General features: G+C 72.8%; 50 protein-coding genes, 4 pseudogenes and 2 riboswitches (1 of these 56 running past the window's edge). Of the genes and pseudogenes, 14 read left to right on the top strand and 40 right to left on the bottom strand.

The genetic code is table 11. The annotated features are described in order from the left end of the window. A protein-coding gene (locus GV126_RS23000; RefSeq protein ID WP_438947859.1) for a putative bifunctional diguanylate cyclase/phosphodiesterase crosses the window boundary here: on the bottom strand, window positions 1-844 show its 5' portion. 2675 nt of this gene lie to the left of the window's left edge; only the first 844 of its 3519 coding nucleotides appear in the window; it begins with the start codon at window positions 842-844; the stop codon falls past the left edge of the window. A 198-nt stretch (window positions 845-1042) separates the two neighbouring features. Then, window positions 1043-2005: a 2-hydroxyacid dehydrogenase gene (locus tag GV126_RS22995; RefSeq protein WP_185947853.1), complete on the bottom strand. Its 963-nt coding sequence runs from the start codon at window positions 2003-2005 to the stop codon at window positions 1043-1045. A 77-nt stretch (window positions 2006-2082) separates the two neighbouring features. Here GV126_RS22995 and GV126_RS22990 point away from each other — a divergent pair, with 77 nt between their 5' ends. Then, complete coding sequence (locus tag GV126_RS22990) at window positions 2083-3081, top strand: aldo/keto reductase (RefSeq protein ID WP_159669959.1); 999 nt, start codon at window positions 2083-2085, stop codon at window positions 3079-3081. Between the two features lie 105 nt (window positions 3082-3186). Beyond that, window positions 3187-4350: a PQQ-dependent sugar dehydrogenase gene (locus GV126_RS22985; protein ID WP_236570077.1), complete on the top strand. Its 1164-nt coding sequence runs from the start codon at window positions 3187-3189 to the stop codon at window positions 4348-4350. Between the two features lie 12 nt (window positions 4351-4362). Here GV126_RS22985 and GV126_RS22980 read toward each other — a convergent pair. From GV126_RS22980 to GV126_RS22935, 10 genes and pseudogenes are all read right to left on the bottom strand, one after another. Next, window positions 4363-7418 (bottom strand): annotated as a pseudogene (locus GV126_RS22980) (helix-turn-helix transcriptional regulator). A 380-nt stretch (window positions 7419-7798) separates the two neighbouring features. Then, entirely contained in the window at window positions 7799-7984 is a 186-nt protein-coding gene (locus GV126_RS22975; protein ID WP_159669956.1) for a hypothetical protein, read from the bottom strand. A gap of 274 nt (window positions 7985-8258) precedes the next feature. Further along, window positions 8259-8888 carry a hypothetical protein gene (locus GV126_RS22970; protein WP_159669953.1) on the bottom strand — a complete coding sequence of 210 codons (630 nt, stop codon included), beginning with the start codon at window positions 8886-8888 and terminating at the stop codon, window positions 8259-8261. A 94-nt stretch (window positions 8889-8982) separates the two neighbouring features. Continuing rightward, window positions 8983-11232, bottom strand: a complete 2250-nt coding sequence (locus GV126_RS22965) for an MMPL family transporter (RefSeq protein ID WP_159669950.1) — start codon at window positions 11230-11232, stop codon at window positions 8983-8985. Window positions 11233-11615: 383 nt separating this feature from the next. Then, window positions 11616-12047, bottom strand: a complete 432-nt coding sequence (locus GV126_RS22960; protein WP_159669947.1) for a hypothetical protein — start codon at window positions 12045-12047, stop codon at window positions 11616-11618. 139 nt (window positions 12048-12186) lie between these two features. Next, on the bottom strand, window positions 12187-13701 hold the full coding sequence (gene gatB, locus GV126_RS22955; protein WP_159669944.1) for an Asp-tRNA(Asn)/Glu-tRNA(Gln) amidotransferase subunit GatB: 1515 nt from the start codon (window positions 13699-13701) through the stop codon (window positions 12187-12189). Window positions 13702-13716: 15 nt separating this feature from the next. After that, a complete protein-coding gene (locus GV126_RS22950) occupies window positions 13717-13956 on the bottom strand; it encodes a hypothetical protein (RefSeq protein WP_028425145.1) in 240 nt (79 codons plus the stop codon). Beyond that, window positions 13953-15455 (bottom strand): Asp-tRNA(Asn)/Glu-tRNA(Gln) amidotransferase subunit GatA, encoded by a 1503-nt coding sequence (gatA, locus tag GV126_RS22945; RefSeq protein WP_159669941.1) that lies wholly within the window; start codon window positions 15453-15455, stop codon window positions 13953-13955. The genes GV126_RS22950 and gatA overlap by 4 nt, the downstream gene beginning before the upstream one ends. A 5-nt stretch (window positions 15456-15460) precedes the next feature. Then, the gene (gene gatC, locus GV126_RS22940) at window positions 15461-15757 is read right to left on the bottom strand and encodes an Asp-tRNA(Asn)/Glu-tRNA(Gln) amidotransferase subunit GatC (RefSeq protein ID WP_006130840.1); all 297 of its coding nucleotides are present in this window, start codon (window positions 15755-15757) and stop codon (window positions 15461-15463) included. A 268-nt stretch (window positions 15758-16025) separates the two neighbouring features. Next, complete coding sequence (locus GV126_RS22935; protein WP_159669938.1) at window positions 16026-16520, bottom strand: cupin domain-containing protein; 495 nt, start codon at window positions 16518-16520, stop codon at window positions 16026-16028. A 452-nt stretch (window positions 16521-16972) separates the two neighbouring features. Between GV126_RS22935 and GV126_RS22930 the strand changes: the two are divergent. Continuing rightward, window positions 16973-17107 (top strand): annotated as a pseudogene (locus GV126_RS22930) (EAL domain-containing protein); the annotation flags it as partial. Here the strand turns inward: GV126_RS22930 and GV126_RS22925 are convergent. The 6 genes and pseudogenes from GV126_RS22925 to GV126_RS22900 all read right to left on the bottom strand — a co-directional run. Then, a pseudogene (locus GV126_RS22925) lies at window positions 17108-17293 on the bottom strand (winged helix-turn-helix domain-containing protein); the annotation flags it as partial. Continuing rightward, window positions 17203-19494 (bottom strand): putative bifunctional diguanylate cyclase/phosphodiesterase, encoded by a 2292-nt coding sequence (locus tag GV126_RS22920; protein WP_236570076.1) that lies wholly within the window; start codon window positions 19492-19494, stop codon window positions 17203-17205. The gene GV126_RS22920 and the pseudogene GV126_RS22925, both read right to left, overlap by 91 nt. Window positions 19495-19757: 263 nt before the next feature. Beyond that, a complete protein-coding gene (ligA, locus tag GV126_RS22915; protein ID WP_159669935.1) occupies window positions 19758-21953 on the bottom strand; it encodes an NAD-dependent DNA ligase LigA in 2196 nt (731 codons plus the stop codon). A gap of 15 nt (window positions 21954-21968) precedes the next feature. Then, a complete protein-coding gene (locus GV126_RS22910) occupies window positions 21969-22976 on the bottom strand; it encodes a methionine synthase (protein WP_159669932.1) in 1008 nt (335 codons plus the stop codon). A 448-nt stretch (window positions 22977-23424) separates the two neighbouring features. Next, window positions 23425-24114, bottom strand: a complete 690-nt coding sequence (locus tag GV126_RS22905; protein ID WP_159669929.1) for an SDR family oxidoreductase — start codon at window positions 24112-24114, stop codon at window positions 23425-23427. 23 nt (window positions 24115-24137) lie between these two features. Then, window positions 24138-24677 carry an LOG family protein gene (locus GV126_RS22900; RefSeq protein WP_159669926.1) on the bottom strand — a complete coding sequence of 180 codons (540 nt, stop codon included), beginning with the start codon at window positions 24675-24677 and terminating at the stop codon, window positions 24138-24140. Window positions 24678-24808: 131 nt separating this feature from the next. Between GV126_RS22900 and GV126_RS22895 the strand changes: the two genes are divergently transcribed. After that, window positions 24809-25144, top strand: a complete 336-nt coding sequence (locus GV126_RS22895) for a DUF427 domain-containing protein (RefSeq protein WP_159669923.1) — start codon at window positions 24809-24811, stop codon at window positions 25142-25144. A gap of 56 nt (window positions 25145-25200) precedes the next feature. Next, window positions 25201-25980 (top strand): alpha/beta fold hydrolase, encoded by a 780-nt coding sequence (locus GV126_RS22890; RefSeq protein ID WP_159669920.1) that lies wholly within the window; start codon window positions 25201-25203, stop codon window positions 25978-25980. A 21-nt stretch (window positions 25981-26001) separates the two neighbouring features. Here GV126_RS22890 and mnmA read toward each other — a convergent pair whose 3' ends face one another. Then, window positions 26002-27132 (bottom strand): tRNA 2-thiouridine(34) synthase MnmA, encoded by a 1131-nt coding sequence (mnmA, locus tag GV126_RS22885; protein WP_159669917.1) that lies wholly within the window; start codon window positions 27130-27132, stop codon window positions 26002-26004. A gap of 60 nt (window positions 27133-27192) precedes the next feature. Between mnmA and GV126_RS22880 the strand changes: the two genes are divergently transcribed. Further along, a complete protein-coding gene (locus tag GV126_RS22880; RefSeq protein ID WP_159669914.1) occupies window positions 27193-27861 on the top strand; it encodes an N-acetylmuramoyl-L-alanine amidase in 669 nt (222 codons plus the stop codon). 110 nt (window positions 27862-27971) lie between these two features. Here GV126_RS22880 and GV126_RS22875 read toward each other — a convergent pair whose 3' ends face one another. From GV126_RS22875 to GV126_RS22865, 3 genes are all read right to left on the bottom strand, one after another. Next, on the bottom strand, window positions 27972-29141 hold the full coding sequence (locus tag GV126_RS22875) for a cysteine desulfurase family protein (protein WP_159669911.1): 1170 nt from the start codon (window positions 29139-29141) through the stop codon (window positions 27972-27974). Between the two features lie 199 nt (window positions 29142-29340). Then, entirely contained in the window at window positions 29341-29607 is a 267-nt protein-coding gene (locus tag GV126_RS22870; RefSeq protein WP_159669909.1) for a DUF4190 domain-containing protein, read from the bottom strand. Window positions 29608-29681: 74 nt separating this feature from the next. Then, on the bottom strand, window positions 29682-29846 hold the full coding sequence (locus GV126_RS22865; RefSeq protein WP_028425131.1) for a hypothetical protein: 165 nt from the start codon (window positions 29844-29846) through the stop codon (window positions 29682-29684). Between the two features lie 122 nt (window positions 29847-29968). Here GV126_RS22865 and GV126_RS22860 point away from each other — a divergent pair, with 122 nt between their 5' ends. Continuing rightward, window positions 29969-30595 carry a TetR family transcriptional regulator gene (locus tag GV126_RS22860; RefSeq protein WP_159669906.1) on the top strand — a complete coding sequence of 209 codons (627 nt, stop codon included), beginning with the start codon at window positions 29969-29971 and terminating at the stop codon, window positions 30593-30595. A 63-nt stretch (window positions 30596-30658) separates the two neighbouring features. On the opposite strand, the gene GV126_RS22855 is transcribed toward GV126_RS22860, so the two are convergent. Beyond that, entirely contained in the window at window positions 30659-31693 is a 1035-nt protein-coding gene (locus GV126_RS22855) for a helix-turn-helix transcriptional regulator (protein ID WP_159669903.1), read from the bottom strand. 99 nt (window positions 31694-31792) lie between these two features. Here GV126_RS22855 and GV126_RS22850 point away from each other — a divergent pair, with 99 nt between their 5' ends. Next, window positions 31793-32455, top strand: coding sequence for a TIGR03086 family metal-binding protein (locus GV126_RS22850; protein WP_159669900.1), 663 nt, complete (start codon window positions 31793-31795; stop codon window positions 32453-32455). On the opposite strand, the gene GV126_RS22845 is transcribed toward GV126_RS22850, so the two are convergent. Continuing rightward, entirely contained in the window at window positions 32442-33302 is an 861-nt protein-coding gene (locus tag GV126_RS22845) for a thioesterase family protein (protein WP_159669897.1), read from the bottom strand. The genes GV126_RS22850 and GV126_RS22845 overlap by 14 nt on opposite strands. 158 nt (window positions 33303-33460) lie before the next feature. On the opposite strand from GV126_RS22845, the gene GV126_RS22840 reads away from it, so the two are divergent. Further along, on the top strand, window positions 33461-34714 hold the full coding sequence (locus GV126_RS22840; RefSeq protein ID WP_159669894.1) for an alpha/beta hydrolase: 1254 nt from the start codon (window positions 33461-33463) through the stop codon (window positions 34712-34714). On the opposite strand, the gene GV126_RS22835 is transcribed toward GV126_RS22840, so the two are convergent. From GV126_RS22835 to GV126_RS22790, 10 genes are all read right to left on the bottom strand, one after another. Beyond that, window positions 34623-35279 (bottom strand): trimeric intracellular cation channel family protein, encoded by a 657-nt coding sequence (locus GV126_RS22835; protein WP_159669891.1) that lies wholly within the window; start codon window positions 35277-35279, stop codon window positions 34623-34625. The two genes, GV126_RS22840 and GV126_RS22835, sit on opposite strands and share 92 nt — an antisense overlap. A gap of 56 nt (window positions 35280-35335) precedes the next feature. After that, on the bottom strand, window positions 35336-36727 hold the full coding sequence (locus tag GV126_RS22830; protein WP_159669888.1) for a M1 family metallopeptidase: 1392 nt from the start codon (window positions 36725-36727) through the stop codon (window positions 35336-35338). A gap of 105 nt (window positions 36728-36832) precedes the next feature. Then, complete coding sequence (locus tag GV126_RS22825) at window positions 36833-38275, bottom strand: ABC transporter ATP-binding protein (protein WP_159669885.1); 1443 nt, start codon at window positions 38273-38275, stop codon at window positions 36833-36835. 14 nt (window positions 38276-38289) lie between these two features. Further along, entirely contained in the window at window positions 38290-39387 is a 1098-nt protein-coding gene (locus GV126_RS22820; RefSeq protein ID WP_028425124.1) for an ABC transporter ATP-binding protein, read from the bottom strand. Next, on the bottom strand, window positions 39384-40382 hold the full coding sequence (locus GV126_RS22815) for an ABC transporter permease (protein ID WP_159669882.1): 999 nt from the start codon (window positions 40380-40382) through the stop codon (window positions 39384-39386). Before GV126_RS22815 ends, GV126_RS22820 begins: the two co-directional genes overlap by 4 nt. Before the next feature lie 110 nt (window positions 40383-40492). After that, window positions 40493-42280: an ABC transporter substrate-binding protein gene (locus tag GV126_RS22810; protein WP_159669879.1), complete on the bottom strand. Its 1788-nt coding sequence runs from the start codon at window positions 42278-42280 to the stop codon at window positions 40493-40495. A gap of 71 nt (window positions 42281-42351) precedes the next feature. After that, window positions 42352-43359: an ABC transporter permease gene (locus tag GV126_RS22805; RefSeq protein WP_159669876.1), complete on the bottom strand. Its 1008-nt coding sequence runs from the start codon at window positions 43357-43359 to the stop codon at window positions 42352-42354. A 343-nt stretch (window positions 43360-43702) separates the two neighbouring features. Then, window positions 43703-44458, bottom strand: coding sequence for an enhanced serine sensitivity protein SseB C-terminal domain-containing protein (locus GV126_RS22800; RefSeq protein WP_159674022.1), 756 nt, complete (start codon window positions 44456-44458; stop codon window positions 43703-43705). 263 nt (window positions 44459-44721) lie between these two features. Then, complete coding sequence (locus tag GV126_RS22795) at window positions 44722-45507, bottom strand: enhanced serine sensitivity protein SseB (RefSeq protein ID WP_159669873.1); 786 nt, start codon at window positions 45505-45507, stop codon at window positions 44722-44724. Between the two features lie 39 nt (window positions 45508-45546). Further along, window positions 45547-46242: an AAA family ATPase gene (locus GV126_RS22790; RefSeq protein ID WP_159669870.1), complete on the bottom strand. Its 696-nt coding sequence runs from the start codon at window positions 46240-46242 to the stop codon at window positions 45547-45549. A 171-nt stretch (window positions 46243-46413) separates the two neighbouring features. Beyond that, window positions 46414-46525: riboswitch (glycine riboswitch) on the top strand. Beyond that, window positions 46526-46640: riboswitch (glycine riboswitch) on the top strand. Window positions 46641-46725: 85 nt separating this feature from the next. Between GV126_RS22790 and gcvT the strand changes: the two genes are divergently transcribed. The 5 genes from gcvT (at window position 46726) to GV126_RS22765 (ending at window position 51791) form a co-directional block, all read left to right on the top strand. Continuing rightward, window positions 46726-47853, top strand: a complete 1128-nt coding sequence (gene gcvT / locus GV126_RS22785; RefSeq protein WP_159669867.1) for a glycine cleavage system aminomethyltransferase GcvT — start codon at window positions 46726-46728, stop codon at window positions 47851-47853. 120 nt (window positions 47854-47973) lie between these two features. Next, window positions 47974-48354, top strand: coding sequence for a glycine cleavage system protein GcvH (gene gcvH, locus GV126_RS22780; protein WP_028425116.1), 381 nt, complete (start codon window positions 47974-47976; stop codon window positions 48352-48354). Window positions 48355-48368: 14 nt separating this feature from the next. Beyond that, window positions 48369-49637, top strand: coding sequence for a serine hydroxymethyltransferase (gene glyA, locus GV126_RS22775; protein WP_159669864.1), 1269 nt, complete (start codon window positions 48369-48371; stop codon window positions 49635-49637). A gap of 69 nt (window positions 49638-49706) precedes the next feature. Then, on the top strand, window positions 49707-51074 hold the full coding sequence (locus GV126_RS22770) for an L-serine ammonia-lyase (protein ID WP_159669861.1): 1368 nt from the start codon (window positions 49707-49709) through the stop codon (window positions 51072-51074). Window positions 51075-51233: 159 nt separating this feature from the next. Beyond that, window positions 51234-51791 (top strand): GH25 family lysozyme, encoded by a 558-nt coding sequence (locus tag GV126_RS22765; protein WP_159669858.1) that lies wholly within the window; start codon window positions 51234-51236, stop codon window positions 51789-51791. Window positions 51792-51827: 36 nt separating this feature from the next. Here the strand turns inward: GV126_RS22765 and GV126_RS22760 are convergent, their stop codons facing one another. The 6 genes and pseudogenes from GV126_RS22760 to GV126_RS22735 form a co-directional block, all read right to left on the bottom strand. Next, complete coding sequence (locus GV126_RS22760; protein WP_268977500.1) at window positions 51828-52544, bottom strand: NADPH-dependent F420 reductase; 717 nt, start codon at window positions 52542-52544, stop codon at window positions 51828-51830. A gap of 126 nt (window positions 52545-52670) precedes the next feature. Then, window positions 52671-52883: an EF-hand domain-containing protein gene (locus GV126_RS22755; RefSeq protein WP_028425111.1), complete on the bottom strand. Its 213-nt coding sequence runs from the start codon at window positions 52881-52883 to the stop codon at window positions 52671-52673. Between the two features lie 68 nt (window positions 52884-52951). Continuing rightward, window positions 52952-53863, bottom strand: a complete 912-nt coding sequence (locus GV126_RS22750; protein ID WP_159674020.1) for a helix-turn-helix domain-containing protein — start codon at window positions 53861-53863, stop codon at window positions 52952-52954. A gap of 48 nt (window positions 53864-53911) precedes the next feature. Then, window positions 53912-54535, bottom strand: a pseudogene (locus GV126_RS22745) (ADP-ribosyltransferase); the annotation flags it as partial. Window positions 54536-54732: 197 nt separating this feature from the next. Then, window positions 54733-55923, bottom strand: a complete 1191-nt coding sequence (locus GV126_RS22740; protein WP_159674018.1) for a YncE family protein — start codon at window positions 55921-55923, stop codon at window positions 54733-54735. A gap of 8 nt (window positions 55924-55931) precedes the next feature. Next, a partial coding sequence (locus GV126_RS22735) for a polysaccharide deacetylase family protein (RefSeq protein WP_236570075.1) occupies window positions 55932-56552 on the bottom strand: 621 nt, incomplete at its 5' end.

Below are 56552 nucleotides of genomic sequence, written 5' to 3'. Positions count from 1 at the left end.
GCAGCGGGTACGCCAGCGACAGCGCGGTGTGGGCGACGCTCGGCCCGTCGAACGAGGCCGCCTGGGCCAGGGCCAGGCTCCACGACAGGGTGAGCAGCGAGCCCCCGATCAGCCAGGCGTCCAGGGCCAGGCACACCCAGCCGGCCTTGGTCACCGGCCGTTTGGCGAGCACCAGCAGGCCGATGATCGCGGGCGGGGCGAAGCACAGGAAGAACAGGTCGGCGTAGCTCGGGTTGGGCACCCGCTCGCCGAGCACGACCTCGTACCAGCCCCAGACCGCGTTGCCCAGGGCCGCCATCGTTTGGGAGAAGGCGAACAGCAGCCAGGCGGGCCGGAAGCGGACGCGGCGGTCGCGGGCGTACAGGACGCACGAGACGGCGGCGGTGCCGGCCGCGGCGGCCAGCCCGAAGTCGCCCATGACCAGCGCCAGCTCGTGGGAACCCCAGCCGCAGGCGGAACCGACGGCGTATCCCGCGCACAGCAGCGCCACGACGAGCTGCGGTGCCGGGCGGCGGGGGCCGCCGACGCCTGCGGACGACCGCTGCGGGAGCGCCCCCGGGGCCACCCGGGCGGTCCCCGCCGCATCCGGTGCGGTCGTGGCCGGAGGCGAGGGCGTCACCGGATTCCTCCGGTCCGCGCCGCGGGGTCCCGCGGGTCGCGGTGCGGCGTGTGCGTGTGCCTCCGGCGGCCGCTGGGCCGGCGGTGCTGCTGGGGGCCGGGCCGGCCGTTCCGGTGCTGCTGTCCGGGGTGGTGGCTGTGCTGACCGCCGTGGTGGCCGCGTCTGCGGGCGGCCGCCTGCCAGGGTCGTCGGTGGCGGCCCCGCCGCGTCGGATCGTTCGTCCATAGGCCGTACATCGCCCGTCGCCCCCCTCGCAGTCTGGAATGTCCGTCCCCGGCGCCGAAGGTCGCGGCGCAGCCCCTGTCGGGACGATACACCAGGATCGTCACTCAGGGACATAGGGCCTCTACGCTGCGTGACCGACGAGGGGGCGGGCGGACACCGTGCGCGTCCGAGGCGTCGCGGACGGTGCCCGCGGCGTCGCTAGGCGCCTGCCGCGCCCGTCGTGAGGACCACGTTGGCCGGCGGCTCGTGGTTCACGAAGCGGTGCAACTGCCCCACCAGCAACCGCTCGGCGCGCGGCCGGAAGGCCGAGGTGGGGCCGCCCACGTGCGGGGTGACGAGCACGCCCGGAGCGTGCCACAGGGGGTGGTCGGCGGGCAGCGGCTCGGGGTCGGTGACGTCGAGGGCGGCGGTGATCCGGCCGCTCTCCAGCTCGGCCAGCAGCGCCTCGGTGTCGACGACGGCGCCGCGCGCGACGTTCACCAGGAGCGCGCCGTCCTTCATCCGGGCCAGGAAACCGGCGTTGACCAGGCCGCGGGTGGCGTCTGTCAAGGGCGTGGACAGCACGACGACATCGGCGTCCGGAAGCAGAGCGGGCAGATCGGTGAGCGGATGCACCGGACCGCGCGCTGTGGTGCGCCCGGAGCGCGCCACGCGCGCCACCCGCGCGACCTCGAACGGCGCGAGCCGGTCCTCGATGGCGGAACCGATGGATCCGTACCCGACGATGAGGACGTTCTTGTCGGCCAGCGCGGGACGGAAACCTCCCTGCCACGCGCCGCGGTCCTGGGCCCGGACGAAGCCGGGGATGCCGCGCAGGGAGGCGAGGATCAGCGCGAGCGCCAGCTCGGCGGTGCTCGCCTCGTGCACGCCGCGGGCGTTGCACAGGTGGACGCCGGGCGGCAGGTCCTTCAGCCCGGGCTCGACGTGGTCGGTGCCGGCGGACAGCGTCTGCACCACGCGCACCGAGGTCATGCGGGGCATCGGACGGACGCCGATGCCCGGGGGCTTCATGTACGGCACGACGTAGAACACGCAGTCGGCCGGGTCCGCGGGGTACTCCTGCGTGCCGTCCTCGCCCCCGTCCCAGAACAGGTAGGTCGGCCCCTCGGGGAGCCCCTCGATCTCCTCCGGCGGGATGGGCAGCCACACGTCACCAGTCATGGCAGGAGGCTATGTCAGGGGCGGGCGCGGCCAGAGGTTAGGTTGGTGAAGCGCAGGCGAGGGAGGGTTACGGCGAGGTGGAGCGCAGGACGATCGGCGCGACGGCACTCGCGGTGGGGGCCGTGGGACTCGGGTGCATGCCGATGAGCTGGGCGTACAGCGCGTCGCGGCAGCGGGGGACGGAGTCGCTCAGGACCGTGCACCGGGCGCTGGACCTGGGCTCGACGCTGCTGGACACCGCCGACATGTACGGCCCGTTCACCAACGAGCTGCTGCTCGGACGGGTGCTGAAGGAGCGGCGCTCGGAGGCCTTCGTCTCGACGAAGGTGGGCCTGCTGGTGGGCGAGCAGCACATCGTGGCCAACGGGCGGCCCGGCTACGTCCGGCGGGCCTGCGACGCCTCGCTGCGGCGGCTGCAGACGGACGTCATCGACCTGTACCAGCTGCACCGCGCCGACCCCGAGGTGCCTGTCGAGGAGACCTGGGGGGCGATGGCGGAGCTGGTGCGGGCCGGGAAGGTGCGCGCGCTGGGCCTGTGCGCCGTGGGGGTGCGCGGCGGGCGCCGGTCGGGGGCGGGGCTGTACAACGGCACGATCCGGCAGTTGGAGCGGGTGCAGCAGGTCTTCCCGGTGAGCGCGGTACAGGCCGAGCTGTCGGTGTGGTCCCCGGAGGCGCTGGGTTCGCTGCTGCCCTGGTGCGCGGCGCGCGGGATCGGCTTCCTGGCGGCGATGCCGCTCGGCAACGGCTTCCTGACCGGCACGCTCACCCCCGGGCAGGGTTTCGAACCGGACGACCTGCGGGCCCGGCACCCGCGGTTCACCGCCGAGATGATGGCGGCGAACCAGCCGATCGTCGCCGGGCTGCGCCGCGTGGCCGCCCGCCACGGCGCGGACGTCACCCCCGCGCAGGTGGCCCTGGCCTGGGTGCTGGCCCAGGGGCCGCACGTGATCCCGGTGCCGGGCACCAAGCAGGCCCGCTGGGCCACCGAGAACGCGGGCGCGGCCGGGCTGCGCCTGACCCCCGAGGACCTGGCGGAGCTGCGGCACCTGCCGGCGGCGCGGGGGTCGTGGGACTGACGTGCGCGCGCGGTGCGCGTAGCGGGGGCCGCGTCCGGGCGGGAACCTGGAGGGCGTGGGCGGTGTGCGAGTGACCGCCGGCCGCTGCGACGAAGGGACGGGATCGTGCGACGCCGAGCTGTGACGGGCGTGCTGGCCGCCGCCGTGCTGCTGGTGGCGGGATGCTCCTCGGGCGGGTCGTCGCCCGGCGGGGGTGGCGGGAGCGGGGGTGCGCCCAGCCGTACGGCCGGCGCGCCGTCGCCCTCGGCGCCGGACCGGGAGAGCACCCCGCCGGCCAAGGGCTCCGTGAAGGTGCTGCGGACGGTGGCACAGGGCCTGAATTCCCCGTGGGGCCTGGCCGAGCTGCCCGACGGCGCTCTTCTGGTGTCCTCCCGGGACCAGGCGACGATCACGCGGGTGGACGTGAAGACCGGCCGGAAGACCCTGCTGGGCACGGTCTCCGGGGTGGCGCCGGAAGGCGAGGGCGGCCTCCTGGGCATCGCGCTCTCCCCCGGCTTCGCCTCCGACCACATGGTCTACGCCTGCTTCACCTCCGCCTCCGACAACCGCATCGTGCGGATGCTGTACGACCCGGCGAAGCCCGCCGGCGAGCAACTGGGCGCGCCCGACACGGTGTTCAAGGGCATCCCCAAGGGCTTCGTCCACAACGGCGGCCGGATCGCCTTCGGCCCGGACGGGATGCTGTACGCCGGCACCGGCGAGAGCGGCCGGCGGGGGCTGGCACAGGACAGGAAGAACCTCGGCGGCAAGATCCTGCGCCTGACGCCCGAGGGCGAGCCGGCCCCGGGCAACCCCTTCCCCGGCTCCCCGGTCTACAGCTACGGCCACCGCAATGTGCAGGGCCTGGCCTGGGACGACAAGCAGCGCCTGTTCGCCTCGGAGTTCGGTCAGGACACCTGGGACGAGCTGAACGCGATCAAGCCGGGCGCCAACTACGGCTGGCCGGACGCCGAAGGCAGGTCCGGTGACCCCCGCTACCAGGACCCGATCGCCCAGTGGCACACGGACGTCGCCTCCCCCAGCGGCATCGCCTACGTCGAGGGCTCGATCTGGATGGCCGGCCTGAAGGGCGAGCGGCTGTGGCGCATCCCCCTGAAGGACACGCGGGCGGCGGCGGCCCCGCAGGCGTTCCTCACGCACACCTACGGCCGGCTGCGCACGGTCGCGCCGGCGGGCGACGGCAGGCTCTGGCTGGTCACCAGCAACACCGACGGCCGGGGCGACCCGAAGAAGGGCGACGACCGGATCCTGGAGCTGCGGGTGTCCTGAAGCCTGTCCGGGCTACAGTCCCGCGACCAGCCGCTCCCCCGCGTCCTGGGCGAACAGCCCCAGCCGGTGGGCCACCGCGGCCGCCTCGCCGCGACTGGAGACGGCCAGTTTCGCCAGGATGTTCGAGACGTGGACGCTGGCCGTCTTCGGGGAGATGAACAGCTCCTCGGCTATCTGGCGGTTGGTGCGGCCCAGCGAGACCAGGCGCAGCACGTCGCGTTCACGGCCGGTCAGGCCCAGCGCCTGCGCCGGATCGGCGGGCTCTGCGGCCTGCCGCGGGGCGCAGGTCAGGGGCAGGCGGGCGCGCCGGGCAACCTGGGCGACGGCGTCGGCGAGCGGGCGGGCCCGCAGGTGCTCGGCGGTGGCGTGCGCCAGGCGCAGCAGTTCCGTGGCGCGCGGGCGCTGGTCGTCGTCGCCGGCGAGCAGCGCCTCGGCCAGGCGGCAACGGACGCGGGCGAGGTCGTAGGGGCGTTCCAGCGTCTCGAAGGCGGCGACGATCTCGGTCCAGTCGTCGGGTCGGCCGCGGCCCTCGGCCCGCAGCAGTTCGGCCCGCACCCAGCGTTCGTGGGCCTGCCAGACGGGCACGTCGGCGGGCAGTGCCTTGGCGGCCCGGCGGATGCGGTCCAGGACGCGGGGCCGCCCGGGGTCGGCGCCGGGCAGCCCGACCGCGGTGGCCTCCGTGGTGGCGGCGGACAGCAGCAGGGGCCAGCCGTAGCGCTGGGTGCCGGGCGGGAAGCCGTGTCCAGGACGCGGTCGAGTTCGGCGCGGGCGTCGGACAGGCGGCCTTCGCCCGCAGCGATCTCGATCGCGAGCCGGGCCAGCGGGAGGGCGTGCTGCGGGGCGAAGTCGTGGGTGCCGAAGTGAGCGCGGGCCTCGGCCAGGTGCGTGGCCGCTTCGGCCAGCTCGCCGCGGGCGACGGCGAGTTCGGCGCGGACCCGGGCGTGGAAGGCGCGCGGCTTGGCGCTCTGCCCGACCCGCCGGGACCGGGACGCCGCCTCGGCGGCCTCCTCCCAACGGCCCATGGTGAACAGGGACTCGGCGAGGTTGCCCCACACCCATGCCTCCTGGTCGAGCAGGCCGTGGCCGCGGGTGTGGGCGATCCCCCGCTCCAGCAGCGGGACGGCCTCGCGGGAGCGGCCCACGGCCTCCAGTTCGGACGGCAGGTTGACGTAGGAGCGCCCGGCGACCACGGCGAGGCCCTCCTGCACGGTGCGCTCGTTGACCTCGTACATCTCGGCCAGTCCCGCCTCGACGTCGCCGGACTGGACCATGAGCCCGCCCAGGGTGAGGCGCGCGGACATCTCGATCTCCCGGACGCCGACCATGCGCGCGTACTCCACGGCGCGTTCGGCGGCCGAGAACGCCTCGGGGCCGGGCTCGTGCACCATCGACCAGTTGGCGACGTTGGCGAGGACTTCGGCGTGCACCTCGGACGGCGGCAGGCCCCGCACCAGCTCCTGGGCGCGGGCCAGTTCCGCCCAGCCGTCGCCCTGCGCCTTGGCCTGCACCAGCCGGGAGCGCTGGATCCAGAACCAGGCGGCCCGCAGGGGGTCGTGCTCCTCCTCCAGCAGGCGCAGCGCCCGCTTGGTGATCTTCAGGGCGCGTTCCCGCTCCCCGCACAGGCGGCCGGCGACGGCCGCCTCCGCCATCAGGTCCAGGTAGCGCAGGGGCGTGGTGGCGGGGTCGCAGCCGCAGGGAGGGTAGACCTCGGTGTAGTCGACGGGCCGCAGTTGCTCGCGCACCTCCTCGGGGGCGGTGTCCCACAGCTCCATCGCCCGTTCCAGCAGGCGCAGTTGCTCGCTGTAGGCGTGGCGGGCGCGGGCCACGACGGAGGCGGCCAGGACGGCGGGCAGCGCCTTGGCCGGGTCGTGGGCGTGGTACCAGTAGCTGGCCAGCCGCATGACGCGCTCGTCGGCGGGGACGAGCGTGGGGTCGGCCTCCAGTGCCTGGGCGTAGCGGCGGTTCAGGCGGGCTCGCTCGCCGGGCAGCAGGTCGTCGCCGACGGCCTCGCGGACCAGGGAGTGCCGGAAGCGGTAGCCGTCCCCGGTGGGTGCGGCGATGAGGATGTTGGCGTTCACGGCCGCGCGCAGCGCCTCGATGAGGTCGTCCTCGGCGAGCCCGGCCGCGGCGGCCAGCAGTCGGTGCTCGATGGTGGAGCCGCCCTCGGCGGCGATGCGCACGATGCGCTGGGCCCGCTCGGGCAGCGCCTCGACCCGGACCAGGAGCAGGTCGCGCAGCGAGTCGCTGAGGTCGGCGCAGCAGCCCTCATGGGCGGCGACGGCGAGTTCCTCCACGAAGAAGGCGTTGCCGTCGGAGCGTTCGAAGATCTCGTCCACCTGGGCGGGGTCCGGTTCGGCGGCCAGGATGCCGGCGATCTGACGGCCGACCTCCTGCCGGGTGAAGCGGGCCAGCTCGATGCGCTGCACGGTGCGCAGCCGGTCCAGTTCGGCCAGCAGGGGGCGCAGCGGGTGGCGGCGGTGGATGTCGTCGGAGCGGTAACTGGCCAGGACGACCAGGCGGCCGGTGCGCAGGGTGCGGAAGAGGTAGGCCAGCAGGTGCCGGGTGGAGGCGTCGGCCCAGTGCAGGTCCTCCAGGGCGAGGACCACGGTGTGCTGCGCGGCGACCTGCTCCAGCAGGCGGGCGGTGAGTTCGAACAGGCGGGCGGTGCCCTCCTCGTCGTGCCGGCCGGCCCGCCGGGCGACGGGCTGCTCGCCCAGCTCGGGCAGCAGCCGGGCCAGTTCCTCCTCCTGGCCGGCCGCCGCGGCGGCGAGTGCGTCGGGCAGAGCCCGGCGCAGCGCCCGCAGCGCGGTGGAGAACGGGGCGAACGGCAGCCCGTCGGCGCCGATCTCCACGCAGCCGCCGACCGCGACGACCGCACCCCGGCGCCCGGCGGCGGCCGCGAACTCCTCGATCAGCCGTGTCTTGCCGACACCGGCCTCACCACCGATCAGCAGGGCCTGCGGCTCTCCCGCGGCGGCACGGGACAGCGCGCCGTGCAGCGTGTCCAACTCGCTGGCACGGCCGACGAACACCGGACTGACGGACCTGGTCTCCACGGCCCTGAGGATCGCACGAGGGTCCGACAGTGCGGCATCGGTTTTCGCCATCGCGGGTCTGTCGGGACCGGTTCTCGCCGTGGCGGGTCTGTTGGGACCGGTTCTCGCCGCGCCGGTCATCTCGGCATGAGTCTTCGCCGCGCCGGTCATCTCGGTACGGGTCTTCGCCGCGCCGGCCTCCTCGGTACCCGTCGTCGCCGGACCGGTCTTCTCCGCCCCCGTTGTCGCCGGACCGGTCTTCTCCGCCCCCGTCGTCGCCGGACCGGTCTTCTCGGCACCGTTCCTCTCGGCCCGGGTTTTCGGGGTGCCGGTCGTCGTGGCGCGGGCCGCCGCGGCGCCGGTCCTCACCCTGGCGAGGGCGCCCGGGGCCGCGGGCTCGTCCGCCGACGCCGTCATGCGGCCCGGGTGAACCGGTTCCGGCGGGGGCCGTGGGTGTCCGCCCGGGGGCCGGGTGCCTCGGCGCCGGCTGAGCGCCGGGCGGCCCGGCGGGCCCGCAGGGCCTCGCCGACCAGCCGCTGGTGTGCGGCCAGGTGGCGCAGCTCGGCGGCGCGCAGCCGGTGGATCTCGTACTCGACCATGGTGTCCCTCCCCGGAACGTGGTGGCTCCGGCGTGGTGCGCCGGACGACTCCACACTCGGTGCTGAGGGGGGCCGGCCGCATCGGGCGAGTTCCGCATCTTCGGCGGCGCCGTGGGCCTCAGATCCGCCCGGGGTGTCCCTGAGGGGTCCTAAGGCCCTTGCCCGGGCTCGCGAACCGCTCGTCCAGGATGCTGAGGGACCGGGTTGGGGTGCTGCCGCCCGGATCCGGCATGCTGCCGCCCGGGTCCGGGGTGCTGCCGCCCGCGGGTGCCGCTCAGGTGGACGGCAGGGCGAGCAGCGCGTCGCTGAACTTCAGCACGGCCAGCAGCAGGCCGATGACGCCGAGGATCACACCGGCCCAGGAGACCGACTTGATCCACGCCGCCTGCGTTCGGCCCGGGCTCCCGAAGGCGGGGCGGGCGAGCACCGCGACGCCGACGACGAGAGCCAGGAGCGCGAACAGCCCGCCGCACAGGGCGGTGGTGTGCCAGGAGTCGCCGTAGACCTCCTTGAGCTGCGTGGCGACGCTCGCGGAGGTGGAGGTCCGCAGCTGGCCGATCAGCTGCTCGCGCGCGGCGGCCACCGTCCCCACCCAGCTGCCGCTGAGCGAGATCAGGCCGAGCGCGGCGGAGACCACGGCACCGGCGCCCTGGCCGACTCCGGAGGGAGCGGGCTTCCCGCCTTCCGCGTCACCGGCGTCGGCGTCGGCGGCCGTACCGGCCTCGTCCGTCGCGGCGGCCTCATCCGTCGCACTTGCCTCGTCGGTCGTGCCGGTCTCACCGGTCGTGCCGGTCTGGTCCTTCTCCTGTGCGGAGGTGTCCGCTGTGGTGTCCGTGGTGGCTTGTGCGGTGGCGTCCGTGGTGGTGTCTGCGGTGGCTGTCTCGTCCGCGGTCTTGGTTCCCATGCCGGGCACCGTACGGACGCTGTCTGAGAGCTGCCTTAATGATCGCCGGGCGCCGGGCCGTGACCCGGCTGTGCGCCCACGGGTGTCCCGCGGCTCACGCAGGGGTGTCCCGTACGTCCCGCCGCTGTTCTGCGTGCCGCTCCTGCCCCCGCGCCACGGCCGCCACGACCCCGGAGAGTCGCTGCTGGGCCGCGCGGCACTCGGGCGGTTCGATGCTGATCCGGGGCAGGACGCGGTCCAGGCGGCGCGGCAACCACCAGTTGGCGCGGCCGAGCAGGTGCATCAGGGCGGGTACGAGCAGGGTGCGCAGGACGAAGGCGTCCAGGGCGACGGCGGCGGCGAGCGCGATGCCGAACATGGCGATCACCCGGTCCCCGCCGAGCACGAACGCGAGGAAGACGGAGATCATGATGATCGCCGCGGAGTTGATCACCCGGCTGGTCTCGGCCAGACCGATGCGGACGGCACGGCGGTTGTCGCCGGTCTCCAGCCACTCCTCGTACATCCGGGTGAGCAGGAACACCTGGTAGTCCATGGACAGGCCGAAGAGCACCGAGACCATGATCACGGGCAGGAAGGGCTCGATCGGCCCGGCCCGGCCGAGGCCCAGGAACTCGCTGCCCCAGCCCCACTGGAAGATCGCGACGACCACGCCGAAGGCCGCGGCGACGGCGGCGACGTTCATCGCGGCGGCCTTCAGCGGGATGCCGACGGACCGGAAGGCGAGCAGCAGCAGGACACAGCCGAAGCCGATGACGACACCGACGAACAGCGGCAGCCTGCCGACGATGACGTCGGCGAAGTCGTCGTAGCCGGCCGTCACCCCGCCGACCTGCACGTCCAGCGTGGTGCCCGTCTCGGCGCGGGGCAGCACCCCGGTGCGCAGCCGGTCGACGAGGTCACTGGTGCGCTGCGACTGGGGCGCGGAGTCGGGGACGACGGTCAGGTACGCGGTGGTCCCGCCGGTGTTGTAGGTCACCGGGGTGACCGCGGCGACGTCCTGGGTGCCGCGCAGGGTGGTGCCGAGGTTGTCCAGGGCGAGCCGGTCCTCGGCGCCGTCGACGCGCGTCACCAGGGTGAGCGGGCCGTTGACGCCCGGGCCGAAGCCCTCGGCGACGAGGTCGTAGGCCTTGCGGGTGGTCGACGACTTCGGGTCGTTGCCCTGGTCGGAGGTGCCCAGGTGGAGGGAGAAGGTCGGCAGCGCGAGCACGGTGATGACGGCCAGGGCGAGGCCGCCGAGCAGCTTGGGGTGGCGTTCGACGAAGGCCGACCAGCGGGCGGCGAACCCGGTGGGCAGCACCGGTTCGGGGCCGTGCTCGGCCAGCCGGCGCCGCTCGCGGCCGCTCAGGGCGCGCGGGCCGATGAACGACAGCAGGGCCGGCAGCAGCGTCACCGAGGCCGCGACGGTGAGCGCGACGGTCGAGGCGGCGGCGACGGCCACCCCGTTGAGGAAGCTCAGGCGCAGGATCAGCATGCCCAGCAGGGCGATGCACACGGTCGCGCCGGCGAAGACGACGGCCCGCCCGGTGGTGGCGACCGCGTCCGTGGCCGCCTCGGTGACGCTCAGCCCGCGTTTCAGGCCGCGTCGGTGGCGGGTGACGATGAACAGCGCGTAGTCGATGCCGACGCCGAGCCCGACGAGCATGCCGAGCATCGGCGCGAAACCGGCCACGGTCATGGCGTGGCCGAGCAGTTCGATGGCGCCGTAGGCGGTGCCGACGCCGACCAGGGCGGTCGCCAGGGGCAGCAGGGAGGCGGCGAGCGAGCCGAACGCCAGGAGCAGCACGACCCCGGCCACGGCCACGCCGACGATCTCGGCGACATGCCCGCCGGAGGCCCCGGGGACGGTCACGGCGCTGCCGCCGACCTCCACCTCCAGCCCGTCGCCCTGGGCGCCCCGGGCGGCCGTGACCACGGCCTTGGTCTGGGCCTCGGGGATGTCCTGGGCCGGCCGGGCGAAGGTGACCGTCGCGTAGGCGGTGTGCCCGTCGCGGCTGATCTGGCTCGCGCCCCGGGCCTCCTTGTACGGGCTGGTCACGGACGACACCCCGGGCAGGGTCTCGATCCGGTCCAGGGTGCGGGTCATGGTCTGTTCGACGTCGACGGCGCGGACCGTGCCGGAGGGGGTGTGCCAGACCACGGTGTCGCTGTCGCCGCCGAGGCCCGGGAAGCCCTCCCGCAGCAGCTGGGTGGCCCGGCCGGACTCGGTGCCGGGGACCTCGTAGTCATTGGAGTACGCCGGGCCGACGACGGCGGCGGCCACGCTGATCCCGCCGAGGGCGAGAAGCCAGAGCAGAACGGCGACGAGGCGGTGCCGGACGCACCAGCGCGCAAGGGCTGCCACGGAACGTGCTCCCAGGTGACTTTTTGTGGATCTTTGACCGGGAACAGTCGTCGATGACGTGAACGGCCCGCAAAGAACGCATGAGCAAGGTGAGGACACTCTTGCAGGCAATTGTGATCGTTTAGCGCGATCGTGGCGTTATTCACATCGATGCCGCCCGATTCACATGACAGACACAGAAGGTTTGTCACCCGCTCGGCCGACTCGGCGGACGCGCCGGGTCCCATCGGTTCCATCGGTTGAGTGGGGTCGATCGGATCAGTCCGGTCGATGGGACCAGTCCGGTCGATCGAATCAGACGGGTCGAGCGAATCAGACGGGTCGATCGGATCAGACGGGTCGATCGGATCAGTCGGTCGATCGGATCAGGGGAACCGGCTGCCTCAGTCGAACTGGTCGCCGAGCGCCATCACCATGACCCCGGCGATCAGCAGCCACAGCGCCCGCCGGGTGTGGCCCCGGGCGCCGAGGAGGGCGGCGCACGCGCAGACGGCGGCGCCGGCGCCGTAGGCGGCGGGCACGCGGGCCGGGGCGGAGGCGGCGAGGCGCAGCAGGGCCGCGGCGAACCCGGCGAGGGTCAGCAGCACGCCGGTGCCGGCGGCGGTCCAGCGGGCCCGGCGAGCGACCTGGGCGGGGTCCTGGACGTCGTCCTCGATGTCGTTTCCGGCGTCGTCTTCGGCGGCGTGCTCGACGACGTCCTCAACGGCGTCAGCAGCGTCAACGGCATCAACGGCGTCAGCGGCGCCCCGGGTCCGGACGGGGGCGTCGGCCTCGGATATCGCGGCGGGTGCTTCGGAAACGGCGCCTCCACTCATGGCGCGCGAGCGTAGCGCCTCGGCGCCGCACGCCGGACAGGGGGTCCGCGCCCCACGAGGACGTCCGGACCGGGCCCGGGTACGCGCAGGGGGACGCATCGGCGTACGCGATGCGTCCCCCTGGGGCGTCGTCGGCGGGTCAGCCCTCGCTGACGCCCAGCTTCTGCAGGATCAGCTCCTTGACGCGGGCCGCGTCGGCCTGGCCGCGAGTGGCCTTCATGACCGCACCGACCAGGGCGCCGGCCGCGGCGACCTTGCCGCCGCGGACCTTGTCCGCGATGGCCGGGTTGCCGGCGATGGCCTCCTCGACGGCGGCGGTCAGCGCGCCCTCGTCGGAGACGACCTTCAGGCCGCGTCCCTCGACCACCTCGTCCGGGGTGCCCTCGCCGGCGAGGACGCCCTCGATGACCTGGCGGGCCAGCTTGTCGTTCAGGTCGCCGGACGCGACCAGCTCGGTCACCCGGGCGACCTGCTGCGGCGTGATCGCCAGCTCGTCCAGGGCCTTGCCGGACTCGTTGGCCTGGCGGGCCAGCTCACCCATCCACCACTTGCGGGCGGAGGCCGCGTCGGCCCCGGCGTCGATGGTGGCGACGATCAGGTCGAGCGCGCCGGCGTTGAGGATGGCCTGCATGTCCGTGCCGGAGATCCCCCACTCCTCGCGCAGCCGGTTGCGCCGCACCAGCGGCAGCTCGGGCAGCGCGGCACGGATCTCCTCGACCCACTCGCGGGACGGGGCGACCGGCACCAGGTCCGGCTCGGGGAAGTACCGGTAGTCCTCGGCCTCCTCCTTGACCCGGCCGGAGGTCGTGGAGCCCGTGTCCTCGTGGAAGTGGCGGGTCTCCTGGACGATCGTGCCGCCGTCGGAGAGGACGGCCGCGTGGCGCTGGATCTCGAAGCGGACCGCGCGCTCCACGGACCGCAGCGAGTTGACGTTCTTCGTCTCGGAGCGGGTGCCGAACTTGTCGGCGCCCTTGGGCATCAGCGACAGGTTCACGTCGCAGCGCATCTGGCCCATTTCCATGCGCGCCTCGGACACGCCGAGGGCGCGGATGACCTCGCGCAGCTCGCGGACGTACGCCTTCGCCACCTCCGGGGCGCGTTCGCCGGCGCCGACGATCGGCTTGGTGACGATCTCGATGAGCGGGATGCCGGCGCGGTTGTAGTCCAGCAGGGAGTGGGACGCGCCGTGGATACGGCCGGTGGCGCCGCCGACGTGCGTCGACTTGCCGGTGTCCTCCTCCATGTGGGCGCGCTCGATCTCCACGCGGAAGGTCTCGCCGTCCTCCAGCTGCACGTCGAGGTAGCCGTTGAAGGCGATCGGCTCGTCGTACTGGGAGGTCTGGAAGTTCTTCGGCATGTCCGGATAGAAGTAGTTCTTCCGGGCGAAGCGGCACCACTCGGCGATCTCGCAGTTCAGCGCGAGACCGATCTTGATGGCGGACTCCACGCCGGTCGCGTTGACGACCGGGAGCGCGCCGGGCAGGCCGAGGCAGACCGGGCAGGTCTGGGTGTTCGGGTCCGCGCCGAGCACGGTCGAGCAGCCGCAGAACATCTTGGTCTTGGTGCCGAGTTCGACATGGACCTCGAGGCCCATGACGGGGTCGTACGACGCGAGCGCGTCCTCGTACGACACCAGGTCGGTCGTGGTGGTCACGGTGAAACTTCCCTCTCAGCCCAGCAGGACGTCGTCGTCGCCCAGCCGCTTCAGCTCGCGGTAGAGGATGGCGAGGCCGGTGACGACGCCGGCGGCGGTGACGACGGCGTCGATCAGCCGCAGCGTGTCGCTCTCGGCGCGGGCCTTCTTGATCTGCTTGGCGACACCGATCGCGCCGAACGCGGTCGTGGCCATGGACAGGTACGTACCGGACTTGGACTTCTTGAAGCCCTTGGCCTTGGACAGTGCACTCACAGCGACGGAGCCTCCTCCAGGAGCGGGTGTCCCCACTTTTCCACGAAGGCGGCCTCGACGGCGGCACCCACCTTGTACAGGCGGTCGTCCTTCATCACCGGGGCGATGATCTGCAGGCCCACCGGGAGGTTGTCCTCCGGGGCGAGGCCGCAGGGCAGGGACATGGCCGCGTTGCCCGCCAGGTTGGTCGGGATGGTGCACAGGTCGGCGAGGTACATCGCCATCGGGTCGTCGGCGCGCTCGCCGATCGGGAAGGCGGTGGTCGGGGTCGTCGGGGAGACGATCACGTCGACCTGCTCGAACGCCTTGTCGAAGTCCTGCTTGATGAGCGTGCGGACCTTCTGGGCGCTGCCGTAGTAGGCGTCGTAGTAGCCGGAGCTGAGGGCGTAGGTGCCGAGCATGATGCGGCGCTTGACCTCCGGGCCGAAGCCCGCCTCGCGGGTGAGCGAGGTGACCTCCTCCGCGGAGTGGCTGCCGTCGTCGCCGGTGCGCAGGCCGTAGCGCAGGCCGTCGAAGCGGGCCAGGTTGGAGGAGCACTCGCTCGGCGCGATCAGGTAGTACGCCGACAGGGCCAGGTCGAAGGACGGGCAGTCCAGCTCGACGATCTCGGCGCCCAGCTCCTTCAGCAGCTCGACGGACTCGTCGAAGCGCTGGATGACGCCGGCCTGGTAGCCCTCGCCGCGGAACTGCTTGACCACGCCGACGCGCATGCCCCGCACGCTGCCGTTGCGGGCCGCCTCGACGACCGGCGGGACCGGGGCGTCGATGGAGGTGGAGTCCATCGGGTCGTGCCCGGCGATCACCTCGTGCAGCAGCGCGGCGTCCAGCACCGTGCGGGCGCACGGGCCGCCCTGGTCCAGGGAGGAGGAGAAGGCGACCATGCCGTAGCGGGAGACCGCGCCGTACGTCGGCTTCACGCCGACCGTGCCGGTGACGGCGGCCGGCTGGCGGATGGAGCCGCCGGTGTCGGTGCCGATGGCGAGCGGGGCCTGGTAGGAGGCCAGGGCCGCGGAGGAGCCGCCGCCGGAGCCGCCGGGGATCCGGGTCAGGTCCCAGGGGTTGCCGGTCGGCCCGAAGGCGCTGTTCTCGGTGGAGGACCCCATGGCGAACTCGTCCATGTTGGTCTTGCCGAGGATCACCACGTCGGCGGCCTTGAGCCGCTTGGTGAGCGTGGCGTCGTACGGCGGGATCCAGCCCTCGAGGATCTTGGAGCCGACGGTGGTCGGCACGCCCTCGGTGGTGAAGATGTCCTTGAGCGCGAGCGGGACGCCGGCCAGCGGGCCGAGCTTCTCGCCGCGTTCGCGCTTGGCGTCCACGGCGCGGGCCTGGGCGAGGGCGCCCTCGCGGTCGACGTGCAGGAAGGCGTGCACCTTCTCGTCGACGGCCTCGATGCGGGCCAGGTGGGCCTCGGTGACCTCGACGGCCGTCAGCTCGCCGGAGGCGATCTTCGCGGCGATCTCGGCGGCCGTGAGCTTGATGATGCTGTTCGTGTCCGTCATGGCGGTCACTCCTCCCCCAGGATCTGCGGCACCTTGAAACGCTGCTGCTCCTGGGCGGGGGCGCCGGACAGCGCCTGCTCGGGGGTGAGCGACGGACGGACCTCGTCCGCGCGCATGACGTTCGTCAGCGGCAGCGGGTGGGAGGTCGGCGGTACGTCTTGGTCGGCGACCTCACTGACGCGGGCCACCGCGCCGATGATGTCGTCCAGCTGTCCCGCGAAGTGGTCTAGCTCTTCGGGCTTCAGCTCCAGACGCGCCAGCCGGGCGAGGTGGGCGACCTCCTCGCGCGTGATGCCAGGCATGCAGCGATCCTCTGGGGTGAGTGTGTGTGGTTGGGGGCCGGGGGCCGGCGTCGCGTTCACGCCGACCGCCCGTGGGGCGGGCCGCGCGGCGTCTGGTGCGTGCGATCGCAAGGCGCCGGAGCGCCCTCGTGGCGGCAGCCACGTGGGCGGTTCGGCAACGCGGCGAGCGTGCGTGCCAGGCGTCGCGGGGCAGGCGGGAATGTGACGCCAGTCCCCAATCCTATGGGGCGGGGGGCGGTGGCCGTGAAACGGTTTCCCCTTGTGCGGCTCAGCCGCGGCGGGTCTCCCAGGCCGAACTCTTCAGGAAGTGGTTGTCGTACAGCTCCTGGACCTGGAGCAGGCTCTCCCGGGTGGCCTCGCCCAGGCGGATGCGTTGCAGGTGCCGGAAGTACTCGAAGCGCTCGACGCCGGGTGTGAGGACGATGAGCAGGTCGGCGTCGGCTCCGGGTACGGCCGCGAAGGCGTGCGGCTTGCCGGGCGGGACGACGACGAGGTCGCCGGGGCCCGCGGTCAGGACGTCCTCGCCGGAGAGGATGTCGGCGGCGCCGTCGAGCAGGAAGAACATCTCGGCGGAGCGGTCGTGCCAGTGCGGCTCGGCGCCGTCGGCGCCCGCCTGGAGAGTGACGCGCTGGGTGGACAGGGCGCCGCCGGTCGCGCTGCTGTCGGCCAGCAGGCGGATGGTGGCGGGCGCCCGGCCGACGACCTCCGCCTCGGCTTCCCGGACGACCACACTCTCGTCGAACGTCGGCACGAACAGTGACATGGTGGATCTCCCCTTACACGTCTTGCGCGTCCCGGTCGGACCACGAAGAGCATTCCGGCACTGATCGGTACAACGATCGCGATGGCGCAGCAGATCCCGAAGGCTACGGCTTTCGTGCCGCCGTAGCGCACGACGATCAGCGTGTCGAGGAGCGGGACGAGTGCCACGCAGAGCAAGAACCACGCCTCGGCCCAGGCCCCGACCCAGGCCGGCAGGATCAGGCCCGGCAGGTCCAGGCCCGGCACCCCGAGCGTGCCGACCCGCAGCCCCTTGACCGACAGGGGGCGCGGGCGTCGCCTCGAGGGTCGGCCGGGGCGAGCGAGGCGCGGCGCGCGGCGGCCGGGGGCGTCGCCCGGGAACGGCGCGGAGCCCGGGACACCGGTCGGGGGCGGCGCTGGACGCGATGCGCGCCGGTCGGAGGCGACGCGAGGCCCGGCGCGAGGCGGCCGGGGGCGCCGGGTGGGCACGGCGTGAAGATGTCCCTGGACGACTTCGGCACCGGCTACTCCTCCCTGGTGCACCTGCGCCGGTTGCCGGTGAGCGAGCTGAAGATCGACCGCTCGTTCGTGGCACAGCTGGCGGTGGACAGACTGCTGCCACACCTCGGCCAGCAGTTCGCGGCGCGCCACGACGACGCCGGGCCGCCCGGCCAGGAAGGCCAGCAGGTCGAACTCGCGGCGGGTCAGGGCGAGGCGGACGCCGGCCAGCTCCCCCCCGCGGCGCCGCGGGTCGACGGTCCGGCCGCCCACGCCCAGCACCCCCGGCCGCGCGGACCGCGCGCCCGCAGCCAGGCCGTCGTCTCCTCCGGCGGCATCGCGGCCGCGACCAGCCAGCCCTGGACGGCGTCGCAGCCCAGGTCGCGCAGGCGTTCCCAGGTCTCGTCGTCCTCGACGCCCTCGGCGACGACGAGCAGGCCGAGGGAGTGCGCGAGGTCGACGGTGCAGCGGACGATCTCGGCGTCCTCGGTGTCCACCGCCAGCTGTGCCACGAACGAGCGGTCGATCTTCAGCTCGCTCACCGGCAACCGGCGCAGGTGCACCAGGGAGGAGTAGCCGGTGCCGAAGTCGTCCAGGGACATCTTCACGCCGTGCCCGGTCAGCGCGGCCAGGGTGTCGGCGGCCCGCTGGGGGTCCTCCAGGAGCACGTGCTCGGTGATCTCCAGTTGCAGGGCGCCCGCCGGGACGCCGTGCCGGGCCAGTCGTGCCGCCACCGAGCCGGCGAAGCCGGGGGTGTGCACGTCACGCGGGGAGACGTTGACCGCGACCGGCACGTACAGCCCCTGGGCGCGCCAGGCGGCGACCTGCTCCAGGGCCGTCTCCAGCACGTACTCCGTCAGGTGGGGCATCAGCCCGGAGGACTCGGCGATCGCTATGAACTCGTCCGGCGGGACCTTGCCGCGCTCGGGGTGCACCCAGCGCACCAGCGCCTCCAGCCCGGCGACCTGCCCGTCGAAGCGGACCTTGGGCTGGTAGTGCAGCTGGACCTCGTGGGCGTCCAGGGCACGGCGCAGGTCGCCGAGCAGTCCGAGCCGGTCGGGGGTGTTGGAGTCCCGCTTGGACTCGTAGACCTCCACACCGGTGCGGTCCCGCTTGGCCTGGTACATCGCCACGTCGGCGCGGCGCAGCATGCCCTCCGCGTCCAGGGCGTGGTCGGGGAAGACCGCCACACCGGCGCTGGCCTCCAGGACGAGGGTGAGCCCGTCCAGGTCGAGCGGCGAGCTGAGGGTGGTGACCAGGGCGCGGGCGACGCGGGTCGCGGACGTCGTGGAGTCGGCCACGGGCAGTAACACGGCGAACTCGTCCCCGCCGAGCCGGGCGGCCTCCGCGCCGCGCGGCAGCGCCTGGCGCAGCCGGTCGGCGATCTGCAGCAGCAGCCGGTCCCCGGCGAGATGACCGAGCGTGTCGTTGACCGAGCGGAACCGGTCGAGGTCGATCAGCATCAGGGCGGAGCGGGCTCCGATGCGTTCGGCGTCGTCGAGGGCGGTCCAGATGCGCTCCAGGAGCCACTGCCGGTTGGGCAGTCCGGTGAGCCGGTCACGCAGCTGCTCCTCGGCCCGGGCGCGGGCGATCCACAGCGTGGAGTCCAGGGCGATGAGCGGAATGGCGAACAGCGGCAGCAGCACCGGCTCGGCGACGGCGACGACGCAGATCAGCGGCGCGATGCCGAGCAGGGCGACCGCGACCAGGCCCTGCCTGGTCAGGGCGGTGCGGGCCACGGTGGGCAGGCCGTCGGCGGGCGGCGAGTGCAGGAACCACAGCAGGGTGCGGGTGACGGTGAGGTAGACGGCCGCCACCAGCACCACCTCCAGGGCGGTGTACGCCGTCCAGGTGGCCGGGTCCCAGGGCCGCTCCACGCTCGGGACGCGGCCGAGGGCGCCCAGGACGAGCGCGGCGGCACCGAGCCCGGTGATGTCCACGGCGCCGTCGAGCACGCCGGGCCGCCAGCGGTGGCGGCGGGCTATGCCGACCAGGACGACGACGGTGAGGCTGACCAGGCCGGCGGGCACCCAGCCGTAGAGCAGGAGCACGGCCAGGGTCAGTGCCGTGCCGGAGCCGGTGCCGCCCCACCAGCGGGCGCGGCCCAGCATCACCAGGTGGCCGACGATGATCCCGGTGAGCACGGCCAGCGACCAGCCGGCCGATCCGGCGGGGAAGAGCGCGTGACCGGCGGTGAAGGCCCGGTAGAAGCCGGCGCCGAGGGCGAGCGCGGCCACGGCGACCACCACCGCGGGCAGTGCGGGCCGCTGCGGGCGCGGCCCGGCGGACGGCAGCGCGGCGGGCCGGGCGCCGGCCGGGCGGGCCGGGGCCCGGGTCGCGGTCACGGCGTGCTCACCGGCGGCGGGCCGCCGGCGGCCGGCCTGCCCCGGATGTCCGGGTGCGCCCGCACGCTCCCCGGTCCGCCCCAGGCACCCCCGCCAGACGCCGGTCATCCGGCGCAGCCGTGAGTGCGGGGCGGCGCTCTCGGTCGGTTCCATTCCCGTCCCTCTCACAGCCGGCGGTGCCCGCGCCACGCGACCCGGCGCCGGTGCCCGACGATCCGCGGGACACCGCGCCGGAAAAACCTTCCCCGTGCTCTGGCAGAGCACGGGGTGCCCCGGCCGCAGCCGGGAGCGGCAGGCGCACCCCTCAACAGTAGGCCGCGGAAGGCTTCCTGGGGCACCGGTCGTCGGCGGTTGCCCGAATGCGCCCCGGCCACCCGTATGCATCTGGTATGCGCCGTACGGGTGGCCTTCAACCCCTACTCGGCGGTCTGCAGCGCGACTTCGGCCGCCGCGTCCGGTCCCTGCTCCAACAGCACGCCGAAACCCGCCTCGTCGAGGATGGGCACCTTCAACTGCGCCGCCTTGTCGTACTTCGACCCCGGGTTCTCCCCCACGACCACGAAGGAGGTCTTCTTCGACACCGAGCCGGTCACCTTCGCGCCCCGGCTCTGCAGCGCCTCCTTGGCGCCGTCGCGGGTGTAGTGCTCCAGGGTCCCGGTGACGACGACCGTCAGGCCCTCCAGGGGGCGCGGTCCTTCCTCCTCGCCGGTGCCCTGATCCTCCAGCGGAACGCCGGCGGCCTTCCACTTGCGGATGATCTCGCGGTGCCAGTCCTCGGCGAACCACTCCTTGAGGGCGGCGGCGATGATCGGGCCGACGCCGTCGGTGCGCGCCAGTTCCTCCTCGCTCGCCTGCTCGATGCGGTCGATGGAGCGGAACTCCCGGGCCAGGGCCTGGGCCGCCACCGGCCCGACGTGCCGGATGGAGAGCCCGTTGAGGAAACGGGCCAGGGGGCGGTCCTTGGCGGCTTCGATGTTCCGCAGCAGCGCCAGGGTGTTCTTCTTCGGCTCGCCCTTCTGGTTGGCGAAGACCGTGACGACCTTCTCCTCGCCCGTCTTGGGGTCGCGCTTGGGCAGGCCGCTGTCCGGGTCGAGGACGTAGGCCTTGATGGGCAGCAGCTTCTCCACCGTCAGGTCGAACAGGTCGCCCTCGTCGGCGAGCGGCGGATCGGCCGGTTCCAGCGGGCGGGTGAGGGCGGCGGCGGCCACCTCGCCGAAGTGCTCGATGTCCAGGCACTCCCGGCCCGCCAGATACGACACGCGCTCCCGCAACTGGGCGGGGCAGGTGCGGGCGTTGGGGCACCTGAGGTCGATGTCGCCCTCCTTCATGGGCCGCAGCGACGTGCCGCACTCGGGGCACTCGGTGGGCATGACGAACTCCCGCTCGGTGCCGTCGCGCAGGTCCACGACCGGGCCGAGGATCTCCGGGATGACGTCACCGGCCTTGCGCAGCACCACGGTGTCGCCGATGAGGACGCCCTTGGCCTTGACCACCTCCTGGTTGTGCAGGGTGGCGAACTCGACCTCCGAACCGGCCACCGTCACCGGTTCGACCTGGGCGTAGGGCGTGACGCGGCCGGTGCGGCCGACACCGACCTTGATGTCGACCAGCTTGGTGTTGACCTCCTCCGGCGCGTACTTGTACGCGATCGCCCAGCGCGGCGCGCGGGCGGTGGAGCCGAGCCGGCCCTGCAGGCGGATCTCGTCGAGCTTGACGACCACGCCGTCGATCTCGTGCTCCACCGAGTGCCGGTTCTCGCCGTAGTACGCGATGAACTCCCGCACGCCCGCGAGGTCGTCGACCACCCGGTTGTGCGGGGAGGTGGGCAGGCCCCAGGTGTGCAGCAGCTCGTAGGCCTGCGACAGGCGGGTGAGGCCTTCGTACCCCTCCAGTGCGCCGATGCCGTGGACCACCATGTGCAGGGGGCGGGTGGCGGTGACGCGCGGGTCCTTCTGGCGCAGCGAACCGGCCGCCGCGTTGCGCGGGTTGGCGAACGGCTTGTCGCCGGCGGCCACCAGGCGCTCGTTGAGTTCGAGGAACTTCTCCATCGGGAAGTACACCTCGCCGCGGATCTCCACCAGGTCGGGGACCTCATCGCCCTTGAGCCGGTCCGGGATCTCCGCGATGGTGCGGACGTTGGGGGTGATGTCCTCGCCGGTGCGGCCGTCACCGCGGGTGGCCGCGCGGGTCAGCCGCCCGTGCTCGTAGGTGAGGTTGACGGCGAGACCGTCCACCTTCAGCTCGCACAGGAAGTGGTAGTCCTGCTCGCCCAGCTCCTTGGCGACGCGGTCGGCCCAGGCGGCGAGTTCGTCGTCGTTGAAGGTGTTGTCCAGGGACAGCATCCGTTGGCGGTGCTCGACCGCCGTGAACTCCGTCTCGTACGACCCGGCGACCTTCTGCGTCGGCGAGTCCGGCGTGCGCAGTTCCGGAAACTCCTCCTCAAGCTCCTCCAGGGAGCGCAGGAGCCGGTCGAACTCGGCGTCGCTGATGACGGGAGCGTCCTTGACGTAGTACCGGAAGCGGTGCTCCTCGATCTGCTCCGCCAGCTGCACGTGCTTCTCCCGGGCCTCGGCGGGCACCGCTGTCTGAGCCTGCTGCTTGTCGCCGGCCACCGTGTTGTCCTCCCGTTACTCTGGGTTGTCCGCGAGGGATCTCGCCGCCCGGACGCAGTGGGCGAGCGCCTGGCGTGCGTACGCGGGGGAAGCGCCCGCGAGTCCGCACGCCGGGGTGAGGGTGACGGCCCGGGCGAGAAGCCCCGGATGCAGCCCCAGCCTGCGCCACAGCGTTCTGACACCCATGACGCTACCGGCAGGGTCTGACAACGGGCCGTCCGTGCCGCCGACGACACCGGCCAGCAGCCGCGTTCCGCCCTCCACGGCTTCCCCGATCGCCTCGTCGTCACGCTCGGTGAGCAGCGAGAAGTCGAAGGAGACGCCCGCCGCGCCGGCCCGCCGCAGCAGCGCGAACGGCACGTCCGGCGCGCAGGAGTGGACGACGACGGGTCCGCCGTCGTGCGCCGCCATGACCTCCCGCAGGGTGGACTCGACGATCTGCCGGTCCACGGCGCGGTGGGTGCGGTAGCCGCTGGCGGTCGCGACCCGGCCGCGCAGCACGGCGGGGAGCGAGGGCTCGTCGAGCTGGAGGACGACCCGGGCGCCGGGCCCCCGCCGGCCCACCTCGGCCAGATGCAGCCGCAGGCCCTCGGTGAGCGAGGCGGCCAGGTCCCGGCAGGCGCCGGGGTCGGACAGGGCCGCCTCGCCGTTCTTCAGCTCCAGCTGGGCGGCGAGCGTCCACGGACCCACCGCCTGCACCTTCAGCGGGCCCTCGTAGTCCTGGGTGAACTCCTCCAGGGCGTCGAGGTCCTGCCGCAGCCAGGAGCGTGCCCGCCGGGTGTCCCGTCCGGGCCGGTCCCCGATCCGCCATCCGCTGGGCTCCACGCGCGCGTACAGCTCGACGAGCATCCCGGCCGTCCGCCCGATCATGTCGGCGCCGGGCCCCCGGGCGGGCAGCTCGGGCAGGAAGGGGAAGTCCTCGAAGGTGCCGGTGACGGTCTTGACGGCCTCCCGGGCGTCCTCGCCGGGCATCGACCCGACCCCGGTGGCGGCACCGAAGCTGAACTGGCTGTTTTCGCTCACCCGAGAAGCGTATGCCTCCGGCGGCGGGGCGAGGTCGCGTGCCCGGCGGCCTGGGACGGGACGCCGGCACACGGCTTCGGAGCGGGTGCGGGGCGCGTCTTCGGTAGGGGTACCGGCACTCGCCTTCGGTCCGGGTACGGCCGCGCTTTCGGAACGGGTACGGGACCGCGGGAGCCGGGGTCCGGAAGAGCCAGGCGGCCCGGGGGGGTGGGCGCCTCCCGGCGAGGTGCGGGAGCGGGGAGCGGAGGTCCAGGGGGCAGGAGGCCCGAGAGCCGGGAGGCGCGTGCGAGCGCGCCCCTCCGGCGGGGCCTCGGTGGCGGGGCTCAGGGGAGCCCACGATGCCCGAGCGCGCGCCCACGGCAGGGTCCCGGGACACTCCGCTCGGGCAACGGAGGCGTGCCCGCCGCGGCGCCGGGCGTCCGGGCCCGCGGGCGCGAGGGCCCGCGCCTCAGCGGCCCGGGCGGACCGTCAGGTCGTTGACCTCGGCGTCGCGCGGCAGGTCGAGGGCCATCAAAATGGCCGTCGCCACCGACTCGGGGTCGATCCACTTCGCCGGGTCGTACTCCTTGCCCTCCTGCTGGTGGACCTTGGCCTGCATGGGGCTGGCGGTGCGGCCCGGGTAGACGGTGGTGACCCGTACGCCGTTGCCGTGCTCCTCCTCGCGCAGGGCGTCGGCGAGCGCCTTCAGGCCGTGCTTGGAGGCGGCGTAGGCGGACCAGCCCGCGTGGGCGTTCAGGCCCGAGCCGGAGTTCACGAACAGCACGTGGCCGCGCGCGGCGCGCAGTTGGGGCAGGAAGTGGCGGGTGAGTTCCGCCGGGGCGATCAGGTTGACGTCGAGCTGGTGACGCCAGGTCTTCGGGGTCAGCTCACCGACCGGGCCCAGGTCGACCACGCCCGCCACGTGCAGCAGGGAGTCCACCCGGTCGGGCAGCGACTGGTGGGAGAAGGCCCAGCTGAGCCGCTCGGGTTCGGCCAGGTCGCCGACCAGCGTGCGCGCGCCGGGGAACTCGGCGGCCAGTTCCTTCGCGCGGCCCGCGTCGCGCGCGTGGAGCACGAGCTGGTCCCCGCGCGCGTGCAGGCGGCGGGCGACGGCCGCGCCGATGCCGGAACCGGCGCCGGTGATCACATGTGTAGCCATGCCGCCATGCTCGCACCCGCCGCTCAGCGGCCGGGGAGCGACTCCTCCAGATACGCGAGCGCGCCCGCGGGCTCGTCGGCGAAGAACACCAGCTCGCTCAGCGGCCGCGGCAGGAACCCCTCGTCCTCCATGCGGCGGAACTGCTCGCGCAGGCCGTCGTAGAAACCGGCCGTGTTCAGCAGCACCACCGGCTTGTCGGTCCGCCCGTGCTTCTTCAGCTCCAGGATCTCGGTGGCCTCGTCCAGCGTCCCCGTGCCGCCCACCATGATCACCACGGCGTCGGCCTTCTCCAGCAGCAGCTTCTTGCGCTCGGCGAGGTCCCGCGCGATCACCATCTCGTCGGCGCCGGGGCGCGCCTTGGCGGACAGGAAGTCCACCGACACGCCGACGAGCCGGCCGCCCGCCTCCTGCACGCCGTCCGCGACCACCTTCATCAGCCCGACGTCGGAGCCGCCCCAGACCAGGGTGTGCCCGCCCTTGCCGAGCAGCCGGGCGAAGTCGCGGGCGGGGCGGGTGTAGCGGTCGTCGAGGTCGGCGGCGGAGAGGAAGACGCAGATGTTCATGCGCTCAACGGTACGCGGCGCCGCCGGTGGCGCCCCACGCGCGAGCCCGAACCGTACCGCGGCGGCCGCCCGTGCCCGGGGAAGACCGGGAACAGCGGGAAGAAGCACGCGCCCCCGCGCGCTTTGTCTACATGGCCCAAGGACACACGATCAGCATCGAGCAGAGCGACGAGCACGTGCGCGTGGTGCACGGCGACCGGGTGCTGGCGGAGAGCCACCGCCCGCTGGTGCTGCGCGAGACCGGCTGTCCCCCGCGCTACTACCTGCCGCGCGACGACGTGCGCCTCGACCTGCTGACGCCTTCCGAGACGCACACCTACTGCCCCTACAAGGGCACCGCGTCCTACTGGTCGCTGCCGGACGCACCCGACCTGGTGTGGGCGTACCCCGACCCCAAGCCGGACGTCGCGGCGCTCAAGGACCACCTGTGCTTCTACGACGTGGAGGTCGACGTGGAGGCGGTGTGAGCCGCCGAAGTGTTGTGACCCGGTGACATCCCCGAGCCGTGGCAGTCTTCACAGCCATGGACAAAAAGACTCTCTCGCGTGACGGCACCCCCCTCGCCTACCACCGCACCGGGCGGGGCCCGGTGGTCGTCCTCGTCAGCGGCGCGATGTCGACGGGCGCCACGGCCGCGCCGCTGGCCGCCGCGCTGTCGGACCGTTTCAGCACCGTGGTGTACGACCGCCGGGGCCGCGGGGAGAGCGGGGACACACCGCCGTACGCGGTGGAGCGCGAGGTGGAGGACCTCGCGGCCGTGATCGACGCGGTGGGCGGCGACGCGGCGCTGTACGGCATGTCCTCGGGCGGCGCGCTGGCGCTCAGGGCGGCGGCGAGCGGGCTGCCGGTGCGCCGGGTGGCGGTGTACGAGCCGCCGTTCGAGGTGCGGCCCGGCCGCGCGCAGGAGCGCGCCGCGTACACCGACGCCCTGACCCGGGCGCTCGCGGAGGGCCGGCGCGGCGACGCGGTGGAGCTGTTCCTGCGGGTGACGGGTCTGGCCGAGCAGATGATCGCCAACGCGCGCCGGTCCCCCATGTGGCCGGGCCTGGAGGCGGTGGCGCCCACCCTGGCCTACGACGACGCCGTGCTGGGCGACGGCCCGGTCCCGCGGGAGCTGCTGGCCTCGCTCACCGTGCCGGTCCTGGCGGTCGCGGGCGGCGCGAGTCCCGAGTCGATGCGCACCGCGGCCCGCCAGGTCGCCGAGGCCGCCCCGCAGGGCACCTACCGCGTCCTGGAGGGCCAGACCCACGCGGTGGAGCCGGAGGTGCTGGCCCCGGTGCTGGCGGAGTTCTTCGCGGCGTGAGCCCGGATACGGCCCGGCCCCTCAGGCCGCCCCGGCCGTGGCCCGGCGGGTCGTCGCGATCGTCGCCGAGCCGACCACGCGCGTGCCGTCGTAGAGCACGATCGCCTGGCCGGGGGCGACGCCGCGGACCGGCTCGGTGAAGGTGACCCGCAGTTCACCGTCGACGACCTCCGCGGTGACCTCGCTCTCGCCGCCGTGGGCGCGCAGCTGGGCGGTGTAGGTGCCGGGGCCGGTGGGGGCGGTGCCGCACCAGCGGGGGCGGATCGCGGTGAGCGCCTCGACGTCCAGGGCGGAGGCGGGGCCGACCGTGACGGTGTTGGTGACCGGGGAGATGTCCAGGACGTAGCGGGGCTTGCCGTCGGGGGCCGGGGTGCCGATCCGCAGGCCCTTGCGCTGGCCGATGGTGAAGCCGTACGCGCCCTCGTGGGTGCCCAGCTTGTTGCCGGCCTCGTCCACGATGTCGCCCTCGGCCCTGCCCAGCCGCCGGGCCAGGAAGCCCTGGGTGTCGCCGTCGGCGATGAAGCAGATGTCGTGCGAGTCGGGCTTCTTGGCCACCGCGAGGCCGCGCCGCTCGGCCTCCGCGCGGATCTCCTCCTTGGTGGTGACCGTGTCGCCGAGCGGGAACATCGCGTGCGCGAGCTGCTGCTCGTCCAGCACGCCGAGGACGTAGGACTGGTCCTTGGCCAGGTCGGAGGCGCGGTGCAGTTCCCGGCCGCCGTCGGGCAGCGTGACGATCTTCGCGTAGTGGCCGGTGCACACCGCGTCGAAGCCGAGGGCGAGCGCCTTGTCCAGCAGCGCGGCGAACTTGATCTTCTCGTTGCAGCGCAGGCACGGGTTGGGGGTGCGGCCGGCCTCGTACTCGGCGACGAAGTCCTCGACCACGTCCTCGCGGAAGCGCTCGGCGAGGTCCCACACGTAGAAGGGGATGCCGATGACGTCCGCGGCACGGCGGGCGTCGCGGGAGTCCTCGATGGTGCAGCAGCCCCGCGCGCCCGTGCGGAAGGACTGCGGGTTCGCGGAGAGCGCGAGGTGCACGCCGGTGACGTCGTGGCCGGCGTCCACGGCGCGGGCCGCGGCGACGGCGGAGTCGACGCCGCCCGACATGGCGGCGAGGACGCGGAGGGGGCGGGTGCGCTGCGGGGTGTCAGTCATAGCCCTTTCAGGGTACGGGTGCGCGGGAACCACGGGCGCCGGACATCCGTTTCCTCACGCATGGGGGCGAGTGAACGCGACGGGGAACGGCGGCCGGGCAGGCGTGCCCTGCTGATCGGCGGTGCGGCGGCGGGGGTCGCGGGCGGGGCGGTGCTGGAGCGGGACCGGCTGTCCCGGCTGTGGTGGCGGCTGCCGGGCGCGCAGAAGCCGCGGGCGGCGGGCGCGGTGGACTTCCGCGGCGCGCGGTGGCTGGCGGCCTCCCCGGCGAACTACCGGCGGGCGGACCGCCCGTACGACTACGCGATCGACCGGGTCGTCGTCCATGTCACCCAGGGCAGCCGGTCCAGCGCGGTCAGGGCGTTCCAGGACCCGGGGCACCAGGCCGCCGCGCACTACATCGTCGGCGCGGACGGGCAGGTCACCCAGATGATCCGCGAGCTGGACGTGGCCTTCCACGCGGGCAACCGGGCGTTCAACGAGCGCAGTGTCGGCATCGAGCACGAGGGCTTCGTCGAGCGGGCCTCGTCCTTCACGGACGCGATGTACGCGGCGTCGGCGCGGCTGACGGCGCGGATATGCGAGCGGTACGGCATCCCCGTCGATCGCCGGCACATCGTCGGCCACGCCGAGGTGCCGGGCGCCGACCACACGGATCCCGGGCCGCACTGGGACTGGGACCGCTACATGGGGCTGGTGCGGCGGGCCGCGTCCGGAACCCCCCAGGGCTGAAGCGCGGCGGTCCGCGTCCGGCACAACCTGGGACAGGTGAACCCAGGACAGATGCCTCGGGCCGCGTCCGTACGGCACCCGGGCCGACGGGCGGATGTCCCGCGCCGCCGCTACGTCAGGCCGGCGGCGCGGGCGCGTTCCACGGCCGGGCCGATGGCCTTGGCGACCGCCTCGACGTCCGCCCGGGTGGAGGTGTGGCCCAGGGAGAAGCGCAGGGTGCCGCGGGCCAGGTCCGGGTCGGCGCCGGTGGCGAGCAGGACGTGGCTGGGCTGGGCGACACCTGCGGTGCAGGCGGAGCCGGTGGAGCACTCGATGCCCTGGGCGTCCAGCAGGAGCAGCAGGGAGTCGCCCTCGCAGCCGGGGAAGGTGAAGTGGGCGTTGGCCGGCAGGCGGCCCTCGGGGGCCGGGTCGCCGCCGAGGACGGCGTCGGGGACGGCCGCGCGGACGGCGTCGATCAGTTCGTCGCGCAGCGCGCCGATCTCGCGGGCGAACCGCTCGCGTCGCTCGGCGGCGAGCCGGCCGGCCACCGCGAAGGAGGCGATGGCGGGGACGTCGAGGGTGCCGGAGCGCACGTGGCGCTCCTGACCGCCGCCGTGCAGCACGGGCACGGGGGTGTGCTCGCGGCCCAGGACGAGCGCGCCGATGCCGTACGGGCCGCCGATCTTGTGGCCGGAGACCGTCATCGCGGCCAGGCCGGAGGCGGCGAAGTCGACCGGGACCTGGCCGAAGGCCTGGACGGCGTCGGAGTGCACGGGGACGCCGAACTCGGCGGCCACCTCGGCCAGTTCGCGCACCGGCAGCACGGTGCCGATCTCGTTGTTCGCCCACATCACGGTGGCCAGGGCCACATCGTCGGGGTTGCGGGCGACGGCCTCGCGCAGGGCGTCGGGGTGGACGCGGCCGTAGGCGTCGACGGGCAGGTATTCGACGGTGGCGCCCTCGTGCTCGCCGAGCCAGTGCACGGCGTCGAGGACGGCGTGGTGCTCGACGGGGCTGGCCAGGATGCGGGTGCGGGCCGGGTCGGCGTCGCGGCGGGCCCCGGACAGGCCCCTGACGGCGAGGTTGTCGGCCTCGGTGCCGCCGGAGGTGAAGACGACCTCGCTGGGGCGGGCGCCGAGGGCCTCGGCGAGGGCCTCGCGGGCCTCCTCGACCGTGCGGCGGGCGCGACGGCCGGACGCGTGGAGGGAGGAGGCGTTGCCGGTGACGCCCAGCGCGGCGGTCAGCGCCTCTGCCGCCTCCGGGAGCATCGGGGTGGTCGCGGCGTGGTCGAGGTAAGCCATGGTGGGGCCGATTCTACGGGGCGCCCGTGCCGGACCCGGGGTCGCGGTTGCGCCACGTTGCCACCTCCCGGCGGGGGCACGGTGCGCGGGGGCGGCCGACGGCTCCACGGGGGCGCCGGAAACGCCACACGCGCGGCCGGAAGCACCACGCGTGCGGCCGGAAGCACCACGCGTGCGGCCGGAGGCGCCACGCGCGCGGCTAGAAGCTCCAGGCCACCGTGTGGTCGGCCTGCATGAAGGCCAGCAGGACCACGAGGTCGGCGATGCCGAGGGTGAGGCCGAGCAGGGCCCGGCCGCGGCGGGGGGGGCCCCGCCACAGGGCGACGCCGGCCAGCACGATGGCGATGGGGCCCAGGGAGAGGGTGAGGGCCAGCAGGCCGAGCAGGCCGAGGGTGAAGGACGCGACGGCCATGCCGTCGGTGTCGCGGGCGGCGGTGCGGCGCGTGGCCGGTGCGGTGAGGTGCATGGTGGTGGGCTCCCGACTCTTCTCGGACGGTCGGACGGGCGCGTGGGCGGTCGATGGCCGCGCGGCGGGCCGCCTCAGTGGGAGGTGCCGCGCCGGCGGGCGTGGCGCTCGCGGAGCGCGAAGACGCCGAGCCAGACGGCGATCACGACGGCGGCCACGACGGTGAAGCCGAGCGGCGCGTGGGCGACGGTGCCCAGGACGACGCCGAGCAGCAGCAGTGCGGCGACGAGGAACAGCATGGGATCGCATCCCCCTCCGGCGTTCGTTCGGCGAACGCTGCGGTAACAGTTGTTCACTGACTACCGAGTCTAGCGTGTCCCATGCCTTGGAAATTCCGGAGAACAGTTGTTAACTGCATGGCATGAGTCACACCCTCGGTGTCCGGCAGGCCCAGAAGCTCCGCACCCGCCAGGCCCTGCTGGCCGCGGCGCTGGCCCTGCTGGAGGAGCAGAGCCTGAGCAGCCTGGGCCTGCGCGAGGTCACCCGGGCCGTCGGCGTCGCCCCGACCGCCTTCTACCGGCACTTCCGCTCCACGGCGGATCTCGGCGTGGCCCTGGTCGAGGAGGCGCTGGGCAGCCTGCACCCGATGATCCGGACGACGGTGTCCACGGCGGACGACAGCGAGGAACGCATCGCGCGCGCCGTCGAGCTGATCGCCCGTCATGTGGCCGAGTACCCGGCGCACGTACGGTTCATCGCCCGGGAGCGCCACGGCGGGGTCCAGCCGGTGCGCGAGGCGATCCGCGAGCAACTGGCCCGTTTCGCCCGTGAGGTGAAGGAGGAACTGGCCAAGGACGCGCAGGCGGCGGGCTGGAGCGAGGACGACCTGCTGATGCTCGCGCACCTCTACGTCGACCAGATGCTGATGACCGCCTCGCTCTTCCTGGAGGCGCAGGACGCCTCCGAGGCCACGCGCGAGCAGGTCACCCGGCTGGCCACCCGGCAGTTGCGGCTGATCAGCATCGGCCGCCGCCACTGGCTCGACTGACCGTCCACGCCCGCGCCACCGGGCCGACCGACCGTCAACGCCCGCCACCGGGCCGACCGACCGTCAGCGCTCCCCGCGCTCGGCGCCGCCTTCCTCACCGCCCTCACCGTCGTCCTCACCGCCGCCGCCCCCGTCGTCCTCCCGCCCGTACAGTTCGGCGAGCGAGGCGACCGCCGTCCGCAGTTCCTCGCGCGCCTGCGGCGGGGAGAGCACCCGCACGCGGTCGGAGAAGGCGAGCAGTTGGCGGACGGCCCGCAGGCTGCCGAAGGTCAGCCGTGCGGTGACCCACTCGCCGGTGCCGTCGTCGTCGGGCGGGCCGGCCAGCGCGAAGGCGTGCATGCGCTGGAACATGTCGAGGCGGTCGCGGTGCACCCGCACGGTGACCTCCAGCGCGCCGGGCCGCCCCCCGACCTGGCGGCGCAGCACCTCCCAGGCGTCGGCGAGTTCCACACCGGGCCGGCGGCGCACCGGCTCGTCCAGGACGCGCGCCGACCTGATCCGCTCGGCGCGGAACAGCCGGGGCCGGGCCCGCCGGTCGGCGACCAGGTACCACACGCCCGCCTTGGCGACCAGGCCGTAGGGGTCGACCGTGTACGTGCGCGGCTCGCGCTCGCCGCTGTGGCGGTAGCGCAGCCGCAGGCGCCGGGCGGCGAAGACGGCGTCCTGCAGCACGGCGAGGTCGACGGCCTGCTGCGGGCCGCTCTTCCAGCGGGTGGCGTCGACCAGGATGCGACGGCTGGTCACCTCCGCGGCCGGCCGGTGCGGGGCCGGCAGCGCGGCCATCACCTTGCGCAGCGCCGAGCCGAGCGCCGAGTCCAGCCCGAGCGCCGCGTGCGCGCCCTGCGCGGCCAGGACGAACAGCGCGCGGGACTCGTCGGCGGTCAGGCCGGTGACGTCCGTGCGGAATCCGGCGAGCAGTTCGATGCCGCCGTGCCGGCCGCGTTCGGCGTAGACGGGGACGCCGGAGGCCGACAGGGCCTCGACGTCGCGGTAGATGGTGCGCACCGACACCTCCAGCCGCTCGGCGAGTTCCCGGGCGGGCACCCGGCCGCGGGTCTGCAGGAGCAGCAGGATCGACAGCAGGCGGTCGGACTTCACGGCGCCAGGATCCCGCCCGTTCGGCGCCCGGCGCAAATGGTGACGGGATCTGTCAGGTTATCCGGGGATCCTCGGCGTACCGACCACGGGAGGAGCCCCATGAACACCACCGACGCCGCGAACGTCACCACCACCGCGAACGGCACGGCCGCTCTCGACGGCACGGCCGCCGACGACGTCGCCGACCCGCGCCCGGTGTACGCCCGCGCCACCGAGCAGGCCGCGGAGCTGATCAGGACGGTCCGGCCGGAGCAGCTGTCCGGCCCGACCCCCTGTGCCGAGTTCGACGTCCGCACGCTGCTGAGCCACATCGTCGGCGGCACCCGCCGGATCGCCGTCGTCGGGGAGGGCGGTGACGGACTGGCCATGACGTCCTTCGCCGAGGGGGTCGCGGACGACGGGTGGGCGGCGGCCTACGAGGAGGTGCGCGTGCGCGCGGTGAAGGCGTGGGAGAGCGACGAGCGGATGCGCACGCCGGTGCGGGTGCCGTGGGGCGAGGTCTCCGGCCAGGAGGCGCTGTCCGGGTACCTGATGGAGATCGTGACGCACACCTGGGACCTGTCCGAGGCGCTCGGCCACCCGCTCCCCCTCGAACCGGAGCCGGCCGAGCGCGCGCTCGCCGCGGCCCGCCGGGTGCTGCCCGACTCGCGCCCCCGGGACGCCGCGACGCCCTTCGCCGCGCGCCACGAGGCCCCCGAGGGCGCGGGGGCCTACGAGCGGCTGGCGGCCTGGACCGGACGGGTGCCGCTCAGCCGAGCCTGACCCGCGCGAGCTGCCGGGACTGGGCCACCAGCCGGTCGGCGGCGTCCCAGACCTCGGCGTCCTCCTCCAGGAAGCCGCCGGCCAGGTTGCGGGTGGTGATGGACACCCGCAGCGGGCCGGGCGCGGGGCGGCAGCGGACGTGCACGGTCAGCTCGACCGTCGGCACCCAGCCGGTCAGGCCGAGTTCGAAGGCGGTCGGGGGCAGCGCGTCCACGGCGAGCAGCAGCGAGAGCGGGTCGGCGTCGCGGCCGTCGGCCAGGCCGAACCAGGCCCGCATCTCGCCCTTGCCGGAGGGCCGGCCCACGGCCCAGCCGGCGGTGGCCGGGTCCAGCCTGAGCATCAGCCGGTCGGCGATGGCCGAGCTTCCCGGGACGGGGGCGGGCCCGTCCTCGGGGCCGAGGCACTGCTCCAGCGGCGGGATCGCGGGCGGCTTCGCCGTGGTGCGCACGTCGTCGGGCAGGGCGTCCAGGTCGCCGTAGGAGGCCAGTACCCGGATGCGCTCCACCTCGCGGCCGTCCTCGTCGTACTGGAAGAGGGAGGCCTGGCCGGTGGACAGGGTGCGGCCGGTGCGCACCACGTCGGTGCGCACCACGGCCGGTCCGGGCCGGGAGGCGGTCAGGTAGTGGGCGGATATCGTGAACGGGTCCGGGTGGGGCAGGGCGTCCGCGAGCGCCCGGCCGAGGACGGCCAGCAGATAGCCGCCGTTGACGGCGTTGATGATGGTCCAGCCGGCCGAGAGGTCGATGTCGTAGACGCCGGGGGCGCGCCGGACGAGGGCGGTGTCCCGGTCGAACTCGCTGTCGCCGGCCGTGGCCCGCACGGCCGGGGCGGAAGCTGCTTCTGACATGCCGGAACAGTACAACAGCAAACTACTAAGCGGTAGCTTTCTCGCTCGCGGACCACCCACGACCACCCGCCGCCCGATCGGTGAAGATCAGGCAATATCTCGGTAAGTGTCCGTACTCGTCCGTGAACCCGGTGCCCGTGATGTCCCTCTAGGGAGACATGAGCCTCACCGGGACGCCGTTCCTGTACACCACCGTCGCGCTGGCCGTGCTCGGTCTCGTGCTGCCGCTCGCCCTGTGGACGCGGCTGCGCGGGCCGCGGCCGCTCAGGACCGCGGTGCGGGCCCTGATGCTGCTGTTCGCCCAGGTCACGGCCATCGCGCTGGTCTTCGTGCTGGTGAACAACGCCAACAACCTGTACGACGACTGGGCCGACCTGCTCGGCACCGGCAACCACGTGCAGAAGGCCGCGGACCTGGGCGCCGACGGCACCGGAGGCATCGCCTACCGCAGGCTGCCGAAGGTCCGGCAGAGGTTCACCCCGGCCGACGGGCCCGGGATGCACGCGGCCGGCGGGGTGCGCGTCACCCAGCTCAAGGGCCGCGTCTCCGGGGTGGACGCCGAGGTCTACGTGTGGCTGCCGCCGCAGTACGACGAACCCGCCTATCGGGACACGAAGTTCCCGGTGGTGGAGCTGCTGTCCGGCTACCCGGGCTCGGCGAAGGCCTGGTTCGGCTCCCTGCACGTGCACGAGCAGCTGGAGCCGTTGATGCGCAGCGGGCGCATCGCCCCGTTCGTCCTCGTCTCCCCGCGCACCAACCTCATCGCCAAGGCGGACACGGGCTGCGCCAACATCCCGGGCACCGTGAACGCGGACACCTGGCTCAGCGTGGACGTGCCGAAGATGGTGATGGACAACTTCCGTGTCCGCTCCGCACCGAGCGGCTGGGCCACCGCCGGCTACTCGGCCGGCGCGCACTGCGCGGTCAAGCTCGCCGTCGCCCACCCCGACCGCTACCGGGCCGCAGTGAGCCTGTCCGGCTACAACGACCCCATCGGGGAACGGGCCTCGCTGGCCGCGCAGAACGCCGACCTGCGCCGGCGCAACAACCCCTACCTGCTGCTGCGCGCCTACCGGAAGCCGCCGCGGATCGCGCTGTACCTGTCGGGCGAGTCGGGGGACGGCTACCAGGCCGGCGTGGCGCTGGAGCAGATCGCCAAGCCGCCGACGACGGTGCGGGTGGTGTACCTGCCGCGCAGCGCGGGCGGCCACACCATGGCGCTGTGGCGGCCGCAGGTGCCCACGGTCTTCCGGTGGCTGACCGCGGAGCTGAACGGGCACGGGGACACTCCCGGCCGCACGTCCGCCGCTCCGGCCGGGACTACTCCTCGGACACGGTCGAGCGCCGGTTCCACGCCCGCGGCGCTCGCCAGTGGAACCGCATCGCGAGCAGGCGGAGCACGAAGGCCGTGACGGCGGCCAGCCCGCTGGTGAGCGGGGACAGCGCGTCGTAGCGGATGCACAGCACCACCATGGTGGCGCCGACGATCGCCGGGACCGCGTACAGGTCGCGGTCCCAGCGCAGCAGCGAGGGCACCTCGTTGGCGAGCACGTCCCGCAGCACGCCGCCGCCCACGGCGGTGGCCATGCCCAGCGTCGCCGAGGCGGTCAGGCCGAGCCCGTAGTCGTACGCCTTGGTGGTGCCCGAGACGCAGAACAGGCCGAGTCCGGCCGCGTCGAACACCAGCACGGCGGTCTGGATGCGTTCCACGTGCGGGTGCAGGAAGAAGACCACCAGCGTGGCGAGCAGCGGGGTGAGGAAGTACCCGAGGTCGGTGAAGGCGGCCGGTGGCAGCGCCCCGATGATCACGTCACGGAACAGCCCTCCGCCCAGCGCGGTGACCTCGGCGAGCACGGCGATGCCGAAGACGTCGAAGTTCTTGCGGACGGCCAGCAGCGCGCCGGAGATGGCGAACACGAAGATGCCGACCACGTCGAGCGTGTGCTGGACGGAGGGGCTGAACAGTTGCTGAAGCACCCCCCATTGTTACTCGCCGCCTTTGTGGGCGGTGGGCCTGACCTGCGGCGGCGGGTCTACAGCGCCGGCTTGCCCGTGGTGTACAGCCAGGTGTCGAACAGGTCGTCGAGCCGCTGTCGGGAGATCTGTTCGGCCAGGCGGACGAAGTCGGCGGTGTTCGCGTTGCCGTAGCGGTGGGCCTTCGTCCAGGCCGGCAGCAGCCGGAAGAAGGCCCGGTCGCCGATGCGTTCGCGCAGCGCCTGCAGCGTCATCGCGCCGCGCTGGTAGACGGCGGAGGCGAACATGGTGTCCCGCTGCGGGTCGGCGACCTTGATCTGCCAGAAGGCGTCGTCGGCCGGGCGGGCGTCGTAGGCGGCCAGGAAGGAGTCGTGCGCGGAGCGGGTGCCCCGGTGCTCGGCCCACAGCCACTGGGCGTAGGTGGCGAAGCCCTCGTTGAGCCAGATGTCCTTCCAGCGCTCCACCGACACCGAGTCGCCGAACCACTGGTGGGCCAGCTCGTGGACGATCGTGGACTCGTTGCGCACCGCCGAGTAGGCGGGCTTGCTCTGCACCTCCAGGGAGAACCCGGCCTCGGGCATGTCGTCGACGATCGCGCCGGTCTCCTCGAACGGGTACGGCCCGAAGACCTGCGACCAGTAGTCGGTGGCCGCGGCGGTGACGGCGTAGACGTCGACGCCGTTGCTGTTCTTCAACTTCGGGTCGATGGCGACGTAGATCGGGATGCCGGAGGGCGTCCTGCCGGTGCGCACGTCGAACTTCCCGATGGTGGCGGTCGCGAGGTAGGTGGCCATGGGCCGGTCCTCGCGCCAGTGGGTGTAGGTGGCACCGCCCTTGTCGTACGTCGAGACCAGCCGCCCGTTGGAGACGGCGGTCAGGCCCTTGGGCGCCTTGACGCGGATGTCGTAGGTGGCCTTGTCCGAGGGGTGGTCGCTGGAGGGGAACCAGGTGGAGGCGGCGTTGGGCTCACAGGCGACGAACACGCCGTCGTCGGTCTTCATCCAGCCGTACTGGGAGCCGAAGACGATGGGGCCGCCCAGCGGCCGGGGTACGCCGCCGTAGGTGACGGTGACCGTGAAGGTACGGCCCTGAGGGAGGGTGCCGCGCGGGGTGATGCGCACCTCGTCGCCGTCCTGGGTGAAGCGGGCGGATCTGCCGTTCACCTCGACGGCCGAGACCGTCAGCTGCTGCAGGTCCAGGTCGAAGGAGGACAGGTTCCGGGTGGCGCGCGCGGTGAGGGTGGTACGGCCGTCGAGCCGGGCGGTGCCCGGGTCGTAGGCGAGGTCGAGGGCGTAGTGGCGGGCGTCGAAGCCGCCGTTGCCCGCGTGCGGGAAGTAGGAGTCGCCGACGCCCGGGGTACCGGGCGCGGGGGCCGCGGAGGCCGCCACGGTCAGGAAGGAGGCCGCCGCGGTGGCGAGGACCGCCAGACGTGCCGAACGGGAGAGTGCCATGGGTTCGTCCCTTCGCGCCTGCGTCGATCGGTGGATCGCACGGACGGGGACGACTCTGCGCTCTCCCGCTCGGTCATGTACATGACTTTGCCAAGTCGTCATGCCTCAGTCGTCGCTTGACTCCTGACGGTCGTCGTCCGCCTCCTTCGCGACGGACTGCTTCTTCACCTCCGCGGAGGGTGCGGCCGGCTCCCGGGCGGCATCGTCCGAGGACGGCTCCCCGGACTCCGAGGACGGCTCCCCGGACTCCGAGGACGGCTCCCCGGACTCCGAGGACGGCTCCCCGGACTCCGAGGACGGCTCCCCGGGCTCCGAGGAGGGCTCACCGGACTCCGGGGGCGACCCGGCGTCGTCCGAGGACGCGGCGTCGTCCGAGGACGCCTCGGCGGCCTCCTCCGCGGCCGCGGCCACCGCGGCCGAGGTCTCGGCCGACTTGGCCAGGGCCTCCTCGGAGACCAGCTCCGCCGCCTCCTTCGCCGCCGTCAGCAGCACCGTGTCCTGCGGCGCCTGGTCGGCGAAGTTCTCCGGGTGATGGCACGCCACCCGCTGACCGGGCCGCAGCTCCTTGAGCGCCGGCTCGGTCGTGCGGCAGATCTCGGTGGCCTTCCAGCACCGGGTGTGGAAACGGCAGCCGCTCGGCGGCGAGATCGGCGAGGGCACGTCGCCCTTGAGCAGGATCCGCTCGCTCTTGGCGTGCTTGCGCCGCGGGTCCGGGATCGGCACGGCCGACATCAGCGCCTTGGTGTACGGGTGCATCGGCGCCTTGTACAGCGCGTCCCGGTCGGCCAGCTCGACGATCTTGCCCAGGTACATCACCGCGATCCGGTCCGAGACGTGCCGGACGACCGACAGGTCGTGCGCGATGATCACGTACGTCAGGCCCAGCTCCTCCTGGAGGTCGTCCAGCAGGTTCACCACCTGCGCCTGGATCGACACGTCCAGCGCGGAGACCGGCTCGTCGGCCACCACCAGCTTCGGCTTGAGCGCGAGCGCGCGGGCGATGCCGATGCGCTGGCGCTGGCCGCCGGAGAACTCGTGCGGATAGCGGTTGTAGTGCTCGGGGTTGAGCCCGACCACCGACAGCAGCCGCTGCACCTCCTTCTTGATGCCGCCCTCGGGCTCGACGCCCTGCAGGCGGAAGGGGGCGCCGACGATGGTGCCGATGGTGTGCCGCGGGTTCAGCGACGAGTACGGGTCCTGGAAGATCATCTGCACATCGCGGCGCATCGGGCGCATGCCGCCGACGCCGAGGTGCGTGATGTCCTTGCCCTCGAACTCGATCGTCCCGCCGGTGGGCTCCAGCAGCCGGGTGATCAGCCGGCCCATCGTCGACTTGCCGCAGCCGGACTCGCCCACGACGCCGAGGGTCTCCCCGGCGCGCACCTCGAAGTCCAGCCCGTCGACGGCGTGCACGGCACCGACCTGGCGCTGGAAGAGCCCCTTCTTGATCGGGAAGTGCTTCTGGAGCCCGGTCACCTTCAGCAGGGTCTCGCCCAGGTCGGCGTCCTTGGTGAGGGTGGCACCGTCGCTCTTCGCGGGAGTGGTCACGGCTTTGTCCTCGCTCACAGCTTCGGCGCAATCTCTTCGGTCCAGATCCGCTCCCGCTGCTCCTGCGTCATGTGGCAGGCGGCCCAGTGCTTGCCGCCGACCTCGGTCAGTTCGGGACGGACCGTGCGGGTGACGTTGTCCTTGGGGACGTCGGCGTAGGGGCAGCGGGGGTTGAAGGCGCAGCCGGAGGGGACGTTGATCAGGGAGGGCGGCGAGCCCTTGACCGGGATGAGCCGGTCCTGCTGCTCGCGGTCCAGGCGCGGCATCGAGCCGAGCAGACCCCAGGTGTAGGGGTGGCGGGGCTCGTAGAACACCTTCTCGGCCGGTCCGCGCTCCACGCAGCGGCCCGCGTACATCACCAGGATGTCGTCGGCCAGTTCGGCGACGACGCCCAGGTCGTGGGTGATGATGATGACCGCGGAGCCGAACTCCTTCTGCAGGTCCCGGATCAGGTCCAGGATCTGCGCCTGCACGGTCACGTCGAGCGCGGTGGTCGGCTCGTCCGCGATGAGCAGTTCGGGGTTGTTGACCAGCGCCATGGCGATCATCGCGCGCTGGCGCATGCCGCCGGAGAACTCGTGCGGGTAGCTGTCCACGCGCTTGTCCGGCTGCGGGATGCCCACCCGGTCCAGCATCTCCACGGCCCGCCGGCGGGCGGTCTTCTTGTCCACGTCGTGGTGGATGCGGTACGCCTCCACGATCTGCTGGCCGATCGTGTAGTACGGGTGCAGCGCGGACAGCGGGTCCTGGAAGATCATCGCCATCTCCCGGCCGCGCAGCTTGCGCACGTGGTCGGGGTCGGCGGACAGCAGCTCGGTGCCGTCCAGCCAGATCTCGCCGGAGATCTGCGCCTTGCGCTTGCCGTACTGGCCGGCGGTGTGCAGGCCCAGGATGCCGAGCGAGGTCACCGACTTGCCGGAGCCCGACTCGCCCACGATGCCGAGGGTCTTGCCCTTCTCCAGCTGGAAGCTGAGCCCGTCGACGGACTTCACCAGGCCGTCGTCGGTGGGGAAGTGCACCTTCAGGTCGCGCACTTCCAAGAAGGCGGTCGGGGCGGGCGAGGCCGCGGTGGGTTCCCCCACGGCCGCTCCGCTCTTGCTGAGTTCGGTCATGCGAGCCTCACTCGGGGGTCGATCACGGCGTACAGGATGTCCACCACGAGGTTGGCGATGAGCACCGCCAGGGAGGTGATCAGGGTGACGCCCAGGATGAAGGGCAGGTCCTGGTTCTTGATGGCGTCCAGCACCTTCTGGCCGAGGCCGGGGAGGCTGAACGTGGTCTCGGTCAGGATCGCGCCGCCGATCAGGGCGCCGAGGTCCATGCCGAGCATGGTCAGGATGGGCGTCATGGTGGAGCGCATGGCGTGCTTGCGGATGACCACCTGCTCGGTGAGGCCCTTGGCGCGGGCGGTGCGGATGTAGTCCTCGCCGAGCACCTCCAGCATGGTGGCGCGGGTGATGCGGGCGTACATCGCCGCGTACAGGAAGGCGAGGGTGATCCAGGGCAGGATCATGCCGCCGAGCCAGCCGGAGAAGCTGTCGCCGATCGGCACGTACTGGCCGTCGATCCAGCCCAGGCCGTAGGAGAAGATCGCCAGGGAGAGCAGTCCGGTGAAGTAGATCGGGAGGGACACGCCCGCCAGCGCGACGACCATCGCGCCGCGGTCCCACAGGCTGCCCCGCTTCAGGGCGGAGAGCACGCCCGCCGCGACACCGAAGACCAGCCACAGCACGGCGGCGCCCAGCGCCAGCCCCAGGGTCACCGGGAACCGGTCGGTCAGCACCGGCCACACGGCCTGCTGGGTGCGGAAGGAGTAGCCGAAGCACGGCGCGGCGCAGTGGGTGACGTCCCCGCCGGCCGCGTAGGTGCGGCCCACGAAGATGCCCTTGAAGAACTCCCAGACCTGGCTGTAGACCGGGTCGTCCAGGCCGAGCTTGACCCGGACCGCCTCGACCGCCGCCGGGTCGGCCTGCTTGCCGACGAAGCTCCCGGCGATGTCGACGCCCGCCCACTTGGGGAAGACGAAGAAGATGCAGAAGACCGCCAGGATGACGACCACGAGCATCACTGCGGCGGCGAACAGCCGCCTGATGAGGTAAGCGAGCACAGCTTACGGCCCGCCGCGGACCGCGGGACGCCGGAGGTCTTCCGGCATCCCGCGCTCACGCCGCGCCGGCCTTCACCTGCCTTTCGTGCCGTACGGCCGGTGTGCCGGGACTACTTCGAGGACTTCAGGCCGAGGTTCACGAAGTCGTACATGCCGTTGTACGAGTTCGTCGTGTACACGTTGGCCAGACGCGAGGAGCGCCAGTTGATGAACTTCTCGAAGGTGAAGGGCAGGTAGTAGGCGCCCTCCATGACCTTGTGGTTGATCTCCGTGGAGAGCTGGGTCTTCTTCGACTCGTCCAGCGTGGTGACGAAGTCGTCGAACATCTTGTCGATCGACTTGTCCTTGATCAGGGCGTAGTTGTTGTTGCCGCTCTGGAGGATGTAGGAGCTGTCCCACAGCGGCATGCCGTAGCCCTGGACGGACGGGAAGTCCGGGCCCCAGCCCATGATGATGATGCCGTAGCCCTTCTTGTTCACGTTCGAGGGGCTGCCGATGATGCCGGCGGTCTGGGAGCCGTCGTACTGGTCGATCTGGGCGTTGATGCCGACCTTCTTCAGCGACGCCTGCAGCGACTCGGCGGTCGCGACCTCGACCGGCTTGTTGTTGCGCACCGCGATGGTGGTGCTGAAGCCGTTCGGCTTGCCGCAGGCCTTCAGCTCCTCCTTGGCCTTGGCGGCGTTGCCGTTCTTGTTGGCGCCGGCCATCTCGTACGGGTCGTACTTCTGGCCCTCGGCGCCCGGCACGGACGGCGGCAGCATGTTGGTGCCGATGTCACCGCCGGCGATGGGGCCGCCGCGCGCGGTCTGCAGCGAGACGTGGTCGGCGCCGTAGAGGACGGCCTTGCGGCAGTGGATGTTGTCGAATGGCTTCACGCTCTGCGGGAAGACCGCGTAGCGGACGTAGCCGGAGACCGGGTTGTCCAGGTTGGCCTTGTGCGCCTTCAGGGCGGTGGTGCGGCCCTGCGGCGACATGCCGGTCTGCGCCAGGTCCAGGTCGTAGTCGCCGGCCAGCAGGCGCTGGTCCATGTCGTTGGCGTTGGTGAAGAACTTGATGCTGATCTTGTCCGGGTAGGCCTTGCGGACCGGGTCCGAGGAGGCCTTCCAGTTGGTGTTGCGCACCAGCACCAGGGACTTGCCCGGGGAGTACGACTGGAACTTGTACGGACCGGAGGAGAAGGGGTGCAGGCCGTACTGCGACTTGGTGTCCTTGTCCTGGCGCACCGGGGACGCCGAGGTCAGCGCCACCATCTGCAGGAAGTCGGAGTTGGGCTTGGGCAGGTGGAAGACGATCGTCTTGTCGTCGGGCGTGTCGATCGCCTTCAGGCCCAGGTGGTCGGCGCTGGTGTCCTTGTACGGGCCCTTGTAGGCGCCGTCGGGGTCGAGGACGTCCTTGAGGTAGACGGGGCCGCCGGAGAGCACGTCCTGGGCCCAGGCGCGCTCGATGCCGTACTTGATGTCCTTGGAGGTGATCGGCTTACCGTCCTCCCAGGTGATGCCGTCACGCAGGTGGAAGGTGTACGTCTTGCCGCCGTCCGCGACCTGGCCCATGTCGGTGGCGAGGTCCGGCGTCAGCTCGGCGCCGGCGGCCCCGGGCTGCGTCTTGTAGGTCAGGAGCTGACGGCTGTAGTAGCGCGAGAAGTCCCACATGAAGCCGTAGTAGCCGCGCGTGGTGTCCCACGAGTCGGCGTCCTGCGTGCTCGCGAACTTCAGCTCGCCGCCCTTCTTGACAAGCGAGGCCTGGGCGATCTTGTTGTTCGCCGCGTTGAAGCCGGCCGCGCCGTTCTTCCCGCCGTCGTCCTTGCCGCCGCCGCACGCCGCCGTGGTCAGCAGCCCTGCGACCACGGCCGCAGCGGCCAATGCCTGCTTGCGCCGCCCTGAGGTGCGTTGGGTAGTCACGATCTCGGATCCTCCGGATTAGATGAGAGACCCCGTGCCGGTGCCACGGGTCGCTTGGGGGTACGGCGGGTTCAGCGGGAGCCCTTCGGGTCGAGCGCGTCGCGTACGCCGTCGCCGAAGAGGTTGAAGGCGAGCACGGTGATGAAGATCGCCACGCCGGGGACCACCATGTACATGGGGTCCGAGTCGTAGTAGTCGATCGCGTTGGAGAGCATCTGTCCCCAGGAGGCCGTGGGCGGCTTGACGCCCACCCCCAGGAAGCTGAGCGCCGCCTCGGTGAGGATGTTGGTCGGGATCATCATCGTCGTGTACACGATGATCGGCGCGACGAGGTTGGGCAGCAGTTCCTTGAAGAGGATGTAGAACCGGCCGGCGCCCAGCGAGCGGGCCGCCTCCACATACTCGCGCTCGCGCAGGCTGAGCGTCTGGCCGCGCACCACACGGCCGATGTAGGGCCAGCCGAAGAAGCCGATGACGACGATCATCAGCATCACCCGCACGCTCGTCCCGGTCAGACCGAGCAGCCGGTCGGGCATCACGGACACCAGGGCGATGATGAACAGCAGCTGCGGGAAGGCCAGCAGGCCGTCCATGATCCTGCTGATCACGGCGTCCACCCAGCCGCCGAAGAAGCCCGCCAGGATGCCGAGGACGGTGCCGAGGACGACCGCCACCACCGCGGACAGGAAGCCCACGAGGAGCGAGATCTGGGCGCCGTAGAGGATGCGAGCGAAGATGTCGCGGCCGCTGACCGGCTCGACGCCGAGGAGGTGGTCGCCGCTGATGCCGCCGAGGGACCCGGTGGGGGTGCCGAACAGCGGGTCGATCAGGTCCTCGTGGTGCGTCTCCGGGTCCTGGCCGACCGCGTGCGCGAGCACGGGGGCGAGCACCGCGATCACGATGAGCACGAGGACGACGATGCCGCCCGTCAGGGCGAGCTTGTCCCGCTTCAGGCGCTCCCAGGCGATCCGGCCCAGCGAACGGCCCTGGACGGCCTTCGCGCCGGTGGTCGCTACCGCCGCTTCCTCGGCCGCGCTCGGGGCCGCTTCCGCGGTCGGCTCGTGCAATGGTGCCGTCATCAGGCAGGGACCCCTCTCAACCGGCGGTGACCGGCCCGCACTTGCCGCTGTGGCGGCGTGATCAGTCCGTCGTACACAGGGGCGAAAGCCCCTTGGAGCGGGAGTCTTCAACGCCGCGGCGATCTGTTGCCAGACTTGGCGGCGAAAGGATGCCTAAACGTGATGCGGGCTGGGAGGTTCCGTTATCCGGACGGTGGGTAACGGGGGGCGGACGCGGGCCAGTTGGGGCTTTCCGGGCCGGATACGGACCTTCCGCCCGCATCTACGCGCGAAGAGGCCGCCGACCGAACTCGTGTACGTTACACGGAAGTTGGCGTTCAGCCGGCATCCGCCGTCTGCCGGGTCAGTACCCCGCACCCGCCGGCGGGTAGCCGTAGCCGCCCGGCTGGTTCGCGACGGCGCCGGCGTGGGCCTGGCGGTCGTAGAACGGGCGGGCGTTGGCGCGCAGCCACATCGCGACCGGGTCGTAGTCGTCGGACATCACCACGGTCGACACCGGCAGCCCGTCGGGGACGGCGCCCATGGACTGCCGCATCATCGCCCGCACCGCCTCCACGGTGGCCGGCGAGGTGTCGTACAGGTCCAGGCCGATGGCGAGGTAGGGCGCGCCGAGCACGGGCTGCACCCAGGCGCGGCGCAGCGAGCGGACGGCCGGGGTGCGGTGGGCGTGCTGCGTGAGCAGCGCGTAGAAGTGCGGGAGTTCGATGGCCGGTTCGGACAGCCTGAGCGGGCCGGCGGGTGCCCGGTCCAGGCCGGTGGCGATGCGGCGCAGATCCAGCCAGGGGATGCCGACGCCGCCGCCCGGGGCGTGCGGATTGAGCCACAGGCCGTAGTGGTCGGGGTAGAGGGTGCGGGCGGCGTCGAGGCCGTCCACCACCTCGTAGGAGCGGGTCCAGCCGCTGGCCGACAGCTCCTGGGCGGAGGTGACGCAGGGGGCGTAGCCGTGGCCGTCGACCTCCATGCGGCCCCACCGGGCGTCGGGCGAGCCGGCCTGGCCGTGCCACAGGAGCATCCAGACCTGTCCGGTGGACGGCGTGGCGAGGGCGCGCAGCAGCGCCTCGTAGGCGTCGTACCGTCCGGGGGTCACCTGGCGCAGCATCTGCTCCACGTGCCCGGTCGCGGTGCCGCTTGCGCTGGCGCTCACTTGTACCGCCCCTCCATGCAACCAAGGTCTCGACCGAGCCGTGGGTCCAGCTTAGGGCAGGCCCGGGGGCCGCCACCGGCCCGGAGGCGTCCGCATCCCGTGCCCCGGGCCCGAGGCCGCCGGTGGCCCGTGGGCGAAGCAGCCGGTGGCCGTACGGCCGAGGCCGCCGGTGGCCGTGGGGCCCGTGCCGGGTGTGACCGCCTGTCAGTGACCGCCTGTCAGTGGCCGTACTGGTAGAACGGCCGGACGGTGTCCCTCATCCAGGTGGCGACCGGGTCGTCGGTGACGTCCAGCAGGACGAGGTTGACCGGCCAGGCGACCGGGACCCTGGCCAGGGCGCGGCCGAGGGCGTCCAGGGGGCGGGCGCGCAGGTCGCCGTCCCACTGGGACAGCTCGACGCCTATGAACAGCTGCGGGTCGGCCGTCTCGACGGCGGCCAGGCAGCGGCGGGCGGGGCGGACCCCGCCGATGCCGTCGAACTCGGCGCCGGCGGCGGCGCGGAAGTCCACCGGGTCGACCTGCCAGTCGGGTTCGAAGAGGCGGACCCGGCCGCCGCTCGCGGGGCCGTCCAGCTCGGTGCGGCCCGCCCGGCACAGTTCGGCCACGGCCGGCGGGGGCAGCGGGATGCCGACCACGCCCTCGGGGGTGACCATGATGCCGACCTGCGGGGGCAGTCCGCGGGCGAACTCCACGGCGGGGGCGACGGCGCAGGGCATGTGGGAGCCGGCGACGTGGCGGGACTGCTCCTCGGAGCTGAAGACGGGCACGGAGGCCTGGCCGTCGGTCTCCAGCGTGGGCAGGGCGAGCGGGCCGCTGTCGGGGCCGCCGCCGCTGGGCAGCGGCACCCACAGGAAGCTGCGCGCGAGCACCTCGACGATCCGCCCGGCGGCCGCCGGGACGCCCAGGGACGCGGACAGCACTTCCTCCAGCTCGTTGCCGGGCCAGCCGCCGTGCGGGTGCGGGTGTGCCTGTGCCGGGAAGTCCGGGAGTTCCGGGAAGTCCATCTCCACCGCCTGCTGGGAACCACTGCTGTGATCGAAAGGCTATCGGGTGATGCGACGGGCCCGGCCGGTGAACCCGATCCGCCGCAGTGCGTCGGCGGCCCGGCGGTCCAGGACGATCGCCGAGCCGCAGCCGGCGGGCGGTCCGCCCGCCGTCACCGCGCGCAGCAGGCGGGCGGCGGCCCGGCGGTGGCGGCCGAACGCGTAGGCCGAGACGCCGCGTCCGCGCCGGCGCTGGCCGGCCAGGGCGTCCTCGGGGCTGACGTCCAGCAGGATCAGGTGCAGCGTGCCGCCGCGGCGGCGGGCGGCGCGCCCCAGCCAGGCGCGGACCCACGCCTGGGTGCCGCAGTCGTGGACGACGGCTCCCTCGCCGGTGCGCAGGGCGCGGCGCAGGGCGGCGTAGTGGGCGAGGCGGACCAAGGGGCGGTAGACGGCGTACGGCAGGTGGCGGGCCAGGCGGGCGTCCCAGCGCTCGCGGGTGTCCTGCGAGTCGATCATCAGGCCGCGCACCGTGCGGCGCATCAGGGTGGACTTGCCGCTGCCGGGCAGGCCGGTGACCACCACCAGGTCGCGGGGTCCGAAGAGCAGCGCGCGGGGGCCGCGGCCGGCCCGCTCGCGCAGGTCGCGCACGACGGGCGCGGGGCGCGTGCCGGGCCGGCGGGCCGGGAGTCCGAGGGCCGCCGGCAGGGCGAGGGCCCGGTTGGTCACGTACGCCGGCACGGTCCTGTTCACCGTCATCGTCCCTCCCCTGGGCGGTGAGGTTCACCTGCCCTTCGAGTGTAAAGAGAAGGTAATGGACGCTGTCTCGCGTTTCCGTGCACGTTCTGCCACAGCCCGGTCACAGAGGGGGCGCTGTCGGTACGCGGCCGGCCGTGCGATGATGTGCGCGCCAACTGCATACCGGCCGCTTGAATCCGCGCGGGAGAGTCCCCGGCAGCACGTCAGCCGCACGTGTGTCCGGGGCGCCGAAGGAGCAAGTCCCTCCCTTGAATCTCTCAGGCCCCGTTACCGCGCGGGCGAGGCACATCTGAAAAGCGGGCCGCTGCCGCAGTGGCTCCACCCAAGGTGCAAGCCGTGACGTCCGCCCGACGGCGGTCATGGCGAACCTCTCAGGTTCCGATGACAGATGGGGAGGACCGTGAGATCCGTTCCGTCCTCGCCCTCCCCCGCGCCCGGCGTCGCTCGCGCGCGGGGACCCGCACCGCCTGGGAGACAGCCTCGATGACCAGTTCCGCACCCCACCCGCTCCGCCGTACCGCGCTCGACGCGGTGCACCGTGCGCTCGGTGCGACGATGACCGACTTCGCCGGCTGGGACATGCCGCTGCGCTACGGCTCCGAGCGCGACGAGCACCTGGCCGTGCGGACCAGGGCCGGCCTGTTCGACCTGTCCCACATGGGTGAGATCACCGTCACCGGCCCGCAGGCCGCCGCCCTGCTGAACTACGCCCTGGTCGGCAACATCGCCTCCGTCGGCGTCGGCCGCGCCCGCTACACCATGATCTGCCGGGCCGACGGCGGCATCCTGGACGACCTGATCGTCTACCGGCTGGCCGAGACCGAGTACTTGGTGGTCGCCAACGCCTCCAACGCCCAGGTGGTGCTGGACGCGCTCACCGAGCGGGCGGCCGGCTTCGACGCCGAGGTCCGCGACGACCGGGACGCCTACGCCCTGATCGCCGTCCAGGGCCCCGAGTCCCCCGGCATCCTGAAGTCCCTGACCGACGCCGACCTCGACGGCCTGAAGTACTACGCCGGCCTGCCCGGCACCGTCGCCGGCGTCCCGGCCCTGATCGCCCGCACCGGCTACACCGGCGAGGACGGCTTCGAGCTGTTCGTGAAGCCCGAGCACGCGGTGGAGCTGTGGCAGGCGCTGACCAAGGCCGGCGAGGGCGCCGGGCTGGTCCCGTGCGGGCTGTCCTGCCGCGACACGCTGCGCCTGGAGGCCGGCATGCCGCTGTACGGGCACGAGCTGACCACCGACCTGACCCCGTTCGACGCGGGGCTCGGCCGGGTGGTCAAGTTCGACAAGGACGGCGACTTCGTCGGGCGCGAGGCGCTGCTGGCCGCCGCCGGGCGCGCCGAGCAGAACCCGCCGCGCGTCCTGGTCGGCCTGGTCGCCGAGGGCCGCCGTGTCCCGCGCGCGGGGTACGCGGTGGTCGCCGGCGGCGAGGTGATCGGCGAGGTCACCTCCGGCGCGCCCTCCCCCCCCCTGGGCAAGCCGATCGCCATGGCGTACGTCGACGCCGCGCACGCCGCCCCGGGCACGCCGGGCGTCGGCGTGGACATCCGCGGCAGCCACGAGCCGTACCAGGTCGTGGCGCTGCCGTTCTACAAGCGGCAGAAGTAGCGGCGCACCGACACCGGGCGCGGGTCACCGCGTGACCCCGTGCACGTCCTCGCTGCTCATCAGCGGCATCAGCAGTCCCCCCGTCATCAGCACTCACGCCGGTACAGGAGAATTCAAGCCATGAGCAACCCCCAGCAGCTGCGCTACAGCAAGGAGCACGAGTGGCTGTCGGCCGCCGACGACAACGGCGTCTCGACGGTCGGCATCACCGAGTTCGCGGCGAACGCGCTCGGCGATGTGGTCTACGCCCAGCTCCCCGAGGTCGGCTCCACGGTGACCGCGGGCGAGACCTGCGGCGAGCTGGAGTCGACCAAGTCCGTCTCCGACCTGTACTCGCCGGTCACCGGTGAGGTCACCGAGATCAACGAGGACGTCGTCAACGACCCGTCCCTGGTGAACTCCGCGCCCTTCGAGGGCGGCTGGCTGTTCAAGGTGCGCGTCACCGAGGAGCCGGCCGACCTGCTCTCCGCCGACGAGTACACGGCCCAGAACGCCGGCTGAGGAGCGATCCCCGTATGACTGCCATGAACACGCCGCTGCACGAGCTGGACCCGGAGATCGCCGCCGCCGTCGACGCCGAGCTGCTCCGCCAGCAGTCCACGCTGGAGATGATCGCCTCGGAGAACTTCGCGCCGCTCGCGGTGATGGAGGCCCAGGGCTCGGTCCTCACCAACAAGTACGCCGAGGGCTACCCGGGCCGCCGCTACTACGGCGGCTGCGAGCACGTCGACGTCGCCGAGCAGATCGCCATCGACCGGGTGAAGGAGCTGTTCGGCGCCGAGTACGCCAACGTGCAGCCGCACTCCGGGGCCTCCGCCAACCAGGCGGCGCTGTTCGCGCTGGCCCAGCCCGGGGACACCGTCCTCGGCCTGGACCTCGCGCACGGCGGCCACCTCACCCACGGCATGCGGCTGAACTTCTCCGGCAAGCAGTTCCACGTGGTCGCCTACCACGTGGACGCCGCCACCGGCCTGGTCGACATGGCCGAGGTCGAGCGGCTCGCCAAGGAGCACCGCCCGAAGGTGATCATCGCCGGCTGGTCGGCGTACCCGCGGCAGCTGGACTTCGCCGCCTTCCGCCGGATCGCCGACGAGGTCGGGGCCTACCTGTGGGTCGACATGGCGCACTTCGCGGGCCTGGTCGCGGCGGGTCTGCACCCCAACCCGGTGCCGCACGCCGACGTGGTGACCTCCACCACGCACAAGACCCTCGGCGGCCCGCGCGGCGGCATCATCCTGGCCCGCAGCAAGGAGTTCGCGAAGAAGCTGAACTCCTCCGTCTTCCCCGGCTTCCAGGGCGGTCCCCTGGAGCACGTGATCGCGGCGAAGGCGGTGTCCTTCAAGGTCGCCGCCTCCGAGGAGTTCAAGGAGCGCCAGCGCCGTACAGTGGAGGGCGCGAGGATCCTCGCCGAGCGCCTGACGGCACCGGACGCCCGCGCGGCCGGGGTGAACGTCCTGTCCGGCGGCACGGACGTGCACCTGATCCTGGTGGACCTGCGCGAGTCCGAGCTGGACGGGCAGCAGGCCGAGGACCGCCTGCACGAGGTCGGCATCACCGTCAACCGCAACGCGGTCCCGAACGACCCGCGGCCCCCGATGGTGACCTCCGGCCTGCGGATCGGCACGCCCGCCCTGGCCACCCGCGGCTTCACGGCCGAGGACTTCACCGAGGTCGCGGACGTGATCGCCGAGGCGCTGAAGCCGTCCTACGACGCCGAGGCCCTGAAGGCCCGGGTGAAGGCGCTCGCCGACAAGCACCCGTTGTACCCGGGTCTGAACAAGTAAGTCCCCGTGGGGCACCCGGAGGATCCCGGGTGCCCCGCATCCCCCGTCCTGCTGTCTTGAGGAGTGACCGTGGCCATCTCGGTCTTCGACCTGTTCTCGATCGGCATCGGCCCGTCCAGCTCCCACACGGTCGGCCCGATGCGTGCCGCACGCATGTTCGCCCGCCGCCTGCGCAACGAGGACCTGCTGGGCTCGGTCGCCTCGGTGCGCTGCGAGCTGTACGGCTCGCTCGGCGCCACCGGGCATGGCCACGGCACCCCCAAGGCGGTGCTGCTCGGCCTGGAGGGCGCCTCCCCGCGCACCGTCGACGTGGAGACGGCCGACGAGCGGGTGGAGAAGATCAAGTCCTCCGGGCGCCTGCACCTGCTCGGCGAGCACGAGATCGCGTTCTCCTTCGACGACGACCTGGTGCTGCACCGCCGCAAGGCGCTCCCGTACCACGCCAACGGCATGACCCTGTGGGCGTACGACGCGGCGGGCGCCGAGGTGCTGACCAAGACGTACTACTCGGTGGGCGGCGGCTTCGTCGTGGACGAGGACGCGGTCGGTGCGGACCGGATCAAGCTGGACGACACGGTTCTGAAGTACCCCTTCCGCACGGGCGACGAGCTGCTGCGCCTGACGAAGGAGACGGGCCTGTCGATCTCCTCCCTGATGCTGGAGAACGAGCGGGCCTGGCGCACCGAGGAGGAGATCCGCGCCGGCCTGCTGGAGATCTGGCGGGTGATGCGCGAGTGCGTCCAGCGCGGCATGACCCGCGAGGGCATCCTGCCGGGCGGGCTGAAGGTCCGCCGCCGCGCCGCCGTCACCGCCCGCCAGCTGCGCGCCGAGGGCGACGCCGCGTCCCGCGCCATGGAGTGGATCACGCTCTACGCGATGGCGGTCAACGAGGAGAACGCGGCCGGCGGCCGGGTGGTGACCGCCCCCACCAACGGCGCGGCCGGCATCATCCCCGCCGTCCTGCACTACTACATCAACTTCGTCCCCGGCGCGGACGAGGACGGCGTGGTCCGCTTCCTGCTCGCCGCCGGCGCCATCGGCATGCTGTTCAAGGAGAACGCCTCCATCTCCGGCGCCGAGGTCGGCTGCCAGGGCGAGGTCGGCTCCGCCTGCTCGATGGCGGCGGGCGCGCTCGCCGAGGTGATGGGCGGCACGCCGGAGCAGGTGGAGAACGCCGCCGAGATCGGCATGGAGCACAACCTCGGCCTGACCTGCGACCCGGTGGGCGGCCTGGTGCAGATCCCGTGCATCGAGCGCAACGGCATGGCCGCAGTCAAGGCGGTCACGGCCGCCCGCATGGCCCTGCGCGGCGACGGCTCCCACATGGTCTCCCTCGACAAGGTCATCAAGACGATGAAGGACACCGGCGCGGACATGTCGGTGAAGTACAAGGAGACGGCGCGCGGCGGCCTCGCAGTGAACATCATCGAGTGCTGAGGGCATGACGGCGGGACCCCTGGGGCCGTGGGGGCGCCGCCGGTCGTCCGTGGGTGGTGCTGAGCTGATGTTCGACCGCTGCGGAGGATCGGCCGCCGGGGTGACGGGGCAGAACTCAACCGACGACTCCTCCCCCCACGGCATCCTGAGGGAGTTCCCATGCTGCACGGCATCGACGTGAGCGCCTATCAGTCCGCCACGTACGACACGCACGGCCTGTCCTTCGTCTTCATCAAGGCGACGGAGGGCCGTTCCTACGTCAACTCCAAGCTGAGCGCCCAGACCAAGCACGGCCGCGACGCGGGTCTCGTCGTCGGCTTCTACCACTTCCTGTGGCCGGGCAACATCACCGCCCAGGCCGAGTACTTCGTCTCCCACACCCCGGAGAAGGCCGGTGACGTCCTGGCCGTCGACTGGGAGAGCACCGGCGAGGGCACCCACGCCTCCAACGCGGAGAAGGACCGCTTCATCCGCAAGCTGAAGGAACTGCGGCCGCACAACCGGGTGGTCCTCTACACCAACCGGCATTTCTGGCTGACCGTCGACACCACCTCCTACGCCGGCGACGGCCTGTGGATCGCCGACTACGTCACCGCCGGCCACCCCCGCATCAAGGCCAAGTGGCGCTTCCACCAGTACACCGACGATCCGGTGGACAAGAACGTGGCGAACTTCGCCGACAAGGACGCGCTGCGGGAGTGGGCCAAGGGCGTGTGACGGGCGCCGCGGCTCTCCGGGCCGCCCGGACGTTGCTCAGGCCCGGAAGTCCGCCGGGCGCTGCGGCGAGGCCTCGGCCAGGGCCTTGGTGACGGCCTCGGCGCCGGCCCGCAGCCCGTAGACCGGGGTGCCGGGCTGCTGGCGCCAGGAGTCGTCGATGCCGCCGGAGTCCACGGTGTCGAAGCCGAGCTGCTCGATCAGGGCGCGGACCTTCGCCTTGGCCGCCGCGTCGTCGCCCGCTACGGGGAGCGCGATGCGCTCCGGGTCGCCGGCCGGGCGGTGGCGATCCAGGATGTCCTGGGCGTAGGTGCCGTTGAACGCCTTGATCACGGGGTGGCCGAGGTGCCGCTCGGTCCAGCGGCTCTCGGTGAGGCCCTCGTCCTCGATGGCCGCGATCCGGCCGTCGCGCTGAGGGTAGTAGTTCCCGGTGTCGATCACGGCCACGCCCTCGGCGGCCTCCGCCAAGAGGTCGGAGGGCAGGTCCGGGACGGCCTTCAGGGGGACGGTGACCACGACGATCTCCGCGCCGCGTGCCGCGTCCTCGGCGCGCACGGCGGTCGCGCCCGTCTCCTCGGCCAGTGCCCTGAGCGTCTCGGGACCGCGCGAGTTCGCCACGGACACGTCGTGTCCGAGGGCGGTGAGCCGCCGTGTGAGGTTGCCGCCGATGTTGCCCGCGCCGATGATGCCGATCTTCATCTCTGCTCGCCTCGCTCTGGTGAGGTCGCTACCGGTGTGCCTGTACGGCTGGTGCAGGTCACCTCCAACCCCGGCGCGGCGTCGGCTATTCCGCGCGTCCCCCGCTCGGGGGACGGTGCCGGCGGCCGCCCCGCATGCCGAGGGGCGCCCGGCGCGGCTCGCCGGGCGCCCCTCGCACACGGGTCACTTGTTCAGGTAGGTCCAGAACTCGTCGAAGGACAGGAGCTTGTCGCCGTCCAGGTCCCGCTGCTTGATGAGGGCCTCCGCGACCGTCTCGGTGACGTTCCAGTCGCCTCCCTGGGCCAGGGCGGACTTGAACTCGGCGGCGGTGATGTATCCGTCACCGTCCGCGTCGATCCGCTGGAACTGCTTGCGTGCTTCCTCGATGTCCGCCACCGGTCCGCCCCTTTTGCGTCGCGTCTGGTCTGTCGTGCTGTCGTACCGTCGTACTGACGCAGGTCAGATTAACGGCCCGGCCACGCCTTCAGTGCGGCGACCACCCAGGCGAACTCCTCCCGGTACGCCGGCGGCTCCTGCTCGCCCTTGATCACGGCCGTCAACTCCCGGTAGCGGGCGACCTCGTTGCCCAGGTCGATGCGGCGCAGGACGGCCGCCCGGTCGGTGTCCGCGCCGAGCAGTTCGGTCAGCACCGCGTCCGCCTCGGGGTCGGTGGGCGCCACGCCCCGGTCCCGGGCGGCGCCGACCAGGTCGACGAGCCGGCGGAGGAACCACATCGAGGAGCCGGCCGGGCTGCCGGGGGCGCGGTCGGCGGCGTTGAACTCGATCATCTTGCGCATCGCGGCCCGGAAGTCCGGGTCCTGCAGCAGTTCCGCCAGCTCCACCCAGGCGTCGACCTGCTCCGGGGTGGGGTCGTCCGGCAGGTCGGCGCCGAGCGAGCGGGTCCGCTCCCGGATCCAGGGGTCCGCCGTGTCCAACCCGTGGAAGATCTCCTCCACGAAGTCGTCCACGATCCGCTGCCGCTCGGCCGTCGACAGCCGTGCCAGTTTGTTCATCAGAGCCGTCTCCTCCGCGCTCGATCCACGTCGCGCGACCGTCGACAGCACCGCGCGGGTCACCTTCAGGGACCGGATCTGCGCGTCCAGCGCCGCCACGTGCGCCGCCGCGACCTGCGCGACGGTCCGCTCCCCCGCCAGCACCCGACGCACGTCGTCCAGGCCCAGGCCCAGCTCGCGCAGGGTACGGATCAGCTCCAGGCGGGCCACGGACGCGGCGTCGTACAGGCGGTAGCCGCCCGCGGAACGGGCCACCGGGGGCAGGGCGCCCTCGTCCGACCAGTAGCGGATGGTCCGCACGGCCAGCCCGGTGGCCCGGGCCAGCTCGCCGATGGTGAGGAGTGCTGTGCTGTCGTCGGTCACATCGGCGAGTCTGAACCCTCCAGCGGGTGGAGACTCAAGCGCCGCCCAGTGCCACGGCCGGTAGTGCGGGTTGCTGCGGCACTCGCTCAGGATCTCCGTCTTCGTCGCCCTGTCGACGGGGCAGGCGCCGACGATGTACTGGCGGGCGGTGCCGCCGGGGGAGGCGACCTCGACCTGGTCGGCCCCTTTGTGGGGGTCACCGATCGTCTTGTTGACGTCGATGCCGCCCGGGGCGTCGATGTAGTAGTTGAACTTCGACTTCCAGGTCTTGTACAGGTCGTGGTCGTACGTCGTCGAGACGTACGGCGAGGGCTGGTTGACCAGGACGTACTGCTCGATGTCGTACTGGCCGCCGAGCACGTCGCGGGGGAAGAAGCCCTCGTCGAAGATGGCCGCCGGGTCGCGGTTGTCGTTGCGCCACAGGGTGCCGCAGGTGGTGCGCCAGGCCGGGTCCGGGGTGATCCGGGTGACGTCGACGCGCCGGTCGGCCGCGGCCTTGATCCTGTCGTCGAACTGGGGGCAGGCCGGGGCGGCCGCGGCCTTGGCGGGCGCTGCGGCCGGGTGCCCGCCGGCGGCCGTGGTGGTGGGCGCGGTGGCGGCCGTGGTGGCGAGGACGGCCGCAAGGGACAGCGCGGCGGCGGCCGCGCGCCGCCGCAGACGAGTGATGGTCATGCGCAGCACGATCGCGGAACGGCGGCGGCGCGGCGAGGACCGTCACCCGTGCGGAGGCGTGTCCCGGGCGAGGGTTGTCGCCGCCGGCGGGCGCGGCCCGTCCTGTGCCAGGCGTCCGGCGGCCGGTGTCACGCGCCGGGCGCCGGGCGCCAGGAGTCAGGAGTCAGGTGTTCCGTGTCGGTGTCAGGTGTCCCGTGTCAGCGGAAGACGCCGGTGTGGCCGAGGGAGTACCGGCCCGGCTGCGGGTAGACCGCGAGGCCGTGCGGGCCGCTGCCGACCTTGATGCGGGCGAGCTGCCTGCCGGTGCGGGTGTCGATGGCGTACACCTCGGAGTGGTAGCGCCCGGACAGCCACAGCACCTTGCCGTCGGCGGAGACGCCGCCCATGTCGGGGCTGCCGCCCTGGGGCAGGCGCCACTTCTTGGTCAGCTTGCCGGTGGTGAAGTCGAAGACGGAGACGGTGCCCTCGCCGCGGTTGGAGATGTACATCTCGCGCGAGTCGCGGCTGACGTAGAGGCCGTGGGCGCCCTTGCCGGTGTGCAGGAACGTCGGCTTGCCGAACGTCCTGCCGTCCAGGATCCACACCCCGTCGGCCACCATGTCGGCGATGTAGAACCGCGTGCCGTCGGGCGAGAGTTTCACGTCCTGCGGCATGGCGCCGCGCACGGCCAGCTTCTGCTGCCCGATGACCTTCATCTTCGCCGTGTCGACCTTGAGCAGTTCGCCGCTGAACTCGCAGGAGACGATGAAGTAGCGGCCGTCCGGGGAGAAGTCGGCGTGGTTGACGCCGGCGCAGCCGACCGGTACCGCCTTGGCCACCTTCATGGTGTGCGCGTCGCGGAAGACGAGCTGACGGTCCTTGGAGGCCATCACGACGGCGTACTTGCCGTCGGGGGTGAAGTACAGGTTGTACGGGTCGTGCACGGCGACGGGCTTGCCCGCCTTGCCGGTCCTCGGGTCGATCGGGGTGAGCGAGTTGCCGAGGTCGTTGTTGACCCACAGGGTCTTCAGGTCCCAGGACGGCACGACGTGCTGGGGCTGGCGGCCCACGGGGATCGTCTCCAGGATCTTGTAGGTCCGGGGGTCGATGACGGTGACCGTGTCGGAGTTGGTGTTGGGGACGTAGACGCGGGAGGGGAAGTCCTTGACGGCGGCGGAGAGCCGGCCCGGGCGGTCGGCGGCGTAGACGTCCTTGGGGTCCAGGACGGGCGGCATGCCGGGCAGCGCGTCGGCGTTCTGCCGCTTCGGCCGCTGCGGCTGGGCGGGGGCCTTGCTGCCGAGGGCTTCGTCGGCGTGGTGCCCGGAGCCACCGCTGCAGGCGGGCAGCACGGCGAGCGCGGCGCAGGCGGCACCGGCGAGAAGGGCGCGGGTGATGCGGGAGGGGGACATGGCGTGCATCAGCTCAGCAGCTCCGTGGTGGTGACCGCGTGCAGGCCGCGGCGGTCGAGTTCGGTGAGGAGGTCGGGCAGGGCGGCGGCGGTGTCCGGGTAGCCGAAGTGCAGGCTCACGACGGATCCGTTGCGGACCGCCGCCAGCACGGTGCGGGTGACGGCCGGGGCGCCGGGCCGGGTGTAGTCGAGGGAGTCGACGTCGTACGACAGCACGTGCGGGTATCCGGCGGCGCGGGCCAGGCGCTCCACCAGCGGGGCGGCGGTGGGGGCGCGCGAGGGGCGGAACCAGGTGCCGATCGAGCCGGTGAGGCGCCTGAGGCGGTCCGCGCAGTGGGTGATCTCCGCGCGGGCGTCGGGCTCGGACAGGGTGTTGACGGACAGGTGGCGCTGGGTGTGGTTGCCGAGGTCGTGTCCGCCGTCCAGGATCCGGCGGGCCATCTCGGGGTGCTCGTCCAGCCAGGCGCCGACGGCCAGCACGGTCAGCCGGGCGCCGTGCCGCTCGGCGGTGGTGAGCAGGGTGCGGGCGAGGGCGGGGCGCGCGAGGCGGGGGAGCGGGGGCCGGCGCGGCGGCGGGATGAACCCGGCGGCGGGCCGGGCGGTGCTGCTGGTGATGACGGGCAGCAGGAC

Origin of the sequence: Streptomyces mexicanus (assembly GCF_902506575.1) — a bacterium.
Lineage (GTDB): Bacteria > Actinomycetota > Actinomycetes > Streptomycetales > Streptomycetaceae > Streptomyces > Streptomyces mexicanus.
The sequence above is the reverse complement of the archived record's forward strand: the minus strand, read 5'-3'. Positions and strand labels throughout refer to the sequence as shown.

Bases quoted from the DNA above. Each gene is read 5' to 3' on its own strand.
- GV126_RS22995 (WP_185947853.1), bottom strand. From the start codon at position 2,005: ATGACTGGTGACGTGTGGCTGCCCATCCCGCCGGAGGAGATCGAGGGG.
- GV126_RS22975 (WP_159669956.1), bottom strand. From the start codon at position 7,984: ATGGTCGAGTACGAGATCCACCGGCTGCGCGCCGCCGAGCTGCGCCAC.
- GV126_RS22970 (WP_159669953.1), bottom strand. From the start codon at position 8,888: ATGGGAACCAAGACCGCGGACGAGACAGCCACCGCAGACACCACCACG.
- GV126_RS22960 (WP_159669947.1), bottom strand. From the start codon at position 12,047: ATGAGTGGAGGCGCCGTTTCCGAAGCACCCGCCGCGATATCCGAGGCC.
- gatA (WP_159669941.1), bottom strand. From the start codon at position 15,455: ATGACGGACACGAACAGCATCATCAAGCTCACGGCCGCCGAGATCGCC.
- gatC (WP_006130840.1), bottom strand. From the start codon at position 15,757: ATGCCTGGCATCACGCGCGAGGAGGTCGCCCACCTCGCCCGGCTGGCG.
- GV126_RS22935 (WP_159669938.1), bottom strand. From the start codon at position 16,520: ATGTCACTGTTCGTGCCGACGTTCGACGAGAGTGTGGTCGTCCGGGAA.
- GV126_RS22920 (WP_236570076.1), bottom strand. From the start codon at position 19,494: ATGGAACCGACCGAGAGCGCCGCCCCGCACTCACGGCTGCGCCGGATG.
- GV126_RS22905 (WP_159669929.1), bottom strand. From the start codon at position 24,114: ATGGCTACACATGTGATCACCGGCGCCGGTTCCGGCATCGGCGCGGCC.
- GV126_RS22900 (WP_159669926.1), bottom strand. From the start codon at position 24,677: ATGAACATCTGCGTCTTCCTCTCCGCCGCCGACCTCGACGACCGCTAC.
- GV126_RS22895 (WP_159669923.1), top strand. From the start codon at position 24,809: ATGGCCCAAGGACACACGATCAGCATCGAGCAGAGCGACGAGCACGTG.
- GV126_RS22890 (WP_159669920.1), top strand. From the start codon at position 25,201: ATGGACAAAAAGACTCTCTCGCGTGACGGCACCCCCCTCGCCTACCAC.
- mnmA (WP_159669917.1), bottom strand. From the start codon at position 27,132: ATGACTGACACCCCGCAGCGCACCCGCCCCCTCCGCGTCCTCGCCGCC.
- GV126_RS22880 (WP_159669914.1), top strand. From the start codon at position 27,193: ATGGGGGCGAGTGAACGCGACGGGGAACGGCGGCCGGGCAGGCGTGCC.
- GV126_RS22875 (WP_159669911.1), bottom strand. From the start codon at position 29,141: ATGGCTTACCTCGACCACGCCGCGACCACCCCGATGCTCCCGGAGGCG.
- GV126_RS22870 (WP_159669909.1), bottom strand. From the start codon at position 29,607: ATGCACCTCACCGCACCGGCCACGCGCCGCACCGCCGCCCGCGACACC.
- GV126_RS22865 (WP_028425131.1), bottom strand. From the start codon at position 29,846: ATGCTGTTCCTCGTCGCCGCACTGCTGCTGCTCGGCGTCGTCCTGGGC.
- GV126_RS22860 (WP_159669906.1), top strand. From the start codon at position 29,969: ATGAGTCACACCCTCGGTGTCCGGCAGGCCCAGAAGCTCCGCACCCGC.
- GV126_RS22850 (WP_159669900.1), top strand. From the start codon at position 31,793: ATGAACACCACCGACGCCGCGAACGTCACCACCACCGCGAACGGCACG.
- GV126_RS22845 (WP_159669897.1), bottom strand. From the start codon at position 33,302: ATGTCAGAAGCAGCTTCCGCCCCGGCCGTGCGGGCCACGGCCGGCGAC.
- GV126_RS22840 (WP_159669894.1), top strand. From the start codon at position 33,461: ATGAGCCTCACCGGGACGCCGTTCCTGTACACCACCGTCGCGCTGGCC.
- GV126_RS22830 (WP_159669888.1), bottom strand. From the start codon at position 36,727: ATGGCACTCTCCCGTTCGGCACGTCTGGCGGTCCTCGCCACCGCGGCG.
- GV126_RS22820 (WP_028425124.1), bottom strand. From the start codon at position 39,387: ATGACCGAACTCAGCAAGAGCGGAGCGGCCGTGGGGGAACCCACCGCG.
- GV126_RS22805 (WP_159669876.1), bottom strand. From the start codon at position 43,359: ATGACGGCACCATTGCACGAGCCGACCGCGGAAGCGGCCCCGAGCGCG.
- GV126_RS22800 (WP_159674022.1), bottom strand. From the start codon at position 44,458: ATGCTGCGCCAGGTGACCCCCGGACGGTACGACGCCTACGAGGCGCTG.
- GV126_RS22795 (WP_159669873.1), bottom strand. From the start codon at position 45,507: ATGGACTTCCCGGAACTCCCGGACTTCCCGGCACAGGCACACCCGCAC.
- GV126_RS22790 (WP_159669870.1), bottom strand. From the start codon at position 46,242: ATGACGGTGAACAGGACCGTGCCGGCGTACGTGACCAACCGGGCCCTC.
- gcvT (WP_159669867.1), top strand. From the start codon at position 46,726: ATGACCAGTTCCGCACCCCACCCGCTCCGCCGTACCGCGCTCGACGCG.
- gcvH (WP_028425116.1), top strand. From the start codon at position 47,974: ATGAGCAACCCCCAGCAGCTGCGCTACAGCAAGGAGCACGAGTGGCTG.
- glyA (WP_159669864.1), top strand. From the start codon at position 48,369: ATGACTGCCATGAACACGCCGCTGCACGAGCTGGACCCGGAGATCGCC.
- GV126_RS22765 (WP_159669858.1), top strand. From the start codon at position 51,234: ATGCTGCACGGCATCGACGTGAGCGCCTATCAGTCCGCCACGTACGAC.
- GV126_RS22740 (WP_159674018.1), bottom strand. From the start codon at position 55,923: ATGTCCCCCTCCCGCATCACCCGCGCCCTTCTCGCCGGTGCCGCCTGC.